General features: G+C 65.1%; 59 protein-coding genes (1 of these 59 cut by a window edge). 25 read left to right on the top strand and 34 right to left on the bottom strand.

The genetic code is table 11. The annotated features are described in order from the left end of the window. From BVU17_14405 to BVU17_14440, 8 genes are all read left to right on the top strand, one after another. A protein-coding gene (locus BVU17_14405; GenBank protein AUG48654.1) for a DNA mismatch repair protein MutS crosses the window boundary here: on the top strand, positions 1–2,705 show its 3' portion. It extends 61 nt beyond the left edge of the window; 2,705 of the gene's 2,766 nt are visible here — the last part of the coding sequence; the start codon falls outside the window, past its left edge; the stop codon is at positions 2,703–2,705. 74 nt (positions 2,706–2,779) lie between these two features. Further along, the gene (locus BVU17_14410; protein ID AUG48655.1) at positions 2,780–4,720 is read left to right on the top strand and encodes a histidine kinase; all 1,941 of its coding nucleotides are present in this window, start codon (positions 2,780–2,782) and stop codon (positions 4,718–4,720) included. Positions 4,721–4,815: 95 nt separating this feature from the next. Then, positions 4,816–5,847: an ABC transporter ATP-binding protein gene (locus BVU17_14415; protein AUG48656.1), complete on the top strand. Its 1,032-nt coding sequence runs from the start codon at positions 4,816–4,818 to the stop codon at positions 5,845–5,847. Beyond that, positions 5,844–6,674 (top strand): ABC transporter permease, encoded by an 831-nt coding sequence (locus BVU17_14420; protein AUG48657.1) that lies wholly within the window; start codon positions 5,844–5,846, stop codon positions 6,672–6,674. The genes BVU17_14415 and BVU17_14420 overlap by 4 nt, the downstream gene beginning before the upstream one ends. Positions 6,675–6,781: 107 nt before the next feature. Further along, positions 6,782–7,966, top strand: a complete 1,185-nt coding sequence (locus BVU17_14425; protein AUG48658.1) for a hypothetical protein — start codon at positions 6,782–6,784, stop codon at positions 7,964–7,966. A gap of 363 nt (positions 7,967–8,329) precedes the next feature. Further along, positions 8,330–8,701: a transcriptional regulator gene (locus BVU17_14430; protein AUG48659.1), complete on the top strand. Its 372-nt coding sequence runs from the start codon at positions 8,330–8,332 to the stop codon at positions 8,699–8,701. Between the two features lies 1 nt (position 8,702). Then, the gene (locus tag BVU17_14435) at positions 8,703–9,014 is read left to right on the top strand and encodes a hypothetical protein (protein ID AUG48660.1); all 312 of its coding nucleotides are present in this window, start codon (positions 8,703–8,705) and stop codon (positions 9,012–9,014) included. A gap of 78 nt (positions 9,015–9,092) precedes the next feature. Further along, entirely contained in the window at positions 9,093–9,542 is a 450-nt protein-coding gene (locus BVU17_14440) for a hypothetical protein (GenBank protein ID AUG48661.1), read from the top strand. A gap of 28 nt (positions 9,543–9,570) precedes the next feature. On the opposite strand, the gene BVU17_14445 is transcribed toward BVU17_14440, so the two are convergent. After that, positions 9,571–9,771 (bottom strand): hypothetical protein, encoded by a 201-nt coding sequence (locus BVU17_14445; GenBank protein AUG48662.1) that lies wholly within the window; start codon positions 9,769–9,771, stop codon positions 9,571–9,573. A 49-nt stretch (positions 9,772–9,820) separates the two neighbouring features. After that, positions 9,821–10,327 (bottom strand): hypothetical protein, encoded by a 507-nt coding sequence (locus BVU17_14450; GenBank protein AUG48663.1) that lies wholly within the window; start codon positions 10,325–10,327, stop codon positions 9,821–9,823. A gap of 198 nt (positions 10,328–10,525) precedes the next feature. Here BVU17_14450 and BVU17_14455 point away from each other — a divergent pair, with 198 nt between their 5' ends. Further along, the gene (locus BVU17_14455) at positions 10,526–11,383 is read left to right on the top strand and encodes a hypothetical protein (GenBank protein ID AUG48664.1); all 858 of its coding nucleotides are present in this window, start codon (positions 10,526–10,528) and stop codon (positions 11,381–11,383) included. 9 nt (positions 11,384–11,392) lie between these two features. On the opposite strand, the gene BVU17_14460 is transcribed toward BVU17_14455, so the two are convergent. After that, positions 11,393–12,649 (bottom strand): HAD family hydrolase, encoded by a 1,257-nt coding sequence (locus tag BVU17_14460; protein AUG48665.1) that lies wholly within the window; start codon positions 12,647–12,649, stop codon positions 11,393–11,395. A gap of 424 nt (positions 12,650–13,073) precedes the next feature. On the opposite strand from BVU17_14460, the gene BVU17_14465 reads away from it, so the two are divergent. The 4 genes from BVU17_14465 (at position 13,074) to BVU17_14480 (ending at position 18,660) form a co-directional block, all read left to right on the top strand. Further along, the gene (locus BVU17_14465) at positions 13,074–15,224 is read left to right on the top strand and encodes a DNA mismatch repair protein MutL (protein ID AUG48666.1); all 2,151 of its coding nucleotides are present in this window, start codon (positions 13,074–13,076) and stop codon (positions 15,222–15,224) included. A gap of 80 nt (positions 15,225–15,304) precedes the next feature. Further along, positions 15,305–16,249 (top strand): 2-keto-3-deoxygluconate kinase, encoded by a 945-nt coding sequence (locus BVU17_14470; GenBank protein AUG48667.1) that lies wholly within the window; start codon positions 15,305–15,307, stop codon positions 16,247–16,249. 114 nt (positions 16,250–16,363) lie between these two features. Continuing rightward, positions 16,364–17,536 (top strand): PGF-CTERM sorting domain-containing protein, encoded by a 1,173-nt coding sequence (locus BVU17_14475; GenBank protein AUG48924.1) that lies wholly within the window; start codon positions 16,364–16,366, stop codon positions 17,534–17,536. A gap of 38 nt (positions 17,537–17,574) precedes the next feature. Continuing rightward, entirely contained in the window at positions 17,575–18,660 is a 1,086-nt protein-coding gene (locus tag BVU17_14480) for a glycine cleavage system protein T (protein ID AUG48668.1), read from the top strand. Positions 18,661–18,666: 6 nt separating this feature from the next. Here BVU17_14480 and BVU17_14485 read toward each other — a convergent pair whose 3' ends face one another. The 5 genes from BVU17_14485 to BVU17_14505 form a co-directional block, all read right to left on the bottom strand. Continuing rightward, a complete protein-coding gene (locus tag BVU17_14485) occupies positions 18,667–19,269 on the bottom strand; it encodes a hypothetical protein (protein AUG48669.1) in 603 nt (200 codons plus the stop codon). Positions 19,270–19,319: 50 nt separating this feature from the next. After that, on the bottom strand, positions 19,320–19,655 hold the full coding sequence (locus BVU17_14490) for a (2Fe-2S)-binding protein (protein ID AUG48670.1): 336 nt from the start codon (positions 19,653–19,655) through the stop codon (positions 19,320–19,322). Beyond that, on the bottom strand, positions 19,655–20,158 hold the full coding sequence (locus BVU17_14495) for an amino acid-binding protein (protein AUG48671.1): 504 nt from the start codon (positions 20,156–20,158) through the stop codon (positions 19,655–19,657). The genes BVU17_14490 and BVU17_14495 overlap by 1 nt, the downstream gene beginning before the upstream one ends. A gap of 75 nt (positions 20,159–20,233) precedes the next feature. Next, positions 20,234–20,821, bottom strand: coding sequence for an imidazoleglycerol-phosphate dehydratase (locus BVU17_14500; GenBank protein ID AUG48672.1), 588 nt, complete (start codon positions 20,819–20,821; stop codon positions 20,234–20,236). Between the two features lie 58 nt (positions 20,822–20,879). Then, positions 20,880–21,641, bottom strand: coding sequence for an alpha/beta hydrolase (locus tag BVU17_14505; protein AUG48673.1), 762 nt, complete (start codon positions 21,639–21,641; stop codon positions 20,880–20,882). A gap of 82 nt (positions 21,642–21,723) precedes the next feature. Between BVU17_14505 and BVU17_14510 the strand changes: the two genes are divergently transcribed. After that, the gene (locus BVU17_14510; protein ID AUG48674.1) at positions 21,724–23,586 is read left to right on the top strand and encodes a potassium transporter; all 1,863 of its coding nucleotides are present in this window, start codon (positions 21,724–21,726) and stop codon (positions 23,584–23,586) included. A gap of 18 nt (positions 23,587–23,604) precedes the next feature. Here the strand turns inward: BVU17_14510 and BVU17_14515 are convergent, their stop codons facing one another. The 4 genes from BVU17_14515 to rfc form a co-directional block, all read right to left on the bottom strand. Next, positions 23,605–23,796, bottom strand: a complete 192-nt coding sequence (locus tag BVU17_14515) for a hypothetical protein (GenBank protein ID AUG48675.1) — start codon at positions 23,794–23,796, stop codon at positions 23,605–23,607. Positions 23,797–24,144: 348 nt separating this feature from the next. Further along, positions 24,145–26,928, bottom strand: coding sequence for an alanine--tRNA ligase (locus BVU17_14520; GenBank protein ID AUG48676.1), 2,784 nt, complete (start codon positions 26,926–26,928; stop codon positions 24,145–24,147). A 64-nt stretch (positions 26,929–26,992) separates the two neighbouring features. Further along, the gene (locus BVU17_14525) at positions 26,993–27,625 is read right to left on the bottom strand and encodes a flagellin (protein AUG48677.1); all 633 of its coding nucleotides are present in this window, start codon (positions 27,623–27,625) and stop codon (positions 26,993–26,995) included. A gap of 92 nt (positions 27,626–27,717) precedes the next feature. Then, entirely contained in the window at positions 27,718–28,695 is a 978-nt protein-coding gene (gene rfc / locus BVU17_14530; GenBank protein ID AUG48678.1) for a replication factor C small subunit, read from the bottom strand. Positions 28,696–28,774: 79 nt separating this feature from the next. Here rfc and BVU17_14535 point away from each other — a divergent pair, with 79 nt between their 5' ends. Together BVU17_14535 and BVU17_14540 are read left to right on the top strand one after the other, a co-directional pair. Further along, the gene (locus BVU17_14535; protein ID AUG48679.1) at positions 28,775–28,975 is read left to right on the top strand and encodes a small archaeal modifier protein 2; all 201 of its coding nucleotides are present in this window, start codon (positions 28,775–28,777) and stop codon (positions 28,973–28,975) included. A 6-nt stretch (positions 28,976–28,981) separates the two neighbouring features. Continuing rightward, on the top strand, positions 28,982–29,365 hold the full coding sequence (locus tag BVU17_14540; protein ID AUG48680.1) for a GNAT family N-acetyltransferase: 384 nt from the start codon (positions 28,982–28,984) through the stop codon (positions 29,363–29,365). On the opposite strand, the gene BVU17_14545 is transcribed toward BVU17_14540, so the two are convergent. From BVU17_14545 to BVU17_14560, 4 genes are all read right to left on the bottom strand, one after another. Continuing rightward, a complete protein-coding gene (locus BVU17_14545) occupies positions 29,362–29,814 on the bottom strand; it encodes a hypothetical protein (protein ID AUG48681.1) in 453 nt (150 codons plus the stop codon). The two genes, BVU17_14540 and BVU17_14545, sit on opposite strands and share 4 nt — an antisense overlap. Before the next feature lie 24 nt (positions 29,815–29,838). Continuing rightward, entirely contained in the window at positions 29,839–31,236 is a 1,398-nt protein-coding gene (locus BVU17_14550) for a phosphoglucomutase (protein AUG48682.1), read from the bottom strand. 91 nt (positions 31,237–31,327) lie between these two features. Next, positions 31,328–31,612 carry an endonuclease gene (locus BVU17_14555; GenBank protein ID AUG48683.1) on the bottom strand — a complete coding sequence of 95 codons (285 nt, stop codon included), beginning with the start codon at positions 31,610–31,612 and terminating at the stop codon, positions 31,328–31,330. Between the two features lie 279 nt (positions 31,613–31,891). Then, positions 31,892–32,656 carry a hypothetical protein gene (locus BVU17_14560; protein AUG48684.1) on the bottom strand — a complete coding sequence of 255 codons (765 nt, stop codon included), beginning with the start codon at positions 32,654–32,656 and terminating at the stop codon, positions 31,892–31,894. A 288-nt stretch (positions 32,657–32,944) separates the two neighbouring features. On the opposite strand from BVU17_14560, the gene BVU17_14565 reads away from it, so the two are divergent. Beyond that, positions 32,945–33,112 carry a DUF1931 domain-containing protein gene (locus tag BVU17_14565; GenBank protein ID AUG48685.1) on the top strand — a complete coding sequence of 56 codons (168 nt, stop codon included), beginning with the start codon at positions 32,945–32,947 and terminating at the stop codon, positions 33,110–33,112. Positions 33,113–33,160: 48 nt separating this feature from the next. Here BVU17_14565 and BVU17_14570 read toward each other — a convergent pair whose 3' ends face one another. Then, entirely contained in the window at positions 33,161–33,847 is a 687-nt protein-coding gene (locus BVU17_14570; GenBank protein AUG48686.1) for a ribose 5-phosphate isomerase A, read from the bottom strand. On the opposite strand from BVU17_14570, the gene BVU17_14575 reads away from it, so the two are divergent. Further along, positions 33,846–34,082 (top strand): hypothetical protein, encoded by a 237-nt coding sequence (locus BVU17_14575; GenBank protein AUG48687.1) that lies wholly within the window; start codon positions 33,846–33,848, stop codon positions 34,080–34,082. The genes BVU17_14570 and BVU17_14575 overlap by 2 nt on opposite strands. 81 nt (positions 34,083–34,163) lie before the next feature. After that, positions 34,164–35,480, top strand: coding sequence for a phosphoglucosamine mutase (locus BVU17_14580; GenBank protein ID AUG48688.1), 1,317 nt, complete (start codon positions 34,164–34,166; stop codon positions 35,478–35,480). A 471-nt stretch (positions 35,481–35,951) separates the two neighbouring features. On the opposite strand, the gene BVU17_14585 is transcribed toward BVU17_14580, so the two are convergent. The 7 genes from BVU17_14585 to BVU17_14615 form a co-directional block, all read right to left on the bottom strand. Continuing rightward, a complete protein-coding gene (locus tag BVU17_14585; GenBank protein ID AUG48689.1) occupies positions 35,952–36,536 on the bottom strand; it encodes an ATPase involved in flagella biogenesis in 585 nt (194 codons plus the stop codon). A 46-nt stretch (positions 36,537–36,582) separates the two neighbouring features. Further along, positions 36,583–37,020, bottom strand: coding sequence for a DUF2391 domain-containing protein (locus BVU17_14590; protein ID AUG48690.1), 438 nt, complete (start codon positions 37,018–37,020; stop codon positions 36,583–36,585). 263 nt (positions 37,021–37,283) lie between these two features. After that, the gene (locus BVU17_14595) at positions 37,284–37,961 is read right to left on the bottom strand and encodes a uracil phosphoribosyltransferase (protein ID AUG48691.1); all 678 of its coding nucleotides are present in this window, start codon (positions 37,959–37,961) and stop codon (positions 37,284–37,286) included. Between the two features lie 113 nt (positions 37,962–38,074). Next, positions 38,075–40,876 (bottom strand): C4-dicarboxylate ABC transporter permease, encoded by a 2,802-nt coding sequence (locus BVU17_14600; protein AUG48692.1) that lies wholly within the window; start codon positions 40,874–40,876, stop codon positions 38,075–38,077. Continuing rightward, positions 40,873–41,361 carry a C4-dicarboxylate ABC transporter gene (locus BVU17_14605; GenBank protein ID AUG48693.1) on the bottom strand — a complete coding sequence of 163 codons (489 nt, stop codon included), beginning with the start codon at positions 41,359–41,361 and terminating at the stop codon, positions 40,873–40,875. Before BVU17_14605 ends, BVU17_14600 begins: the two co-directional genes overlap by 4 nt. Before the next feature lie 59 nt (positions 41,362–41,420). Beyond that, on the bottom strand, positions 41,421–42,458 hold the full coding sequence (locus BVU17_14610; GenBank protein AUG48694.1) for a C4-dicarboxylate ABC transporter substrate-binding protein: 1,038 nt from the start codon (positions 42,456–42,458) through the stop codon (positions 41,421–41,423). 202 nt (positions 42,459–42,660) lie between these two features. After that, positions 42,661–43,353 (bottom strand): type 1 glutamine amidotransferase domain-containing protein, encoded by a 693-nt coding sequence (locus tag BVU17_14615; GenBank protein ID AUG48695.1) that lies wholly within the window; start codon positions 43,351–43,353, stop codon positions 42,661–42,663. 254 nt (positions 43,354–43,607) lie between these two features. Here BVU17_14615 and BVU17_14620 point away from each other — a divergent pair, with 254 nt between their 5' ends. Further along, positions 43,608–44,306 carry a hypothetical protein gene (locus BVU17_14620; protein ID AUG48696.1) on the top strand — a complete coding sequence of 233 codons (699 nt, stop codon included), beginning with the start codon at positions 43,608–43,610 and terminating at the stop codon, positions 44,304–44,306. Between the two features lie 77 nt (positions 44,307–44,383). Here the strand turns inward: BVU17_14620 and BVU17_14625 are convergent, their stop codons facing one another. Then, complete coding sequence (locus BVU17_14625) at positions 44,384–44,665, bottom strand: hypothetical protein (GenBank protein ID AUG48697.1); 282 nt, start codon at positions 44,663–44,665, stop codon at positions 44,384–44,386. Positions 44,666–44,791: 126 nt separating this feature from the next. On the opposite strand from BVU17_14625, the gene BVU17_14630 reads away from it, so the two are divergent. Further along, positions 44,792–45,991 (top strand): anion permease, encoded by a 1,200-nt coding sequence (locus tag BVU17_14630; GenBank protein ID AUG48698.1) that lies wholly within the window; start codon positions 44,792–44,794, stop codon positions 45,989–45,991. 5 nt (positions 45,992–45,996) lie between these two features. On the opposite strand, the gene BVU17_14635 is transcribed toward BVU17_14630, so the two are convergent. Next, on the bottom strand, positions 45,997–46,212 hold the full coding sequence (locus BVU17_14635; protein ID AUG48699.1) for a hypothetical protein: 216 nt from the start codon (positions 46,210–46,212) through the stop codon (positions 45,997–45,999). 176 nt (positions 46,213–46,388) lie between these two features. Here BVU17_14635 and BVU17_14640 point away from each other — a divergent pair, with 176 nt between their 5' ends. Next, the gene (locus tag BVU17_14640) at positions 46,389–47,072 is read left to right on the top strand and encodes a hypothetical protein (GenBank protein AUG48700.1); all 684 of its coding nucleotides are present in this window, start codon (positions 46,389–46,391) and stop codon (positions 47,070–47,072) included. Further along, positions 47,069–47,668 carry a hypothetical protein gene (locus BVU17_14645; GenBank protein AUG48701.1) on the top strand — a complete coding sequence of 200 codons (600 nt, stop codon included), beginning with the start codon at positions 47,069–47,071 and terminating at the stop codon, positions 47,666–47,668. Before BVU17_14640 ends, BVU17_14645 begins: the two co-directional genes overlap by 4 nt. A gap of 42 nt (positions 47,669–47,710) precedes the next feature. Here the strand turns inward: BVU17_14645 and BVU17_14650 are convergent, their stop codons facing one another. From BVU17_14650 to BVU17_14660, 3 genes are all read right to left on the bottom strand, one after another. Next, positions 47,711–49,606, bottom strand: a complete 1,896-nt coding sequence (locus tag BVU17_14650; GenBank protein ID AUG48702.1) for a carbon starvation protein A — start codon at positions 49,604–49,606, stop codon at positions 47,711–47,713. A 172-nt stretch (positions 49,607–49,778) separates the two neighbouring features. Beyond that, entirely contained in the window at positions 49,779–50,753 is a 975-nt protein-coding gene (locus tag BVU17_14655) for an ATPase (protein AUG48703.1), read from the bottom strand. Beyond that, complete coding sequence (locus BVU17_14660; GenBank protein ID AUG48704.1) at positions 50,753–51,049, bottom strand: hypothetical protein; 297 nt, start codon at positions 51,047–51,049, stop codon at positions 50,753–50,755. The genes BVU17_14655 and BVU17_14660 overlap by 1 nt, the downstream gene beginning before the upstream one ends. A gap of 138 nt (positions 51,050–51,187) precedes the next feature. Between BVU17_14660 and BVU17_14665 the strand changes: the two genes are divergently transcribed. Continuing rightward, entirely contained in the window at positions 51,188–52,456 is a 1,269-nt protein-coding gene (locus tag BVU17_14665; GenBank protein ID AUG48705.1) for a cobalamin biosynthesis protein CobW, read from the top strand. Here the strand turns inward: BVU17_14665 and BVU17_14670 are convergent. The 3 genes from BVU17_14670 to BVU17_14680 all read right to left on the bottom strand — a co-directional run bounded on the left by BVU17_14670 (position 52,453) and on the right by BVU17_14680 (position 53,518). Then, a complete protein-coding gene (locus tag BVU17_14670; protein ID AUG48706.1) occupies positions 52,453–52,659 on the bottom strand; it encodes a hypothetical protein in 207 nt (68 codons plus the stop codon). The genes BVU17_14665 and BVU17_14670 overlap by 4 nt on opposite strands. Positions 52,660–52,759: 100 nt before the next feature. Next, entirely contained in the window at positions 52,760–53,173 is a 414-nt protein-coding gene (locus BVU17_14675) for a polyketide cyclase (protein ID AUG48707.1), read from the bottom strand. A 30-nt stretch (positions 53,174–53,203) separates the two neighbouring features. Then, the gene (locus BVU17_14680) at positions 53,204–53,518 is read right to left on the bottom strand and encodes a hypothetical protein (GenBank protein AUG48708.1); all 315 of its coding nucleotides are present in this window, start codon (positions 53,516–53,518) and stop codon (positions 53,204–53,206) included. Between the two features lie 59 nt (positions 53,519–53,577). Between BVU17_14680 and BVU17_14685 the strand changes: the two genes are divergently transcribed. After that, on the top strand, positions 53,578–53,790 hold the full coding sequence (locus BVU17_14685; GenBank protein ID AUG48709.1) for a hypothetical protein: 213 nt from the start codon (positions 53,578–53,580) through the stop codon (positions 53,788–53,790). A 16-nt stretch (positions 53,791–53,806) separates the two neighbouring features. Here BVU17_14685 and BVU17_14690 read toward each other — a convergent pair whose 3' ends face one another. Beyond that, the gene (locus BVU17_14690; GenBank protein ID AUG48710.1) at positions 53,807–54,178 is read right to left on the bottom strand and encodes a cupin; all 372 of its coding nucleotides are present in this window, start codon (positions 54,176–54,178) and stop codon (positions 53,807–53,809) included. 50 nt (positions 54,179–54,228) lie between these two features. After that, complete coding sequence (locus tag BVU17_14695) at positions 54,229–55,614, bottom strand: DNA-binding protein (protein ID AUG48711.1); 1,386 nt, start codon at positions 55,612–55,614, stop codon at positions 54,229–54,231. Positions 55,615–55,653: the final 39 nt, after the last annotated feature.

Below are 55,653 nucleotides of genomic sequence, written 5' to 3' on the forward strand. Positions count from 1 at the left end.
ACCTGCTGGCGATGCAGTGTGGCGACTTCTACGAGTTCTTCGCCGAGGACGCCGAGATCGTCGCCGACGAGCTCGACCTGAAGGTGAGCCAGAAGTCCTCACATGGCTCGTCGTATCCGATGGCCGGGGTCCCGGTCGACGACCTGACACCGTACGTCTCCGCGCTGGTCGAACGGGGCTACCGGGTCGCCATCGCCGACCAGCATGAGACCGAGAACGGCCACGCTCGCGAGATAACGCGGGTCGTCACGCCCGGGACGCATCTGGAGACCGGCGACGAGTCGGCCCAATATCTCGCCGCGGTGGTTCGAGAGGCCGGCCGGGACGGCGGTGACACCTACGGCATCGCCGCGACGGACGTGACCACGGGCCAGTTTCAGGTTACAGAACTGGACGACGCCGACGCGGGCGAGGCGCTGACAGAGCTGTATACGTTCGGGCCGGCCGAGATTCTTCCCGGCCCGGAACTCCGGAACGACGACGCGTTTCTGGACCGCCTGCGCGAACGGACGGACGCGGCGCTGACGCTTCATGATTCAGCGTCGTTCGAACCGGGGCGGGCGAGCCACACCGTCCGCGAGCAGTTCGGGAGCGAGACGGTCGACAGCGTCGGTATCGGGGATCAGGACGTGGCACTGCGAGCCGCCGGCGCGGTGCTTTCCTACGTCGACGACACCGGTGTCGGGACGCTGGCGGCGGTCACGCGCCTCCAGGCGTACGGCGAGCGCGACCACGTCGACCTCGACGCAACGACCCAGCGCAACCTCGAACTCACCGAGACCATGCAAGGCGACAGCTCGGGGTCGCTGTTCGACACCATCGACCACACCGTCACGGCCGCCGGCGGGCGGCTGCTCCAGCAGTGGCTCCAGCGACCACGGCGAAACCGGGCCGAACTCCAGCGCCGACAGGCCTGCGTGGCGGCGCTGTCGGAGGCAGCGATGGCCCGCGAGCGGATTCGAGAGACACTGTCGGACGCCTACGACCTCGAACGGCTGGCCGCCCGGGCCACGTCAGGCAGTGCAGACGCACGGGACCTGCGAGCGGTCCAGGAGACGCTGGCGTTGCTGGGACAGGTTGCCGACGCCGTCACCGAGACGGAGCGGCTGGCCGAGTCACCGCTCGCCGAGGCGCTCGACGGCGCTGACCGCGAGGCGGCCGACGCGCTGGCTGCGGAACTCGACAGGGCACTGGTCGCGGACCCGCCGGGGACAGTGCGCCAGGGCGGCCTGTTCAAGCGCGGGTACGACGACGACCTCGACGAAATCATCGACGAGCACGAGGCCGCCCTGGAGTGGCTGGAGACGCTGCCGGACCGCGAGAAGGAGCGGACCGGCATCACCCACCTCTCGGTCGACCGGAACAAGACCGACGGCTACTACATCCAGGTCGGTAAGAGCGAGACCGGCACCGTTCCCGACGACTACCAGCACATCAAGACGCTCAAGAACTCCAAACGCTACACGACGCCCGAACTCGACGAGAAAGAACGGGACGTGTTGCGCCTGGAGGAGCGCCGCCACGACATGGAGTACGAGCGCTTCCAGGAACTCCGCGAGCGCGTGGCCCAGCGCGCGACGCTACTGCAGGACGTGGGCCGGACGCTGGCGGAACTCGACGCCTTTGCGTCACTGGCGGTCCATGCCGTCGAGAACGACTGGACCCGGCCGGCGGTCGTCGACGGCAACGAACTGTCCATCGAGGCCGGCCGTCATCCGGTCGTCGAACAGACCACCGAGTTCGTCCCGAACGACCTCTACATGGACGACGAACGGCAGTTCCTCATCGTCACCGGCCCGAACATGAGCGGGAAGTCGACGTACATGCGCCAGGCGGCGCTCATCACGCTGCTCGCCCAGGTGGGCAGTTTCGTGCCGGCGCGGTCGGCGACCGTCGGTCTGGTGGACGGCATCTTCACCCGCGTCGGCGCGCTGGACGAACTCGCACAGGGGCGCTCGACGTTCATGGTCGAGATGCAGGAGCTGTCGAACATCCTCCATTCGGCGACAGACGAATCACTCGTGATACTGGACGAGGTCGGCCGCGGGACGGCTACCTTCGACGGCATTTCAATTGCCTGGGCAGCGACGGAGTACATCGTCAACTCCGTCCGGTCGAAGACGCTGTTTGCGACCCACTACCACGAGCTGACGGCGCTGGGCGAGGAGCTGCCGACCGTCGAGAACGTGCACGTCGCGGTCGACGGCGAGCCACGCTCCGCGGAGGGCGACGGCGACGTGACGTTCCTCCGAACAGTCCGAGACGGACCGACCGACCGCTCGTACGGCGTCCACGTCGCCGATCTCGCCGGCGTCCCAGAGCCCGTCGTCGACCGGTCACACGAGGTACTCGACCGACTTCGTGACGACAAGGCCATCGAGGTGCGTGGCAGCGAGGGGGACGGCGGCGGAACGACACAGGCTGTGTTCGACTTGGAGTCGGGACAGTTCAGAGACGGCGTGGCCCAGTCGGGGGACACGACGGCTGGTTCGGCTGCTGAGCCGGTTGCGACCGACGGTGATCCCGAACACGTGCCCGGCGAGACCGCGGCTGATGCCGTCGATGGCGATGCAGCAACAGCGTCGCTCGACCCGGAAACCGAGGCTGTCCTGTCGGAGCTGACGGAGCTGGATGTCAACGAGACGCCGCCGGTCGAACTGATGGCGAAAGTACAGGAGTGGCAGGCCGAGCTGGACGACGCGTAGCGGGCAGCATCCAATTTTCAACGGAGATACTCGCGGGGGAAGGTGTATACGGGAGTTTTCACTGCTAGAAGCCAATGACCGACCGGATTCGCGTTCTCCACGTCGACGACGACACGGCTATCGTCGAGGCGGCCACGAGCGCTCTGGAACAGGCGCACTGTGGCATTACGGTCGAGACGGAGACGAGCGTCGCCGACGGACTCGAACGGCTCGACAGTGGGACGTTCGGCTGTGTCGTCGCGGGCTATGAGCTGCCGGAGCAGACCGGCGTCGAGTTCCTCGATGCGGTCCGCAAGCGAGCGCCGGACCTGCCGTTCGTGCTGTTCGCCAGTGAGGGGAGCGAAGCAGCCGCAAGCGACGCGATTTCCGCGGGCGTCACCGAGTACATCCGGGCCGATGGCGGGGCCGAACCGTACGCACGACTGGCACACACCGTCGTCGACGCCGTCGAGCGGACGGCCGATGACATCGAATACACACAGAGTACACGTCGTGAACGCGCTATTGAAGAGCTTCACTCCACCGCCAGGGCGTTCATGCGAGCCACGACTGCGGATGCGGTTGCGCAGATCACAGTGGACACTGCCAGGACAATCCTCAACATGCCGGCCAACGGCGTCCACTTCGCCGACGGCGAGCGTCTGTATCCGGTCGCCTGGACCGAACAGGTCGAGGAATTCCTCGGCACGCCGCCGGTGTTCGAGGCCGGAGAATCACTCGCGTGGCAGGCTTTCGAAACCGGTGAGGCGAAGGTCCACGACGATATCACGTCGGTTCCGGGCCGGTACAATCCAGAGACCGATATCCGTAGCGAGATCATCCTCCCGCTCGGGGACCACGGCGTCCTCCTCGTCGGCTCGTGCGAGACAGGTGCATTCGATGAGACGGACGTTACGCTCGCACAGACGCTCTCCGTCCACGCGACAGCGGCCCTCAATCGTCTCGACCGCGACCACCAGCTCCGCGAGGAACGGGAGTTCATCGATCAAGCGCTCGATACGCTTGACGACCTCTTCTACGTCGTCGACACGGACGGCAGCCTCCGGCGGTGGAACGAGCGCATCCCCGAAGTCACAGGATACAGCGACGACGAGATCGACGGGATGTCCGTCTCTGAGTTCTTCCCGGGTGACGAGCACGAGACGATCGCTTCGGCGATACATGAGACACGAAGCGGCGGCCGGGTAACTGTCGAAGCAGAGGTCCTGACTGCCGATGGAGAGCGGATTCCATACGAGTTTTCGGGTACTCGGTTGACAGACACCGATGGAGCAGTTTCTGGGACGGTGGGTATCGGCCGGGACATCTCCCAGCACAGGGCATACGAACAGCAGTTGGAACGCCAGAACGAGCGCCTCAATGAGTTCACAAGCATCGTCAGCCACGACCTCCGGAACCCGCTGACTATCGCGGAGGGGAATCTGGAACTGGCCAGAGAAGAATGTGACAGCGACGCACTCGACACGGTATCGCGTGCCCACGAGCGAATGCGAGCGCTGATAGACGACCTCCTAGCGTTTGCACGTGCCGGAGAAACGGCGACCGACCTCGAAACCGTCGCGCTCGCCGACATCGTTGAGGAATGCTGGCAGAGCGTCAAAGATGAACAGGCAACGCTCGTCGTCGAGGACGACCGACAGATTCGGGCAGACACGGCAAAGCTCCGTCGACTGTTATCGAACCTTATCCGCAACAGTGTGGAACACGGGTCCGCGGGCGCTCAGATGTCGGCTGACGGAGACGCTGACCAGCGTGGCGGGGGCGTAACTGTGCGAATCGGTGTCATTGAAGAGCTGGACCAGCACGGCTTCTACGTCGCCGACGACGGGCCGGGCATCCCTGAGGACGACCGCCAGCAGGCGTTTGAAGGAGGCTATTCGACTGGCGAGAGCGGGACCGGGTTCGGTCTCAAAATCGTCCAGCGAATCGCCGAGGTCCACGGGTGGACGGTCACAGCTACCGAGAGCGAGGCCGGCGGCGCACGGTTCGAGGTGACAGGCCTCGACCCCGCCTGAGCAGACCAGCCAGTCCCGAATGTGGGACAGCGACGACGACAGACCTACCGCGAGACGTGACTGGCCTTTTGGTTCTGAAGCCCTCAGTACTGGTCATGTCATCCCAGCGCCCTGCTCGGCAGGGTCCGCGGACCGCCGAGCAGTCGGCTGCGTCGAGAGACGGAGCGACGCCTGCACTCGCCGTCGAGGGGCTGTCGAAGCAGTTCGGCAGCGGTTCGGACGCGGTGACGGCCGTCGACGACGTGTCGTTTCGCATCGAGCAGGGCACGGTCGTCGGCCTGCTGGGACCCAACGGGGCGGGCAAGACGACGACGATAAAATCGATTCTCGGGCTGGTGTTGCCTGATTCCGGGAGTGTCCGGGTGCAAGGTATCGACATGAGCGAGCACCCGCGGGCAGCGTACCGTCACGTCGACGGGATGCTCGAAGGGGCGCGAAACGACTACTGGCGGCTGACTGTCCGTGAGAACCTGCGCTATTTCTCGACCATCAAGGGTGTCAAGCCGGCTGCTGTTGCCGACCGACACGAGCGCCTGCTGGCGAAACTCGACCTCCTGGAGAAGGCCGACGAACCGGTCCGAGACCTCTCCCGCGGGATGAAACAGAAGGTGTCGCTGGCGAGTGTACTTGCCAGCGAGTCCGAACTGGTGTTTCTCGACGAGCCGACGCTTGGGCTGGACGTCGAAAGCTCGCTGACGTTGCGGCGGGAACTGCGCCGCATCGTCGACGAGCGCGACCTCACAGCGGTCGTCAGCAGCCACGACATGGACGTCATCGAGGACGTCTGTGACCGGGTTATCATCATGAACGACGGGGAGATCATCGCAGACGACAGCGTGGCGGCTGTGCTCGACCAGTTCACCGCGAACGCCTTCGCCGTCACCAGTCCGGACATCACCGATGCCCTGCTTGCGACGATTCGGGAGCGCTTCGAGGTGGTCGACGTGACGAACGTCGAGCGGGGGCGGCGAGTCGAGGTGGCGACCGACAGCGACGGGTTCTACCGCTTGCTGGCCCTGTGCCGGGACCACAGCGTGACGCTGACTGGCGTCGGCACAGTCGAACCAGACCTTGAGGACGTGTTCGTCGAGATTACCGGGCAGGAACGGAAGGGGCCGGGCCGATGACCGCGAGCGCCGACACGCACACGGACGGCAGTGAGGATGCCCGTGCCGGCATGCAGGCGGGCTATCTCGATCTCGCACGGGCGGTGCTGTACCGCGAGTACCTCATCTTCGTCCGCTATCCGGCCAACGCCGTCGGCGGGGTCGTCATCTCGGTGTTTTTCTTCGGCCTGCTGTTTTACGGCGGTCGGATGCTCGCCGGGCAGGCGATAACAGACTCCATCGAGGGAATCATCGTCGGCTACTTCCTGTGGTCGCTTTCGGTCGGGGCCTACCAGTCGATTTCGAACGATATCGGCAGCGAAGCCCAGTGGGGCACCCTCGAACGGCACGTCATGACGCCGTTTGGCTTCGCGCCGGTCGCGTTCTGCAAGGGGGTCGCGAAAGTTGTCCGGACGTTCATCACCTCGACAGTGGTGCTTGCAGTGATGCTTGCGATTACCGGAACGTCGCTCCAGTTGAACGTCCTCACCGTCGTCGTGGTCGCGTCGCTGACTATCGCCTCGGTGCTGGGGCTGGGCTTCGCGGCCGGCGGCGTCGCGGTACTGTACAAACGCATCGGGAACTGGCTCAATCTGCTCCAGTTCGGGTTCATCATCCTCATCTCCGCGCCCGTGTTCGAACTCGGCTGGACGCGAATTCTGCCGCTGGCTCACGGGAGTGCGCTCCTGCAGCGAGCGATGGTCGACGGGACCCGACTCTGGCAGTTTTCCCCCGTCGACCTGGGTCTCCTCATCGGTGTCCCGGTCGGCTACGTCCTGTTCGGGTACGTCGTGTTCCAGTACACGACCCGGCGAGCCAGACGGCTCGGCGTGCTCGGCGACTACTGACCGAGGTAGACAGATGCTTTTACTTATGATGCCGGTAATGTGATACGTAACGCTGTCACTCGGACTGACCGCACAGCGTCAGGCAGTCCCCGCCCTGTACCCCACAAATGGTCACTCGACACCTCACCTCGGAACGACTGGTGCTCACCATCGCGACGGTGGTCGTCATTGGTGTGCTTGCGGTTGCGGTCTGGTCGCTCGCATTCGCGAGTACCGGGACCGCCGATCAACCTCAGATCAGCGCGGACGTGCAACAACGCTACGAGGCGATAGACGGCGTCAATTCGACACAGACAACCACTATCAGCCGGAACGGAACGGTCGCGAGTCGGACGACCTACGACGCCGTACTCCAGCCAGGGACACAGAAGAAACGGCTGGCAGTCATCAGCAGCACTGTCGACCGATACGATCTCCGGGTGTCGAACGGATCGGCGCTGTGGCTGTACGACCAGCGCCGCGCGAGCGCCACGCGAATCTCTCTCAGCAGGACAGAGTCAGACCGGGGTGAACGGCTGCAGCGCCTGGTTGCGAGTCTCAATACGTCCACGGCAGCCAACGCGACAAGCGAGCCACAGTCAGTTGAGCCGTTGCCCGTTGTGCCCCGCGGCGAGCAGCGGCCGAGCGTGTCCGCCGGCTCGATGATGGTCGGCTACCGCGGTATTGAATCGATTGACGGGCGTGAGGCGTACGTCATCCACGTGGCACCGAAAGACGACACAGCGGCCTACGAACAGACGATCTGGGTAGACACAGAGCGGTTCTTCCCGGTGAAAAAACGCACCGCATGGACAGCCGACAGTGAGCGAACAGTCGTGACGACGACGCATACGAACGTCACCTACGACACCGGTGTGTCAGCGGACGTGTTTACCCCTGACTTCCCGGACAACACGACTGTCACCGTCCCAGAGACACCGGACCAACAGACCTACGAGTCGATCGGTGCGCTCGAAGCCGACACCGAGGTCCGGGTTCCAAAACCCGACATTCCGCCGGGGTACGAACTGACCTACGCGACCCAGACGCAGGGACGAATCCACAGCGTCGGCCTCCGCTACGCGAACCGAACCAGTCTGATCACTGTTGCCAAGTACGACCGGCTGGTTGTCGGAGAGAACGCCAGCGAGGGAGTGACAATCGACGGGCAACCGGTACAGATCAGCTATGGGCTGACAACATCGGTGTCGTGGAACTGTGAGCGCTACCGGTACACGATTCGTGGTGAAGGAGTGCCTGCGGACCGACTCGTCACGGTCGGCCAGTCAATCGGCTGTCCCGGTAGCATGTGAAACACCCACGCTGGCATATCAAGCCGCCGTTTTCTGGGTCAGAAGTTCGACTGCACGTTATATTATGGAACCACTCCTCACTACAAGTGCAGCGGCCCTAACAACACCGTGCCACCACCGCCCTCCGGCGATAGCCGCTGTCTGTCCACCACACTGCCTAGGGTTCCCCGGGGTGCCACCCTGGGGAGGAATGTGGGCCACGCCGCCCGTGAACTGGTCCCCTCCCTCGCCCCACCTTCGCCCGAAGGAACTGCCCTGATCGCGCCGGTCTCCGCTGACACTGCGCCCTTCTCTAATGTGGCTGACTTCTGACTCGGAAACTGACGGGACCTTTTATTCAGGGACGGGGCGTTGGTCCAGTACGTGAGTGAGGACCCGGCCGTGGGCGACATCCTCGACCTGCTCAGTGACGAGTATGCCCGGGACATCCTCGCAGCAACGAGTGTCAAGCCTATGTCCGCGAAACAGCTCGCCGACCAGTGTGAGATGTCACAACCGACCGTGTACAGACGGGTCGAGTGGCTTCAGGAGTACGGCCTCATCGAGGAACAGACCCAGATAGAGACGGGCGGCAACGACTACAGCGTCTTCGCTGCCACGCTCTCGGAGTTCTCGCTGGCGCTTGCTGACGGTGATTTCGAAACCGAAATCGAGCGGACCGAACCCCCGGCGTTCCCGGGACAGGACGAACAGGACACCGCGGACCGATTCACAAAAATGTGGGAGAATCTCTGACATGGTTGCCATCGAGACACTGATGAACTGGCTCATCACCGCCCTTGCGTTTGGCTCGACAGTACTGGGTGGGTACGTTGGCTACCAGGCCTACCGCGGGTATCGACGGCACAACAGTCGCGCGATGCAGTACCTCTCTGTCGGGCTGTTCTGCCTCACGGCGGTGGCCTTCGTCGTCGCGTTTGTCGGCTCAGTCCTCCTTCGCCAGGGCCTGCTTCCCAGCCAGTTCCAGCAACCGCTGACGCTCGTCACTCGCGCCTTCCAGTTCGTTGGCGTGCTCTTTATCGCGTACTCGCTTCACTCTCGGGAGTGAGGCTCCGAGTGGTCTGCCCGGTGGACCGCGCGGTCTAACGACGAACATCTCAAGTCCGTCCGGTCAGAAGTTGTACCTATGGGGCAAACGTCGGAGGAACGGCCGACGGTCCGAATCGACGGGACCGACCCACTACTGGTCCCCTGGGACGTGGCGCCCGCACAGCTCCCGTTCGATGTCGTCCGCGGGCCGGTCGCGTTCGAGTGTGCCTCCGGCGACCGGATCGAACGGAGGTACACCGGCGTCGCCGTGTTCGACCTGCTGGAGGCGGCGGCGATGCCCGGCGATACAACCCACGTCCAGTTCGAATCGATGAACGGCGACTTGGCGTGCATCCCGCTCGTCGACCTCAACGGCGCAGTACTCGCGCTGGGCGACGGTCCCGGAACTGAGCCGGAGCGACCGCGGTTCGTCTCGCCCCGCGTGCTTGGTCCGCGTACCGTGAAGAACGTCTGTCGACTGCGACCGCGCACGCTCGCTGCCGGCGCTGACCGCGAGGCCTACGAGCGGCTCCCGCTGGGGGAGTGATACGATACGAGTGACACTGGTCGAGTGGCTACTCCAGCAGGCCGATGTCCTTCGCGAGTCGGTCGGCGAGTTCCTCCAGTACGTCGGGGTCGACTTCGGCGACTGGCTCACCGTCGTGGAGCTGTTCGTTGTGGCGGGCGACGGCGTCCTCAACGTCCTCGAACGCGACCGATGTCCGTGTCCCGCACTCCTCGCACACGACCGGGATTTCGGGCTGATCGGCTGTCATTGGCGGCAATTTATTTCGCTGCCCGATAAACGGTCCGGACCACGGGCTCTCACTCCAGAACGCTTTTCGGCCGCTTGAGGTAGAACGCCTGCTCAGTGACGCGTTCGTACACTGCATACAGCGTCTCGACGGCGCTCGGGTCGGGGTCGAACCGCAGATGCGGGGCCGTATGGTATGCCTTGCAACTGGTCAAGAAGAAGTACAGCGTCCGGTGGTGAGCCGGTGTCGCGTCCACAACACCCATTGATCGCTCGCCCAAGTCTCCCGAAAAGTCGTTGAGCAAGGCCGCGATATCGTCGTGCAGCTGCTCATCCGGTCGGGTGAGCGGCGCACCGAGTGTCTGCTGGAGGAACTCGCTGGTCGCCCGCAGGAACGGGTTCGAGTCCATGCCCGTCGGGTCCACGGTACTGAACGCGTCGTACAGGTCAAGCAGCGCAGTCAGTTCGCCGGCGGTCAGTGCGACCGGTTTGACGGGGTCGCCCTGCGGGAGCGAGTAGTCCGGGAACGAGTACGACTGCGGGTCCGGCACCTGTCCGAACACGGTATCAAGACTCATGGCGGCAGTTCGGTCGGCGGACGCCTAACAGTTGGGTGCAGTCTCACCAGAACGCATATTGTTGCGTGTACGGATATCCGAGCCGATGCCCTCCAGTACCCGGACGAACGCTCCACAGCGACGCCTCGAACCGACGGTCCCGCAGACGCCAGACGGCGTGGCACCCGCTCAGACGGAATCAGCGAGGGACCACGACTGATGCCGTCATTCACCGTTCGGCTGGCCGACGGGTGGCAGCGGGCGCGCGAACAACTGCCGCTGGCACTGGTTCCAATGCTGCTGGCGGTCACGCAGGCGGACAGTATCCGACAGATACTCACCTACGACGGAATCCACATCGGCATTAAGTTCGGCGTCCCCGCGTCCGTCGTGACTGTCTGGCAGTTCGTGAGTTTACCTGGCAGCGGTGTCACGGCAAATGTTGGCCTCCCTCTGTCGGCTCCGTTTGCGATGGTGGTCGTACCGGGAGTGCTATTACTACGTGCCGGTCTGAGTGCGGGTTACTTCGGAACTATCGCGGCAGAACTCCTCGGTCGACATGAGGGCTTCGCGATGAGCGTGCTAGCATACTTTGTCCCGTTTCTGGTGATAACTGCCCTCCCGTATGTTGTTCTCGTTCCACTGGCACTGGGGCTGTTTGGCTTCGGGAGCCTCGGTGAGGGGGGCGCGATAGTCGGCGCTGTGCTTCTTCTGATTCCAGCATTCATAGCTGCCGGGTATCTGTTCTGGGCCACGCCGTATCTGATTGTCCTGCGCCGGACTGGGTTTGTGGCAGCAGCCAGAGGCTCGTACCAACTGGCTGTCAACGGTGGGGCGTACTTCGCCTACACAGTCGGCTATCTGGGACTCGTTTTGCTCGTCTCAGCGGTGGCGACCGCTGTTGTCGTCAACATCCCTGCGGTCGGCCTGCTCATCGGAATCGTAGGCGGCGGGTTTCTGGGGCTCGTACTCAATATCACGACGATGCGGTTCGTCGCTGACATCGACCCGCAGTGCCCCGCTGCCGGCGAGTGGCCCGAGCAGCACCGCAACGGCGACAGTGTGGTCAATACGTAGGGAGCGGGCTCACTCGCCCTGCTCGTCCAGTTGCTCGATCAGGCTGATGCCGTAGACAGTTCGCAGGACCGTGCTGGCGTCGCCGGCCTCGTACACCAGGTCGTCGCGCGAACTGACGTGATCGAGTACGTCGGGCGAGGAATGGGCGGGGGCAGCGGCGATACCGGCGTCGCTTTCGTCGATCCAGCGCATCACCCGCAAGTCGCTCTTGCTGTCGCCCATCACGAGCGCGAACGGGTCATCAATGCCGAGCACGTCGAAGGCTTCCTCAACGCCGGCGGACTTGTCCAGTTCGAGGCTCACGAGTTCGGCCGCGTCGCCCTCGTAATAGCCGAGGTCGACGCGTTCGAGGATGTCGCGGAACGCCGCAGGCGCGTCGTCGATGTCGGCATCGGTCGACAGGTCGCCCGCCTCCAAGACATCGTGAATCTCCGGGTCGCGGCTGAAGTAGGCCCGTGCGTACGCTGCCGGGTCCGACACGTCAGCATCGACCTGCCCCGCGATAGCGTCGCCGACCAGTCCACAGAGGTACCGCAGGGACTCGTCGATGATTTCCACGGCGTTGTCGCTGCCGACCTCGGCGTTGGGCTTTAGCGTGACGTTGAACTCGTTGCCCTGGAGGTGGCAGCGCTTGCCGACGGCCTCGGGGGCCTCAGAGAGGACACGGCGGCGGACCGACTCGAACACGTCCACGACCGCGCCGTCGAGGCGTTCATACAGGAGTCGCTTCGTGTCCGCGCCGTGTTTGGGCGTGAACACGCCGTTGCCGGACTCGTAGACGATGCTCATCTGTCCGGAGGAGACGAGGTCGTTACCAAGGCCCTGTATCATGAATCCCTTGACGTTTTCGAGGGTCTGGCCGGTGCAGACGACGATGGGGACGCCCGCCTCGTGGAACTGCGTCAGGAGGTACAGCGTGTCGCGAGGGATTTCGTTGTCGGTGTCGCCGGCCGAGCGGAGCGTCTCGTCGACATCCAGTACGAGCACGTTCGCCGACCGGCCGTACTTCGAGTAGAGGTCCAAGGCGGTGAAGGCCTCGTCGCGGGTCAGCCGGGCCGCGATTTCCGCGTAGGTCTCGCCGGTTCCGGGGAACTCCTCGGTGATGTCGGCCTTGAGGTCGTCGAGGCGGTCACTGGCGGTCTCCCACTGTTCCAGCGCGACGGTCGAACTGAGCGGGGGAAACAGGTCGACGAACTCCTGATAGCCGCGCAGCGTTGTCGTGTCTACGCTCTTGTAGAGACGGTATAGTTGGTCGTATTGTTCCATGTCGAGATCCACAGGATAGTGGCGACTGACGGCGAGCGTACTTTAGCTATCGGGTTTGCGATACCCACACATGACGGAATTGCGTGTTTGCGGGACACGGCAAAGAAGGGCTGGTTTGCCAACACCGCTGCCGAGGGGAACCCCTGCTACGCCTCGTCGCCGCCGTCGGTCAGCACCTCGGTTTCGGGCGCCTCCTCGTTGAGGAAGGACGGGAGTTCCTCCTCGTCCTCGTCAGTTGCCTCGTCGTCCGCCGTCGCTTCGGTCCAAGAGCGTTCTCTGTGGTGGCACATGGGTCGTCACCATCCGACGGTCAGGACTGGTTTGTGTTAACTATTTTCATGATCGGACTGATAGGCGCGGCGAAGGCAGACAGTATCAAGTCGCTTCGCTCGTTAGCCGGTAGCAGTCACATGCGGGGGCACGTATGACCGATATCCAGCGACTCGACGACCGGACCGTCGAACGCATCGCGGCCGGCGAGGTGGTCGAGCGACCGGCCTCCGTCGTCAAGGAGCTAGTCGAGAACGCCATCGACGCCGACGCGAACCGGGTCGATGTCGTCGTCGAGGCCGGCGGAACCGACGGGATTCGCGTCACGGACGACGGCGTCGGGATGGACCGCGAGGCTGTCGAGACAGCCGTCGAGAAACACACCACCTCGAAGATCCGCGACATCGCAGACCTGGAGGGCGGCGTCGGCACGCTCGGCTTCCGCGGCGAGGCCCTGCACGCAATCGGGGCGGTCTCGCGGCTGACGATTCGGACCCGGCCCCGCGGGGGCGACGTGGGGACGGAGTTGGTGCTGGAGGGCGGCGAGGTCACGTCGGTCGGCCCCGCGGGCTGTCCCGAGGGGACGACCATCGAGGTCGCGGACCTCTTCTACAACGTCCCGGCCCGCCGGAAGTACCTCAAACAGGAGTCGACGGAGTTCGCCCACGTCAACACCGTCGTCGCCAGTTACGCGCTGGCGAACCCGGACGTGGCCGTGTCGCTGACCCACGGCGACCGGGAGACGTTCTCGACGACCGGCCAGGGCGACCTGCGCGAGACCGTCATGTCTGTCTACGGCCGGGAGGTGGCCGAGTCGATGATTTCGGTCGGTGCGGGTTCGGGAGCAAACGGGGGTGGCGACGAGGCGGAGAGTTTCCCTGACGGGCCACTCGACGGCGTGCACGGCCTCGTCTCCCACCCCGAGACGAACCGCGCGGGCCGCGAGTACCTCTCGACGTACGTCAACGGCCGGTACGTCCGCGCCGGGACGGTCCGGGACGCCGTCGTCGACGCCTACGGGACCCAGATCGCGCCGGACCGCTACCCCTTCGCCGTCCTCTTCCTGGACGTGCCCGCGGGCGACGTGGACGTGAACGTCCACCCCCGGAAAATGGAGGTCAGATTCGCCGACGACGAGGGCGTCCGGGAGCAGGTCCGGACCGCCGTCGAGGACGCGCTGTTACGAGAAGGGCTGCTGCGCTCGACAGCGCCGCGTGGCCGGTCAGCACCAGAGCAGACAGAGATAACGCCGGAATCGGAGGGAGCGAGCAGTGGCGAGCGCCAGCTGTCGCGTCCGGACGGCCGGGACACCGCGGACGAAACAGCACCATCAGCGCGGACGGACAGCACAACAGCGGAGAGCAGTGCTGATACGACAGGACAATCGGCTGCTGAACCCACAGAGCGGTCTGACGGAGCCCAGACGGAGACAGCGGCTCATCAGTCCGGCGACACGACCGCAGCAGAGCAGTCAGTCGACACGAAACGCCCCTCCACAGCCGAGACGAAAGACGATACGTCAGGCAACTTCGAGAATCGGCAGGCAGAGGGTAGCGTTTCGAGTGGAGATAGCCCCGATGCGCGCCGGGAAGCGTCCACAGCGGGCCGGACGGAGACAGAGCGCGGCGACCGGAAGTTCACCGGCGGACAGGAGCAGGCACGCCTCGGCGACGACCCAGAGGCGACCCACGAATCGCTGCCTTCGATGCGGATTCTCGGGCAGTTAGCCGACACCTACGTCGTCGCGGAGACGGACGACGGCCTCGTACTGGTCGACCAGCACGCGGCGGACGAGCGAGTCAACTACGAACGGCTCAAGGCCAGGTTCGAGGGCGAGACGACGACGCAGGCGCTCGCGGAACCGGTGGAACTGGAACTGACCGCCCGCGAGGCCGAGGTGTTCGACCGGCGCAGCGACGCGCTGGCGAGCCTGGGCTTTCACACGGCGCGGACAGGCGAGCGGACCGTCGAGGTCCGAACCCTCCCAGGCGTCATCGCCGACGCGGCCGGCCCGGACATCGTCAGGGATGTACTGGGCGCGTTCGTCGCCGGCGACGACGAAGCGGCGGCGACGGTCGAGGCTGCGGCAGACGAACTGCTCGGCGACCTGGCGTGTTACCCCTCTGTGACCGGGAACACGTCGCTGACTGAGGGGTCCGTCAGGGAGCTACTCGCCGCGCTGGACGACTGTGAGAACCCCTACGCGTGTCCCCACGGACGACCGACGGTCATCCACATCGACCGGCAAGAACTCGAAGACCGGTTCGAGCGTGATTACCCCGGTCACGGCGGTCGGCGGCGATAGCGAAGGACTCCGGTCTGACCACCGACACAGCAGTCGATACAGCCGATTAAACTAAACCTTCGTCTCCCGATGCACGCGGTATGTCACTCGTAACGTTCGGCGAGACTGCTCTCAGATTTGCACCCCCAGACGGACAGCGGTTCGAAACGGCCCGCGAGGCGTCGATTCGGGTCGACGGGACAGCAAGCGGGGTTGCGGCGACGGCCGGCCGACTTGGAGCCGACGCGCGGTGGCTCTCGAAGGTCCCCGATACGCCGCTGGGCCGGCGCGTCGTCGCCGAATTGCAGGAGTTCGGACTGGAGACCGAGGTCGTCTGGGCCGACCCGGCGGCCGGCCGGCAGGGACTTACCTTCCACGAGGACGCCGACCCGCCCCGTGCTGAGCGGCTGCTACAGGACCGCGGCGACACCGCGATGGCGACGTTGACACCCGGCGAGTTGCCGATGGGCGAGATACAGAACGCAGACGTAGTGTTCACTTCGGGCGCAACCCTCTCACTGTCGGACACAGCTGCCGACACGACAGGGGCGTTGCTCAGGGCGGCCGCGGGGATGCGGGCGCTGGACCTCGATTTCCACCCCGGGCTGTGGGACGCCGAGGACGCGCGGGCCGCGCTCGCGGACCTGCTGCCGGCCGTCGACACCCTCTTCGCCGCCGAGGAGCAGGTCGCCGCGGTGTTCGACACGACGGGGGGCCCCCGGGAAATCGTCCACACGCTCGCGACGGAGTACGACCTCACCCGCGTGGTGCTCACGCGGAGCGAGTACGGCGCGGTCGCCTACCACGACGGCGTCGTCCACGAGCAAGACGCTATCGAGACGACCGCCGTCGACGAATCGGGGCAACACGAGGCCTTTATTGGCGCGACGCTCCGGCAACTGGCCGCCGGTGCTGACACGGACGAAGCGCTGCTCCACGGCGTCGCGGCGGCAGCACTCTCTCGAACAATGTCCGGGCCGTTGACGCCGCTTGAGCCGTCCGAAGTTGAGCGGGTCGTCGATTCACAGCAGTCGAGACGGCCGTAGGGAGTCCCTACCGGCAGTACTGATTTACGTCCACCCATTTATTAATCAGGTATGCGCTGTCACCGTACCGTGTTACCAGCTGTATTGCTGGCACTGCTGGTAGGGGCCGGTGTGGTGGCGGGAACAGCTGCCGGACAGTCACAGGTGACCCTCACCGTCACCGTCGTCGACGGGGACGGCGACCCGCTCAGTGGTATCGACATCTCGGCGACGTGGGACGGCGGCGCGGGCGGCCCGTCTAACGAGACGACGCGGGCAAACGGGCAGGCACTTATCGATGTCCCCGAGGGGGCGGACGTCATGCTCCAGATAGATGACGGCGAGTACGTCAGAAACGTCCCCTACGTCGTCGAAGATGCCGAGGCGGAGTCCGTCGAGATAATGGTCTCGGAGGCAGCGACAGCCACAGTCAGCGCGGTGACGGCGGACGGCCAGCCGGCCGAGACCGCACGCATCCGACTGTATCGGGACGGGAACTACGTGGTCGACAGGAACGCGGGCAGCGACGGGACCATCACGACACAGCCCGTCGAGGAAGGCGAATACAGCGTCATCGTCACCAAGCCGGGGTTCTACCGCAACCTGACGACCGTGTCCGTCTCCGGCGAGACGACGGCGACGGTCCGGATTAGCGAGGGGTCGGTCCTGCTGCAAGCCGAGGTCGTCGACGACCATTTCAACGACTCCAGACCGATCCGGGACGCGACCGTTCAGGTCGAATCGGACAACGGGTTCGACGGCACCGTGCCGACGCTCTCCGACGGGACGGCGTCGGTCAGCGTGCCGGTCAACGACCGCTATGCCCTCACAGTGACGAAGGAGGGCTACGAGACGGTCGAGAGACGCGTCAGGGTGGCTGAAGACGAAACGTCGGTCGACGTGGAGATCCGACGCACCCCGGAGATTACGCTCACACCGGACAACAGGCAGGTCATCGTCGACGCGAACGTCCGGTTCACGGTCACCAACGAGTACGACGACCCAGTGGCGAACGTGACCGTGTCTCGGAACGGAACTGAAGTCGGAGAGACTGATGCGGACGGCGAAGTAACGGCGACGGTCCCCACAGCCGGGAACGTCACGTTCACCGCGACAGCCGGAGACCTCACCACGACAACGAACGTGACTGCGTTCAGGCCGGACGAGGAGGCGACGACGGGCGGGGCGGCCACAACGCCAGCCCGGACGGCGACCGAAACGACAGACGGCAGCGGCCCGGGTTTTACCGTCGCTGTGACGATTGCCGCGCTGGTCGCGGTGGCCGTCCTAGCTCGCCGGCGACGCTAACGGGACGTTTTTCCCCGCGAAGGCCGCATACCCGTGCAATGACTGTTCTCGAGTCCGTTCACGAGGCCCACGGAGCGACGTTCAGGGAGGTCGGTGGCCGGCGCGTCGTCGACAACTACGGGCGACCGGAGCGGACCCACCGCGCGGTTCGGAACGTCGTTGGAGCGATAGAGTACGGCTACGGCGTCATCGTCGTCACCGGCGAGGACCGCGTCGACTACGTCGACAACGCCGTCTCGAACCGCGTGCCCGACGAGGACGGCGCGGGCTGTTACGCGCTCTTGCTCGACCCCGACGGCCGCGTCGACACGGATATGTACGTGTACAACGCCGGCGAGCGACTGCTCGTGTTCACGCCGCCACAGGAAGCCCAAGACCTGGCCGCGGAGTGGGCGGACAAGACCTTCATCCAGGACGTCGAGTTCGAGGTGGCGACCGACGACTTCGCCGTCTTCGGCGTCCACGGGCCGAAAGCGACCGAGAAAATCGCCAGCGTCCTCCACCAGACCGGGACGCCCGAGGGCGTACTGACCTTCGAGCGGGGCGAACTCGGCGACGCCGGCGTCTCCGTCATCCGGACGGACAACCTCGCCGGCGAGGAGAGCTACGACGTGGTCTGTAGCGCCGACGACGCCGAACCCGTCTTCGACACGCTGGTCAACCGCGGGCTCAACGCCGTCCCCTTCGGCTACCGGACGTGGGAGACGCTCACACTGGAGGCGGGGACGCCGCTGTTCGACAGCGAAATCGCGGGCGCGCTCCCCAACGACCTCGGTCTCCGGAACGCCTTGGACTTCGAGAAGGGGTGTTACGTCGGCCAGGAGGTCGTCTCGCGGGTCGAGAACCGCGGCCACCCGACCCAGCGGCTGGTCGGTCTCGCCGTCGAGGCCGTCCCCGAACCCGGTGCGGCGGTGTTCGCCGGCGACGAGCACGTCGGCGACGTGACCCGCGCCGCGCAGAGCCCGATGCGGGAAGCCCCGATTGCACTGGCGAATCTTAGCTGGGACCGGCCCGAGGCGTCCCTGACGGTCCGCGTCGACGGCGACCCGGTCGGCGCACAGCAGGTCGACCTGCCCTTCATCGACGGGTCGGCAGAGTCGGCGCGGCTCCCGGCCTACGAGTAGCGGGCGTCACTCGCGCTCGATTACGGCCCGCCCGCTGGTCGCGCTCCGAATCCGGTCCCGCAGGGCGCTCCCGTCGGCGGTGGGCACGCGGACCTCGAAGACGACTTCGGCCTCGTAGTCTGCCTCGAACTCGACGCCCGCCGATTCGAGCAGGCTCCGGACGCTGCCCGAATCGTCGTAGGCGACGGTCACGGTGAACCGCTCGTGGGGCACTTCCTCGACGACGCCGGCGTCGTCGACGCCCTCTTTCACCGCCCTGGAGTAGGCACTGGCTAACCCGCCGACGCCGAGGTTCGTCCCGCCGTAGTAGCGAGTGACGACGGCGACGACGTTCTCGACCTCGCGTTGCTGGAGGACGTTCAGCGCGGGGTCGCCGGCGCTGCCGCTCGGCTCGCCGTCGTCGCTCGCATACTCCCGGAAAGGGTCGGACCGGACGCGGTAGGCGGGGACGTTGTGGGTCGCGTCGGCGTACTCCTCGCCGACGGCGTCGACGAACGCCTCGGCGGCTTCAACGGTCGCCGCCGGCGCGACGTGGCCGATGAACTCCGAGCCCCGCACCTCGAAGCGCGCCTCGCCGCGGTCCGGAACGGTCCGATAGCTGTCCGTCACGGACTGGAATACGCCGGGCGGCGGAATAGCGTTTGCCGTTGGACGGCGTCTCAGTCCGTGCCGTCGCCGGACTGTCGCGACCCCCAGACCCGCTTCTCGAGCAGTTTGACTCGCATCCCGTCCTGAACCTGTAACTGACAGGAGAGCCGAGGGTAGCCAAAGCGGTCGGCGAGGTCGTCGTGCCAGTGGTCGGGGTCGGGCGGTTCGGCGAGCCGGACGCCGCAGGTGGCACAGATGCCACGGCCGCCGCAGTTGAGCCGCGTCGCGTAGCGGCCGTGTGGCGAGAGGTCAGCTTCGAGGAGTACGTCCCGGAGGACCGCGCCGGGTTCGGCGGTGAGTTCGTGGGTCTCGCCCGCGGGCGTCTCGACGGTGAGCGTCGCGGGCATTAGGCCAGTTCGATGGTCCGGACGAACGCCAGACGACGGATTTCGTTGATGAGGTCACCGGGCAGTTCCTCGTCGGTGATGACGTACAGTTTCGGCTCGTCAGTGAACTCGGGGTCTTCGCTGAGAACCTGCCGGATAGAGATGCCGCGGTCGGCGATGGCCGACGTGACTGTCGACACGATTCCGGACTCGTCGGCGGCGCGAACAGTAACAGTCACTGCATGCAGGTCGAGGACCGGGGCGAGGTCCAGCAGGCTCGGCACGGATGAGATGTTGCGGAAGATGCGCCGCAGGTCGTCGTCGTCGAGAATCGCGTCCGTCGTGGCGTTGACCACTCGGCGGTCAACGCCGGCCTCGCGGGCGATACCCGTGTTCGGGATTTCGATGCCGCCCGAGACGACGCGGCCGTCCTCGTTGACGGAGAACCCCCGTTCAAGCAGCAAACGGATGACATCCTGCTGGCCCGGAGAGTCTTCGAATTTCTGCATAATCTCGTCGAACATACGGAGTGGTGGACGCGGGGCCACTAATCGGTGCCGCCAGCAGTCGAAACAGCGACGGCTTCGCACCGCCGTCGACTACAGTTCGCCTTTCGTACTCGCCACGTCGGACCGGCGCTCGTCGATGCGAGTCGCGTCATCCAGCGCCCGTGCCAGCCCCTTGAACAGCGCCTCAACCTCGTGGTGGGCGTTCTCGCCCCAGACGCCACAGTGTAGCGTCAGCCCGGCGTTCATCGACAGCGAGCGACAGAAGTGCTTGGCCATGTGGCTCGTCATCCCGCCGACGGCGTCCTGTGAGAATTCGCCGTCGAACTCGAAGTACGGTCGGCCGGAGATGTCGACGACGACGCTGGCGACGGCCTCGTCCAGCGGGACTTTGCGGTCGGCGAAGCGGCGGATGCCGCGCTTGTCGTCCAGCGCCTCGGTGAACGCCTCGCCGAGCGTGATGGCGACGTCTTCGACGGTGTGGTGGTCGTCGATATCCAGGTCGCCGTCACACTGCACGGTCAGGTCGAACAGCCCGTGCGTCGAGAACGAATCGAGCATGTGGTCGAAGAAGCCGATGCCGGTGTCGATAGTGCTGTCGCCGTCGCCGTCGACGTCAAGCGTGACCTCGATGTCAGTCTCGGCCGTGGTCCGCGTGACGGCTGCCGTCCGGTCAGTCATACTTAGCACGTATCAGGCCGTGTATTTGTGGATTGCGTCCGGCCGCCCGGTCAAGTAGCTACTCTGTCTGCTCGTCCAGTAGCGCCAGCAGTCGGTCGGTCACTGCCGGGGCATGCTCGACAAAACAGCAGTGGCGACCCTCGACGGCCTCGCCGGTCCCGCGGGGCAGGTCGGCCGCCAGCGACTCCGCGGCCTCCGGCGACACCACAGGGTCGTCCAGACCGTAGTAGACCTCGGCTGGCTGGGTAATCTCGTACAGCGGCGGCGCGTCGAAGCCCGTCATCGCCGCCGTCTGCGCATCGCGGGCCGCGCCGGTGGCGTCCTCTTCAGCGCGCCAGTCCGCAATCCGGTCCATCAGGTCCGGATCGTGCTCGCGGAACGCCGGCGAGAACGCCCTGTCGAGCGACGACGGAGCGTCGAGCGCGAGCGCGTCGAGTGCGTCCCGGTCGACGGCGTCACCTGACCCGGCCGTACAGTACAGCGTCAGCGAGCGGGCGCGGTTGTACCGGTGGGCGTATTCGAGCGCGACCATCCCGCCGAGACCGGCCCCCACGAGGTGGACGGTCCCGACGCCGTGGTCGGCCAGGACGGCTTCGAGGTCGGCCGCCAACGTCGCCACGTCGTACGGCCCTGCCGGCGCGTCCGACCGGCCGGTACCCCGCAGGTCCCACACCACCGTCTCGTAGGGGCCGGCGACGGCGTCGTAGTGCCAGCCCCAGAGCCACGCCCCGTACCCCACGTCGTTAATGAACACGACGGTCGGGCCGTCGCCGTCGGCTTCATAATAGAGAGCCACATCGCGGTTGTGTGCGGTCGGCATTGGCCGTCGATTCCCGCGCCGGCAGTGTGTCTCTTTCGGTGAATAGGTCTATACTGCTGGCTATCGAACGCCCGCCAACCCCGTGTCCGGAGCAGCATCACTTATTGGCGCCGTCGTGTTGGTCGTGAGTCTCGGCGTCGCCGCACAGCTGGTCGCCGACTGGCTCCAGATTCCGAGCGTCGCGTTCCTGCTGGTCGCCGGCGTTCTCGTCGGCCCGCAGGCGCTCGACCTTGTCGACCCCGCGATATTCGGACAGACTGGACTACAGGCTATCGTCGGTCTCAGCGTCGGTATCATCGTCTTCGAAGGGGCGTTCCACCTCACTGTCGAGCGCGTCCGCGAAGCGTCCAGAGAGGCGCTTGGGCTCGTGACAGTCGGCGCATTCGTCTCGCTCGTCGGAACAGCTATGGCCGTCAGGCTCGTGTTCGGGACGACGTGGCCGGTCGCCGTCCTCGTCGGGAGCCTGCTTATCGCCACCGGGCCGACGGTCATCACGCCGGTTATGCAAGTGGTCCCTGTCAGGGACCGGGTCGCTGCGGCCTTAGAGACCGAAGGCATCATCAACGATGTGACCGCCGCCATCCTCGCGGTGGCGACGTTCGAGTTCGTCATTGCGAGCCAGTCCTCGCCGCTGGTCGTCGTCGAGGCGTTCGTCGCCCGGCTGGCCGTCGGCCACGTCGTCGGCATCGCCGTCGGCGGCGGCATCACACTGCTGCTCCAGCGGTGGCACCTGTCCGCGGGCAATGCCCTCCAGAACGCCCGGGTCGTGGTTCTGACCGCGGCGCTGCTGGCGTACGCGCTGGGAAGTATGTGGCTCTCTGAGGCCGGTATCGCGGCCGCCGCCGTTGCCGGGATTGTGCTCGGGAATGCCGACATCCCCCACGAAGAGGAGATTGCCGAGTTCAAGGGCGGGATTACGCTGTTTGTCCTCTCGTTCGTGTTCATCGTGCTGGCGGCGCAGCTCTCACTCGGCGACCTGCGGACGCTCGGTGTTGGCGGGCTGATCGTCGTTATCGTCGTCGCTACGCTCGTCCGTCCGCTCGGCGTCTTTCTGTCGACGCTGGGCGGCCGGCTGACCGTTCGCGAGCGGCTGTTCGTCGGCGCGATGGGGCCGCGCGGTATCGTTCCAGCCAGTGTCGCCACGCTGTTTGCCATCGAACTACGGCCCGAAAACCCGGCTGCCGCGACGGTCCTCGTTGGGACTGTCTTCCTCGTTATTTTCGCGACCGTCATGTTTCAAGGCGGGCTGGCCCGTCACTTCGCGCAAGCACTTGACATCCTCCCCATGCAAACACTCATCGTCGGGAGCGGGCGTGTCGGTCGGGAACTGGCAGTCCGCTACGAGTCACGCGGTGAGGAGGTCGTCCTTATCGACAGCGACGAGGACACGGTCGAACGGACCCGAGCCGACGGCCACCGCGTCGTGCACGGGGACGCGACGAACGCGACCGTCCTCGAAGACGCAGGGGCGAACCGGGCGTCCGTCGTCGTCGCTGCGACTGCAGACGACGACGTGAACCTGCTCGTGGCACAGCTAGCGACGACACGGTTCGACGTCGACACCGTGGTCGCCAGAGCGAACCAGCCGGACAACGTCGAGGCCTTCGAGGACCTCGACGTCGAGACCATCTCCGCGGGCTTTGCCGTCGCCGACGCCATCGACGACGCGGTCGAACGACCGTCCCTCGCTCACTGGCTGTCGGACTCCGGACGAACGGGGGACGTGCTGGAAGTCGAACTCAGCAACGACTCGCTGGTCGACCGGACGGTCGAAGAAACTGCGGAGCGGCTCCCGGACGGCTGTCTGGTCGCAATGGTGAGCCGTAACGGAACAGACAGAGTCCCAGACAGCGATTTCCGCCTCGCAAGCGGTGATCACCTGACGCTCGTTTGTGAGACCAACGAGGCGATGCAGGACGCCAGAAGACTGTGTCAGCGCGGATAGCCGTGGGGCGCGTCCCGCTCAGCGCAGTTCATCGAGCGAGACGGCCGCTGTTCGGTCCGCGGTGACCCACTCCGTCACGGTCTGCTGACGGTCCGAGGGGAAGATCGTCAGCTCCGAGGGGTTCTCGGGGTCGTCGTACAGGCAATCCAGTTCGAACTCCGGGGCTTCATTCAGGTCAGTGTCCGACGGGGGCGTCGTGGTAGCACTCATGAGTCAGGGAGTGTGGGGATCACTGCAGTTGTCACACAGTTCATCGGGGGCGCTGCCGTTAGCAGCGAGGACAGCAGTCCCGCACCGTCGACACGTTCGTTGGGACCGAGCGTATTCGGTGTGAGAGTGAATATGTTCGATATCACGTTTTCCGCCCATATCTGCTATAGATGGGCAATTACTAAAAATACTTTTGGAAATTCACCCAGATATTCCTAATACAACTAAATGTAATTGTATCTATCGCGTGTATCCGAATCGTTCGGGCAGAACGTCGGTCCGCAATCGGACAGCTGTCCGAAGAACGGCGCGGGCGACAAAACCGGTACCGAGAAAAACGAGAGTGGTTCAGGCGTTCGCGGCAGTTCGGAGGATGTCCGCCGCGTCGTCCAGCGCGTCGTCCAGCGCGTCGGCGTCGGGACCGCCACCCTGTGCGAAGTCCGGCGGACCGCCACCGCCGCCACCGACGCGGCCAGCGAGTTCGCCGACGACCTCACCGGCGTCGACATCGATGCCATCAGGTACTGAGACGACGAACTGCGCGCCGTCGAGGCCCGAGCCAAGCACCGCGATGTTGCCTTGCTCGACAACGGCGTTGGCCTGCGCTCGGAGTTCGTCCATGTCGGCGTCGATCCGCTGAACGACGGCGGTCGCCTCGCCTACGTCGACTTCCTCGCTGTCGCCGCCGCCGCTGGCGCGGGCCTCGGCGAGTTGCTCTTTGAGCTGTTCGATCTCTTTCCCGCGAGCCTTCCACTCGTCGAAGAACCGCTCGGCGGTCTCCGGAACGGCATCGGGCGCGACGTCCAGCACGTCGGCGGCCTCGGTGAGCGCGTCCTCGGTGCGCTGGGTGGCCTCGATAGCGGCGTTGCCCGCCGCGAAGGTCAGCCGGATGACCCCGTCCTGAATCCGCTCGGTGTTCAGGAGCTTGACGGCTCCGATGTCGCCGGTGCGGGCGACGTGGGTACCGCCACAGGCCTGCACGTCGTCGCCGACAGTGATGAGCCGAATCTGCTCGCCGGCCGGGATGCCGCCCTGGTAGAGGTCGAAGCCGTGGCGCTCCTCGGCCTCGTTGCGGTCGGGCCACTCCTGTTTGACGGCGATGTTATCCTGCACGATATCGTTTGCGAGCCGCTCGATCTCTTTGACCTCCTCGCGACTCACCGACTCGTAGTGGCGGATGTCGATGCGAGCGGAGTCAGTACCCTTCTGAGCACCGGCCTGTCTGACGTGTTCGCCGAGTACCTGCCGGGCGCTGTGGATGACAATGTGGGTCGCTGTGTGGTGTTGCATCAGGCGCTGGCGACGGGTAGCGTCGACCTGCCCGCGGACGAACTCACCCTTGCCGGGGTCGTCGTCGCAGGTGTGGACGATGACGTCGCCGTACTGCTGGACGTCGGTCACCTCGGCGGAGACGTCGTCGGTCGACAGCGTCCCTTCATCCGGCGGTTGGCCGCCACCTTCCGGGTAGAACATCGTCTGGTCGAGCACCACGTCGTAGGTGTCGTCGTCGCGGTCGAACACCTCAAGCACGACGGCCTCGAACTCGGTCCGCTGCTGGTCTTCGTAGTAGAGCCGGTCGGTCTCGGGGAGCTCTTCGAGCCGGTCCTCGTAGGGCGTCTGTGACTCCTCTGTGGCGGTGTCGCCGCCGCCGTGGCGCTGGGCGACGACCGCGTAGAAGTCGTCGGGTACGTCGACTGAGACGCCTTTCTCGGCGGCGATCTCCTCGACCATGTCCGGCTGAATCCCGTGGGAGTCGTACAGTTCGACCAGCTCCGCGGTCGGGATGGGCTCGCTCTTTTCGGCGTACTCGTCGGCTAGCTGGCGGACGCGCCGGCCGCCGCGGTCCAGGGTCTCGCGGTACTTCTCGACCTCGGAGCGGACGATGTCGCGGATGGTGTCGCGGTTCTCGTAGTCGAGGCGCTCGGCCTGCATATCGACGAGTTCGTCCAGCGGCGCGTCGACGCCGACACCGTCGGCCAGTCGCTTCGTCCGGCGCAGCACCATCCGGGCCAGATAGCCCGTCCCGACGTTCGACGGGACGATACCGTCGCCGAGCATGTACGCGAGCGTCCGGCAGTGGTCGGCGATTGCATAGATGTCTTCGAGCGGTTCCATCAGGGCCCGCATCTCCTCGACGTCGACACCGACCTCGGCGGCGATGGTGTCTCGTTCGGCCTCGATGTCCTCGGCCTCGTCAATGTCCATCCGGCCCGCGAGCTTCGCGGCCTCGTGGACGACCTGCTCCTCCTCGTCGGTGAGTTCGATGCCGGCGTTGTCCTTGAGGAAGGCGATCATGTCGGGATAGACGGCCTCGTACACCGTCGGTGTTCCCTGGCTCATCCAGGTCCAGCGTTCGAGCCCGTAGCCGGTGTCGACGATGTAGGTGTCCATCGGCGAGTACCGGTTGCCGTCTTTCATCTCGTACTCGCCCTCTGGGTCCTGCTCCATGGACATGAAGACGAGCGTGGCGAGTTCGGCCCCGCGGTAGATGACCTCGATGGCCGGACCGGCGTTGCCGCCGCCGACCCACGGGTCCTCGATATAGACGATTTCGTCCAGATTCGCCCCCATCTCCTCGAACAGTTCGTCGCAGTACCGGACCGTCTCGTCTTTCCAGTACACCTCGCCCTCGTAGGCGTACTGCTCGGGGTCTTCGATGTCCTCGCGCGCGTTGAACGCGTGGTGGGCCATCATCTCGAAGGCCATCGTGTGGCGACCGGTCTTGCCGACGTTGTCGATGTCCTGCATCCGGATGCAGGGCTGGCTGATGCACAGCGGGTTCGCCGGCGGCGGCGTCGTCCCCGAGGTCACGAGCGGCTGGAAGTCGTAAATCGACGCCTGCGTGAGAAGCACGTCGTCGCGCCAGCGGTTCGCCGCCACCGGGTACGGGTCGATGCGCTCGTGGTCGCGTTCCTCGAAAAAGGAGAGGAACGCCTCGCGCATCTCCGTCAAAGAGTGGGACTCGTCGAAGCCGGGGTTGTCGATGAAGTCGTACTCCGCACACGGCGGTTCGCCGCAGGTCTCGCGCTGGACACGGGACCAGAACATGTCGCCACAGGAGACACACTCCTGTCTGTGGAAGCCTTCCTCTTCGAAGTAGTCGAGTTGGTAGGCCTCGTCGAGGTCGCTCATTGGTGTTCAGTTGGCCCACGTTCGCCTAAAACTGTTCCGAAGGGGCCGGCAGTATCCCCGGCTGTCAGAGCGTGACTGAGGATTCCCCGGACAGGGTCTTCGGCACGACGACTTCCTCGGTCGTCATCCCACCCGCTGGCGAGGTAATACGCAGCGTTGCAGTCTCACCCTCGGGCAGCGGTTCGCCGAACGTGGTAGCACCGTTGATTTCCTGACTCTCGCCGAGATCAAGAGAGATCGTGAATCGGTCCTCAACGTCGTTTAACACCGGCTGAGAGCCATCGTTGTCTTGAACAGTCGAGACAACGAACCGGCCATCAGGTTTACCCTGTGCACCGCCGGCCGCGAGCTGGTAGTACGACCCGCTCGGACCGATCCACTGAACGGTCGTCTTGTCCAGATCCACGTTCCCCGCACCCGGTGCGCGCTTGACCGTGATGTTCACCACGCCGACCTCACTGTTGCTGGTGAAATGGTCACCGGTCATGCCGACGACCTGGATGCGGTTAGTCGTCGAATCGCTGGACTGCTGACCCGTCGCCTGCGCGGAACTCTGCAGGAACCCGGCAGTGTTGATGAGTACGCCAGCTGCGATTGCCGCGACCAGCACCATCGCGATAAACACGATCAGGGTGCCGATCCCGACCTGTCCGCGGTCCTCGCCCGTCCCCTCCGTAGATGGTCGTAAACGTTGCATTTCAGTTGTTGATACTCTTATGTAGCTTTCATAATAAACTTCACCGACCAGTTATCAGGTGTGAAAAATTGGGAGTTCTCGGTACGAGGCCCTTACTCGCCCTGCGCAAGCGAGGCCAGCATCGCTTCGAGTTGCACACGCTCGTTCGCCCCACGGGTGATCCGATAATCGGTTTCGCCGATGCGTTCGAGCACCCGGACGGCTGCGTCATCGTCGATATCGAACTCCCAGATAGAACGGTGCAGTTGGTCGATGATGTCGCCGCCCGCGATACCCTCCTCTGTCAGTAGTCTATCGAGCGTTGCCCGCGAGGCGGTGAAGTCCCCGTCCAGCGCCGACTGGACCATCTCCCGGATCTCTTCCGGGCGGGCCGTCGAGGTGATCGCGTACACCGCCGACTCGTCGACCGTGTCGCCGCTGACCGAGGCCGCCTGCAGGCCGTTGATGGCTTTCCGCATATCCCCGTCGGCGGCGTAGACGAGCGCGTCGAGGCCGTCTTCAGTCAGTTCGATGTCCTCTTGCGCGGCGATATTTCGGATTTCCTCAGCCACGGCATCATCGGCCAGCGGTGAGAACCGGAAGACCGCACACCGGGACTGGATAGGGTCGATGATCTGGCTGGAGTAGTTACACGAAAGGATAAAACGGACGTTGTTCGAGAACTGCTCCATCGTCCGGCGCAGCGCCGACTGTGCGTCGCTCGTGAGGGCGTCGGCCTCGTCGAGGAAGATGATGCGGTACTCGACGCCGCCGAAGCTCGTCCGGGCGAAGTTCTTGATGCGGTCCCGGACCACGTCGATACCGCGCTCGTCGGAGGCGTTCAGTTCGAGGAAGTGCTCGCGCCAGTCGTCACCGTACAGTTCACGGGCGATAGCCGTCGCACACGTCGTCTTTCCCGTCCCTGCCGGCCCGGAAAACAGCATGTGGCTCAGGTCGTTGCGCGAGACGTAGCTCTTGAGCCGCCCGACGATGTTCTCGTGACCCATCACGTCGTCGAGCGTCTGCGGGCGGTACTTCTCGATCCAGACCTCCTCGCGTCCCGCCCGCGACTCGGACTCGGCCTCACTCATGGACGATGGGAGGCGTGGGCCGGTCTTAAACCCCGCGAGAGTCGACAGTCTCAGGTGCGTCGGCGGAGTACGGCCGGGTATGCACGTCACCGTCGAGATTGCCGGCGAAGACACCCACGAACTGGAGGTGGACGCGGACGCGACCTACGGCGACCTGCTCGCACCGGTCGACCTGAACCCCCACGAGGTGTCGGTTCTCGTTGACGGCGAACACGTGCCGACTGACCAGCCCGTCGCGGCCGACCGCGTCCGCGTCGTGCGCCTCATCAAGGGCGGATAGTCCGCGATGCGCGTTCGCGAGGCGACCGAGGCCGATCTGCCGGCCGTGATGAACGTCCTCGACGGCGCGGCGCTCGAAATAGACGTGGCGACAGTCCGCGGCGGTATCGAGCGCGACGGCACGCTCGTCGCGGTTTCGGGCGACGGCGAGACGACGAGCGACCGCGTCCTCGGCGCGCTCGTCCTCGACGGCGACCGCGTCGCGGCCGTGGCGGTCCGTCGCCGCCGCCGCGGCCAGGGCATTGGGACGAGGCTCGTCGAGGCGGCGCTCGACCGGCGGGACCGGCTCATCGCAGAGTTTGACGCAGACGTGCGGCCGTTCTACGAGCGACTGGGGTTCGACGTAGAGCCCCTCGACAACGAGGCCGACCGGTTTCGCGGGACTCGCTAATTCCGCCGGCCGGTCAGCTCCTCGACGGACAGTTCGTACAGCGTCACGTCCATCTCGTCGGTCGGCTCGTCGAACACCCGGATGGGCGCGTAGCGCTCGTTAATCTCGACGGCCTCGTAGGCCGGGTCGTCCTCGGGGACGGCGGTTATGGGCCCGCGGGCGACGACGCTCCAGCCGGTCCACGACTCCGCGTCCGGCGTCGCCGCCGTCTCGGTAACGACATACGTCGCCGTTTCAGTGGCGTCGAGGTACGCCGACTTCTCGCTCTCGCTCGTCTCGCCCAAGCGGAAGTACAGCGACCCGCCCTCGTAGTGGTGAAACACCGGGAGGGCGTACGCGTCGTCGCCGTCGGCCAACGCGAGCACGCCGCTCTCGCTCGCGGTAAGACGGTCGCAGACGGCGTCGTCGGGCATCCCCTTTGTGTAGGCGAACGCGATATCGGTGTCCATGGGCCGACGACGCATGCAGTGGGCTTAAACGAGGGGTTCGACCAGATCCCGACCGGCAGCGAGCAGTTCGTCGACGCGGGCGTCGCTGCCGGCCTCAGCGTAGACGCGGAGCTTCGGCTCCGTGCCCGAGGGGCGGACCAGCACCCACGTCCCGTCTTCGAGTCGAATCTTGAACCCATCGACAGTGTTGATACCGTCGACAGCGACCCCTGCCAGCGCGTCCGGAAGGGCGGTTTCGAGGTCGGCAAGGACGGCCTCCTTCCGGTCGTCAGGGCAGTCGACGCTGATGCGGTCCTGGTGGATTTCGCCGTGTTCGTCCAGCAGTCGGTCGACACGAGCATCGAGAGGTTCCTCGCGCTCGGCGGCAGCAGCGACCAGCGCCACCAGCACGCCGTCCTTGTTCCGCAGATGGTCCGGCAGGCCGAAGCCACCGGACTCCTCGCCACCGAACAGCGCGTCGTGCTCGGCCATCGCCTCGGCGACCCATTTGAAACCGACAGCGACCTCGTGGACGGCCTGCCCGTGGGCCTCGGCGACGCGGTCGACGATGCTAGAGGTCGAGACCGTTCGGACCACGTCGCCCGTTCCGTCCTCAAGCAGGAAGTCGTACATCGCGGCGAAAAACAGGTTCGGGTCCAGATAGCCCCGCTCGGGCGTGACGACGCCGATGCGGTCGGCGTCGCCGTCGTTGATGATTCCCAGCGCGGCGTCGCCGTCGCTGACCTCCGCGACCAGTCCCTCGGCGTTCTCCGCCGACGGTTCGGGCGACCCGCCGCCAAAGTCGGGGTCCTGTTCGCAGTTGAGCCGGGTCACGTCGGCCCCAGCCGCTTCGAGCAGGGCGTCGGTAACGCCGCGGCCGCTGCCGTACAGCGCGTCGTAGGCGACTGGAAGGCCATCGAGGTCGGTGTCGACGTAGTCCAGCGCGTGCTCGTGGAACGGGGTGATGAGGTCGTCCTCCGTTCGTTCGCCCCACTCGTCCTCGGGAAGCGGGTCGAGGACGGCGAGGTTCTCCTCGAAGGCGGCCGTCCAGTCGGGCAGGGCCGGCGAGCCGTCGCCGGGAATGAACTTCACGCCGTTGTACTCCGGCGGATTGTGGCTGGCCGTGATCTGGAGTGCCCCGGCCAGATCGCGGTTTTTCACCGTCCAGGCGAGGATTGGTGTCGGCGTGTCTCGGTCCGGCAAGAGCGCGTCGAACCCGTTGGCGCGCAAGACGTGCGCGAGTTCATCGGCGAACCCGGGTGAGGTTTCGCGGGCATCGTACCCGATGGCGACGGTCCCGGTCGCCCCGCGCTCGGCGAGGGTCGTGGCGACGGCCTGGCCGACCATCCGGACCCGCGGCTTCGTGAACACGTCCAGCGTCGCCCGCCAGCCGTCCGTCCCGAAGGCGATTGCACCTGCGTCGACATCCGCGTCGTTGTCCATAGCCCGCGGTTCTCGGCCCCCAGACAAAAAGTCACGCATCATCGGTAAGCTGTCATGTTGCCGGTGCCGACAGCCAAAGGCGAGCGGCGGCTCAGATATCGAAATCCGCTTCGGCGTCGCTGGATTCGACGAGCCGTTCTTTCTCCGCTCTGGAGTACTGCTTGATCTCGTACTCGCGGCTCATCGCGTCGGACTGCGACGCGAACGACTCGACGTGGATGAGTTCGACCGGGGTTCGGCCGCGCGTGTACTTCGCGCCGTCGCCGGCGTCGTGCTCGCGGACGCGGCGTTCCACATCGGTCGTGTAGCCGGTGTAAAACGTGTTGTCGCTACAACGGAGGACGTACACGTGGTAAGGGCTCCGCGCGGTAGTCATCGCACGATGCTGGTGGCCCAGTGGGCCTCACACTTGTTGGGCGCGCTCTCTCGATACCTCGGCAATGCCAGCGTTTGCCGAGCAGTTGGGACATGCCCGGATGTGTCCGCGTTCATCCGCGAACACTCGGGCGAACTGGTCTGAGACGTGCGCGCCGCAATGATCACATTCAGGCATCGTGTTCGTCGGCGACACCACCGCCGACGTATACGCGTACGCGCGTTATTCTGATAGCTCTTTACCCAAATACTTGGGTATACCCATGGCCGGAGAGGGTTGCTAGTCCCGTGCATCGTCGAGCTGTCTGGCGATTAGGCCGGCTTGCGTTCCGGCGGTGAAGCCGGCGTCAATGTTCACGACGGAGAGGGCGGTACAGGACTGGAGCAACCCCGAAAGGGCCGCCTCACCCTCGCCGCCGTGGCCGTAGCCGGTCGAGACGGGCAGGCCGATAATCGGCACGTCGACGAGACCGGCAACGACCGTCGGAAGCGCACCTTCGCGGCCCGCTGCGACGATGAGGACATCCTGGTCCCGGAGGCCATCGACCGCGTCTATCGTCCGAGCGAGACTCGCAACCCCGACATCGTCGATGCGAGTCACGGTCGCGCCCATCTCCTCGACGATGAGCGCGGCCTCACCGGCCGGAACAGCGTCAGACGTCCCGGCAGTCACGACACCCACTGACGCGTCCAGCGACGGACGTTCGAACGCCGACGTTGTCGCCACCAGCCAGTTCGAGCGGTCGTCCCAGCGAACTGTCGCGTCCGGGGCGATCTCGTCCAGTCGCTCCCGGACAGTCGTTGCAGTTGGTGCGTCGAGTCGCGTCACGATAGCCCGCTCCGTCGTTTCGATAGCTGTCGCCGCCAGATCCGCCACTTCCGTCGGCGTCTTCCCGTCCGCGAGGACAGCCTCGGGAACGCCGGCACGGTCCTCCCGGGCGGCGTCGAACCGACCGGCCCCACTGGTCGCGTAGCCCGCAAGCGCCGCTTCGGCTTCCGCCGGGGAGAGGTCGCCCGCCGCAACCGAATCGAGTATCTCGCGCATAGGACCCATTCGGGGATACGACCACTCCTATCCGTCGGTCCAGGTCGGCGTCTCGTCACAATCAGGGCCGAACCTGTGGGAGCGCGCGTGAGCGACGCTCGGCCGGCGTAACGCGACAATAGCCGTCTGGGGCAGGCCAAAAGACGTATTGTGATGGACTTAATCGGACACAATCGCGGATTTATAAGGGGTTATGTGTCGTATAATGCCTCAAACTGCCGGTTATAGGGTCGAGAGCGAACTAATTGGAGAAAGTATATAAGTAACCCCCGTCGATACCTCGTCTGTATGGCAGACCTAATCGTCAAAGCCGCCGTTAAGGAAGAGCTCAACGACATGAACGTAGCGTCCGACTTCTACGACGCACTCGACGAGGAAGTCGAAGAGCTGCTTCAGGACGCAGCCCGACGAGCTGACGAGAACGACCGGAAGACGGTCCAGCCGCGCGACCTGTAAGGTCGTTTCAGGCAGCGTATTTTTTTGACGCAAGCCGACGAGCAGCAGCTACTCCGAGAGCGCTCGGACGGTGACGCCGTCAGTGGTGCCAACGTGGATCTCGTCGGCCATATCGACGAACAGTCCGTGCGCAACGACGCCGGGGAGCGCGGCGAGGTCGGCGGCGAGCCCGGCGGGGTCCTCGATAGCGCCGAAGTCGCAGTCGAACACGAGGTTCCCGTTGTCGGTGACGACCGGGCCGTCCTTGCGCTCCGCACGGCGGAGCTCGGGGTCGCCGCCCAGGTCCGCGACCGCCGCGGCGACCGTCGAGCGGGCCATCGGGAGGACTTCCACGGGGACGGGGTGTTCGAGCACGTCGGCCTCTTTGGTCGGGTCGGCGACGACGAGGAAGCGGTCGGCGCTCGCGTCGACGACCTTCTCCCGGGCGTGGGCCGCGCCGCCGCCCTTTATCAGGTCGCCGCCGGCCACCTCGTCGGCCCCGTCGATGGCGAGGTCGACCGACGCGTCGTCGAGGTCTGCGAGCGGAATCCCGCAGTCGCGGGCCAGTTCGCGCGACTGGAAGGAGGTGGGGACGCCGACCACGTCGAGTCCGGCGTCGACCGCCCGCCCGATGGCCCGGATGGCGTGGGCCGCCGTCGACCCGGTCCCAAGGCCGACCACCATGCCGTCCTCGACCGCCTCTGCTGCCGATTCCCCCGCTGCTCGTTTCGCCGCGTCGGAGCCGCCCTGCTTCATGTGCGGTGGGTCGACAGACGCGGACAAAACGTTTGTTCTCCCGACCGCAAGCACCCGTATGACCGACTGCACGTACTGTGGCTGTCCGGTCGAGGCCCACGACCCCGTGTTCGTCAGCGAGTCGCCCGAGGGAACGCCGACGGGGCAGTTCTGCAACTACGGCTGTCTGGCGGCCCACATCGACGCGGCCGACCTGACCACCGGCACGGCCTGCGAGTGGTCGCCGGACCAGTAGCGGAACGAGCCGCCACCGGCGGCCCCCGGAGTCCGTCGGATGCCGGATGGATTTTAGAGGGATGCCGACGCAGGGACGGTAATGACACAGTTCGGAACGAGCGGCATCCGCGGCCCCGTCGGCGAGACGGTGACGGCCGAGTTGGCGCTGTCGGTGGGGCGGGCGCTGGGCGTCGACTGCGAGCGGGTGGTCGTGGGGCGAGACCCGCGGGCGAGCGGCGAGTACCTGCAGGCGGCGCTGGTGGCCGGTCTCCGGGAGAGCGGCGTCGATGTGGTCGACCTCGGCACCGCGGCGACGCCGACCATCGGCCGGGCGGTGGCCTGGCAGGACGCCGACGCGGGCGTCGCGGTGACGGCCAGCCACAACCCGCCGGAGGACAACGGCATCAAGCTCTGGCAGTCTAGCGGGCAGGCTTTCGATGCGGACCTGCGGGCAACCATCGAAGAGCGACTGGCGGACGGAGCGTTCGAGCCGGCGGCGTGGGACGAGAGCGGCGGCCACGAGTCCTGGGACGCCGGCCAGCGCCACGTCGACGCGCTAGTCGCCGAAGTCGGCGAACGAAACCTCGACAGCCACGTCGTCGTCGACCTCGGCAACGGTGCGGGCCGGGTCAGCGTCGACGCTCTCACAGAACTTGGCTGTGCCGTCGAGACGCTCAACGGCCAGCCCGACGGCGTGTTCCCCGGCCGTCCCTCAGAGCCGAAGGCCGAGAACTGTGGGTCACTTTCGACACTGGTGGCCGAATCCGACGCCGACCTCGGGATTGCACACGACGGCGACGCCGACCGGATGCGCGCGGTGGCGGCCGACGGGACCTTCCTCTCGGGCGACGTGTTGCTGGCCGTGTTCGCCCGCGCCGTGGCGTCGCCGGGCGAGCGGGTCGCCGTCCCCGTGGACACGAGTCTCGCCGTCGAGGACCACCTCAGCAATATCGACGTGAGCGTCGAGTACACCCCGGTCGGGGACGTGTACGTCGCCGAGGCCGCCAGCGCCGAGGGGGTCGCCTTCGGCGGGGAGCCAAGCGGCGCGTGGATATGGCCCGACCGGACGCTGTGTCCCGACGGCCCGCTGGCGGCCTGTACCGCCGTGGCGCTGGACAGCGAGCGCCCGCTCGGTGAGCGTGCCGCCGACGTACCGGACTACCCCATCCGCCGGGACAGCGTCGAAACTGACGAGAAAGAAGCGGTAATGGACCGCGTTCGTGAGACAGTGACCGATACCTACGACGACGTGACGACGCTCGACGGCGTCCGCGTCGACCTCGGCGACGCGTGGTTCCTCCTGCGGGCAAGCGGTACACAGCCGCTCGTTCGGCTTACCGCCGAAGCTCGTAGCCCGGACCGTGCTGATGCGGTGTTCGAGGAAGCACGCACACTCCTCACCGACGCGCTGGTATAGAAGGTGAGACGGGAAGATCCGAAAAGCAGCGGTTGGTAGCGAGTGCAGCCGGCGAGGAAAACGTCCCCGCAACCGTCAGGTCACAGGGCGGCAGTTCCTGACCGGTTCTATCCGCGACGTGTGGACCGGGCCTCACGGACGTCTGCCCCGTCGCGAATCTTGTCTTCGCACTGCGGACAGACCCTGGGCTTTTCGACCCCGTTCGGCGTGAACACACGCGCGTAGTCAGCCGTTACAAAATTACCGCAGTTCTGGCATTCCGGCATACAACCCTGTATGTGGGTTATACCCTCTTAATTGTTATTGGTTTGGTAAGAGTTCGCATACGGGGCGTTGGCGTCGCTACCGGGAGAAAACACCGTTTGGTTCGAAAGAGGGGAACGCTATCAGGCAACTCGATGGGGCGCTAGTGTCGATTGGCTGCCACAGCGCCCGTCACGGAGCGGTGGATTTGGGGCGGAGTGTGGCCGGTTATTCCTCGAAGGAACTGGTAATGGTTCCGTCCTCGGACAGTTCGATGACACCGTCAAAGAGTTCCCGGAACGCCGCGACCGTCTCCTCGTCGTGAACCTCGTCGGCAAGGTGGAACATCCCGACAGCGTCGTACTCGTCTAGCAGGTCGAGGATGTCTTCGACAGCCGACAGCGCGCCATCCTCGTCGGCGTAGTAGATAAGCTCCGTCAGCGAGTCGAAGGTCACGCGGAGTTTCCCGTCGTGGTCCTGCAGGAACGTCTCGGTTTCCGAGACGATGCCGGACAGATCATCCGGCGCGGAGACGTACCGAACGCCCTCGGAGCGGCGGCGGGTGTAGCCCCGTTCGACCGACAGCGTATCGAGGATCGTCGCCCTCGACTCGTCGACCTCGTAGTACTCCAGTTTCTGCTTGACCTCCCGGGCGGTGGTCCGAGTCGAGATGACGAGCATCGAGTCGGTGTCGGTCGCAAGGAAGTCCGTGTCCAGTCGGTCCGTCTCGCCGGTACTCGGGTGCAAGAGCAGTATCCCTGTGCCACCCGGAACAGTCTCCGGCGCGTTGTCGATAGCCAGCGTATACTCCATATGCACATCAAGGAGGGTGGCACCCAATTAAGTGTGCGGGTCACGGTCAGAATACGCTGTCCGCCGTCGCAGCCCCGACGACGCTGAAAATTGCACCGACAGTGATGGCCTTGAGGGTCGTCAGGGTGACGGCCATCGGCGTCGGGTCCGGCAGAATCCCACCGTTGACCAAGAACGTGTCCGGCGCAGTAAACGCCACCGCAAGAATGGCGACGGAGCCAAACGCCACGATCATCAGCGAGACGAACCGGACCGGAATTCCGGCTACCTCCGCCTCGGTGTCCACGTCACGGTCGGCGTCAGCTTTGTACAGCGCCCCGTACCCGATAGCGAACACGATACCGACAACGAGCACCGCGTGATACCAGGACATATTCTCGGCCAGCACCCACACCTCCTCGGTCACGACGAACGGTCCCGCGAGCAGGAACCCGCCGACGAGTTGCTGGGCAGTGTCAGCGACCCGGTATCGGCGTCGGCCCATACCGGATTGCTGTCCCGTCAACAGGAAAGTCTCCCGGTCCACTACTGTCTGACAGGACCGACACCCAGCCGCCGCGGGATGGACCACAGCTGCCGCTCTTGTTTCAACTGGAAGAAAAATACGCTATCGTCCACGGGTTTCCAAGTGAAGCAGAGGGGTGGATGGCGGTGAAGGGACGGAAAAATCGCGACATTATCGGCTGATTCAGGCAGCAGATAAAAGCGTTTCGTCCACAGCCGACGGGTCGAGCGGGCGGCGACGGCTTACGTCGTCCGGAAGGCCCGGTCACCGGCGTCGCCGAGCCCCGGGACGATGAACCCGTCCTCGTCGAGTTCATCGTCGATAGCGACGCTGATGATGTCAGCGTCCGGCTGAGCCTCCGAGACGCGGACGATTCCCTCGGGCGCGGAGACTGCGGCCAGGACGAGCAGGTTCTCTGGCTCCGTCTTCTCCGAGGTGATGTAGTCCAGTACCGTGGCCATCGTCGACCCGGTCGCAAGCATCGGGTCCGCGATGATGACAGTGTCGTCTTCGGTGATTTCGGGCAGCTTGACGTATTCGACGGAGATGGGGAACTCGCCGTCGTCGTTCATCCCGGCCTCCTCGTCGCGGCTGGCTGAGATGACGCCCTGTCTGGCGCGGGGGAACGCTTTGAGCAGTCCCTCGACGAACGGCGTCGCGGCGCGCAGGACGTTGACGATGACCACATCGTCGAGTCCTTTGACGCGTTCGCCCATCGTCGTGGTCAGCGGCGTCTTGACTTCCGTGTACTCGGTCTCCATCCGACCGTCGATGATCTCGTAGCCACAGATACGGCCGAGGCGGACCAGTCCCTTCCGGAACGCGACCTGTTCGGTCTCGACGTTTCGTATCCGAGTCAGTTCGTCTCGCGCCAGCGCGTGCGTGACGACAGAGGCGTCGCCGCGCTGTTCGATTGGCATATCGTGCCCGTTGACCCCCGATGGGTTAAACGGTTCTCACTCACACTTCCGGCTGTAACTATTGTAAGATATTCGCGGTGGCGGAATTCGGTACAGAATTACAGCCGACAGTATCAGGCCGGCTCGGGCGTGCCCGCCTGCGTTGCGGGATCGCCGCCGCGCTGGCGGTTCTTGGCCATGAGGAAGAGGAACAGGGCGAGGCCGACGCCGCGGAGTACGATATCGAGTAACACCGTCATCTCACCACCGGCGATGCCGACCAGGCCGAGGATGTCGTACGCTCCCGACACCGCGAGTCCGGGGGCCATCAGAAGCAGCGAACTGAATGCGAACGCCCCCCGCTCGCCACGGGAGACCGGTGCGTACGCGAACCCGATGACTGTCGCGGCCAGCGCGACGACGCCGAGGAAGACACCGATCACGGGTATCAGTATCTCGGGGATCGCGTAGCCGACATCGAGGAGGTCCGCGGTCCCGACGACCCGGTATTTGTCCCCGATGTCGAGGCTGGCAGCGTCAGGGTTGCGACGAAGCAGAATGATGCCCGGCGTGACGATGAACGCGAACGGGACGATTGCCTTGTTGAGCGACAGCGAGAACGCTTCGATACCGGTTTCGAAAGCGTCGGACTTCGCAACGCCGGAGGCGGCGTAGGCGGCCACCGCGACCGGCGGCGTGATGTCGGCGATGACGCCGAAATAGAGGATAAACAGGTGCGCCGCGAGCAGCGGGACGCCGAACTCGGTCAGCGCTGGCGCGAGCAGAGAGACGAGGATGATGTAGGTCACCGTCGTCGGCATTCCCATCCCGAGGATAATCGAGGAGAACGCGGTGACGAGCAACAGCAATACCAGCGAGCCGCCGGCGACAGCCGTGATGAGCGAGACGAGGTTCGGGCCAAGACCAGAGACGCTGATGACGCCCGGAATGATGCCGGCGGCGGCGACAGCGATGACGACCGGGACCGCGGTTCTGGCCCCGCTCTCCATCGACTTCCCGACGAAGACACCGAGCCTGTACAGCCCATTCGAGGCCAGGTCCGGGCGGCCGACGGCGTCAGCGGTCGTTTCGGCGGTGTCGTCGACAGCCCCGTCGAACGACAGCAAGGGCGAGTCGAGTCTGGGACGGGTAATCAGGGTGAGGACGCCAGCGAGAATGATTATCGTGCCGACGTTGCCGAGGGCCGCCGAAAAGGCGGAGCCAAGCGGCTGTGAGCCGGGCAGTGCAAGCGCACCCTCAGCCGTCAGGTCTGCCGCGACAAGTCCATCAATACGACTGAACAGCGCCGGGAACGCTGTCGTGGCCTGTACGAGCCGATTGAACAGGTATCCGAAAACACCGACGCCAGTGAGGGACTGCGTGAGCGTTGTCAGTCCGAAGAGGGATGCAAATGTAATGCCGAGTCGGGCACGCGTCTCGTCGCCGTAGGCCGCGACGAGCGTGATGAGCGCCCCGATTGCGATGAGCGTGAACCACGCCGAGCGGGCGACAGACAGCCGTTCGATGATGAGGTAGTACAAGAGCAGTCCGAGCGGGACGAGGTAGAACCAGCCGCTACGGAAATGGCTCCGGAGGTCGACCAGTTCAGAGGAATCGAGGCCGCCGATATCCTCCTTGACCGCCTCGAAGTGGACCATCACCCAGACGCCGAAGAAGAAGACGATAGCGGGAATCGTCGCGACGACGATGACATCAGCGAACGGCGTCGCTGTGTACTGGACGATAAGGAATGCGGCGGCCCCCATCACCGGCGGGAGAATCTGCCCGCCCGAGGAGGCAGAGGCCTCCACGCCGCCGGAGAACTCCGGCGAGTAGCCCGACCGCTTCATCAGCGGGATGGTGAACGCGCCGGTCGTCACCGTGTTCGCAATGGAGGACCCGGAGATGGTTCCCATAAATCCGCTTGCGAGAATCGACGCCTTCGCCGGGCCGCCCTTCCGGGTGCCCGTCGCGCCGTACGCGAGGTCGATGAACCACTGCCCCGCGCCAGACATCTCGAGGAACGCGCCAAAGAGGATGAAGATGTAGATGAACTGCACGGAGACGGTGACCGGAATTCCGAACACCCCGTTTTCCGTATTGTACCAGAGGTTCTGGATGATGGAAGGCCAAGACAGCTCCGGGATGGAGAGCACGCCGACGTAGGCGGCGTCCTGTGGAATGAGGACGCCGAAACGAGCATAAACGATGAACGCGGCGACGATGACCATCAGCCAGAGGCTGATGGCCCGGCGGGTCGCTTCGAGGACGAGCAAGACACCGACCACGCCCAGCACGAACGCGTAGGAGGTGTCGGCGAGCGGCCCGAGCAGGCCTGCTATCGGTTCCAGAAAGGTGAATACGTCTTGGATGGGACGGCCACGCTCAAGGCCAAGTGCGCGCATGCGCTGTATCTCATCGAAGTCAGTGATGAAATACGCAGCCGATAGCGCCGACAGGACCATGAAGACGAAATCCGAGGGCGTCACACGGTCCATCTCGGCGTCGAGGAACGCCCAGGCAAGGGCGCTCCCGATAGCGTGAACGACGCGAGACATCGGATGCTCCGGGCCGAGTTTCTCGTCGACCAGCGACCCGAGCGCGATACAGCGCCGGGAGAGCGGTCCGTCGCCGGTGCTGCCGGGATACAGCAAGAACGTCAGAATGAGGCCGAAGGAGACGTGGACAGCGTTGATCTGGAGCAGTTGCAGTGACGCGAACACGACATCACCGACGCCGGGAAGCGAAATCGAGAGGACGAACCCTTTCGCCGCGAGCCACATCTGAAACACCGAAAACGAGATGCCGATGAGCGCGACGAGGACGACCGCCCAGCCAGTGAGCGAGCGTTTCCGCTCGATCTCCTGCAGTACTTCATCGACTTCCTCGTCCGATACGGCCTCCCCGCCGTCGTCAGATCGTGTGTTGTCAGTCATGTGTTGAGCCGGTCTGTCGCGGCACCGAACGACGAGCGCCGGGTCACATAGAGGTGGACCGAGCGGCCGTTGGTGCGGGCTACCAAGTCGTAGGTTTCGCCTCCGACGTGAAGGTTATGTCCTGCAACATCACCGGGAGAGACTGTCACACGCGTGTAGTTACCCGGCGGGTCAAAGACATACATTCCGTCTTGCCACGTGACGTTGGCCCCGCTCGGAAGCCCCCAGCCGAAGGATTCGAACTCCATGCGGGTCATCTCAAGATGGTCGCCACGAACTGTGTACTCGTCGTAGACGCGCGTTTTTTCGACGCTGTGCATGTACTCCAGCGCCACCGTCGTGCCGTCCTCGACCGGGACCGTTAGATACTGCTCACCGGTCTCAGTGTCTTCGACAACCAGTGCACGTCCGCCGGGAAGCGCCGCTACAGCCCCGATGAGGAGGAGGGCAACGAGCACCGTGACGGCAACGTATCGTCGTCTCATTGGTTGCTGGATAATAGAAGACGGGTGGTAAACAATACGGGTGGCGTCAGTCAGCGGCGTTACGCGTCGAAGTAGGCCGCTGCGCCGGGGTGGAGTTCGATGGACATTCCGTCCTGTGCGGAGTCCTTACTGATGAAGTCCGTCTTGATGGACAGGTCGTCGACATTGTCGAAGATGGCTGCGGTGACCGACTCGACCGTCTGTTCGGGCTGTTCAGCGTTCGTTGCGATCATCGCCTGGACGGCAATTGTTTCGACAGCCTCGTCGACGCCGGTGTAGGTGCCGGCAGGGATAGTGTCGTTGGCGAACCACGATGCATCTTCCTTTGCCGCGTCGCGGTTGTCGCCGGAGATCGGGACGATGACGAGGTCGTTGGTGTTCGCGAGGTCCTCGATAGCGCCGACCGGCCAGCCACCGACGACGAACGCGGCGTCGATGTCGCCGTTCCGGAGCTGGTCGGCGGCCTGGGAGAACGAGGCGTTCTGCTCGGTGAAATCGGAGATCCCAACCGACTCCAGAATCTGGAGGGCGTTGACCTGGGTCCCGCTCCCGAGGTCGCCGGTGTTGATCGTCGCCCCTTCGAGGTCGGAGAGCTGCGTGATACCCGTGTCCGCGAGGGTGACGACTGTAATCGTCTCCGGGTACAGGGTCGCAACACCACGGAGGTTCTCGACGGCGTTGCCCTGGAACGCATCAATCCCTTCGCCGTTCCTCGCGAACGAGGCGATATCGTTCTGAATGAGCGCGAAGTCGGCGTCGCCGCTGGCGAGGCTGCCGACGTTCTCGACGCTCGCACCGGTCGACTGGACGTTCAGCGTGAAGTCCGTGTTCTCCTCTACGACCGTCTTGAACTCGTTCGAGAGCGGGAAGTACGTCCCACCAGTGCCGCCAGCGTGCCAGGAGAGGCGGGTCTCCATGTCGCCGCCGTCGCCGTCTGTCTCGGTCATGCCGCCGTCGCCGCCGTCGCCGTCTGTCTCGGTCATGCCGCCGTCGCCGCCGTCACCGCCATCGCCGCCACCGCCACAACCAGCGAGTGCCGCGACGCCTGCAACGCCTGCTGTCTTGAGGAACCGCCTACGCGTGGAGTTGTTAGTCATACGTATGTCTACGTTGCACGGGGTATTCAAGAATGTTAGCTAGTATACAGTCGCTATTTGACTATATCGTGCGATAGCGTGTGACAGAGTTATTCGCTGGACGGGAGGTGGCTGAGAAAAAGACTGACAGCCGAAATGTCATATTTTCCAATAATTTCAGTGCTACCTATGTTTCAACAGAAACCTGCCACGTCAGGACTCGTTACGCGGACGTCTCGATGCCGAGTTCGTCGAGCAGCGTCCGGGCGGCCTCGCTCGAGGACGGTGGGCCACGAGCTGTGATGAGGTCGCCATCGACGGTCACGCTGGTGTCGGCGTCGAGTTCTGCGTCCCAGTCTGCGCCGGCGGCCTTCACCTCGTCTTCGACCCAGTACGGGAGCTTCCGGCCGTCGGGGAGCAGGTCGTTCTCGTCGACGATGCCCTCCTCCCAGGCGTTCGGGAAGCCGGTGACCGAACGGCCGTCGACGAGGAACTCGCCGTCGCTGTCGCGAGTAAAGGCCAGAATCCCGACCGTGTGACAGACGACGAGGGCCTTTCCGTCGTCGCCAGCGACGCTCTCACGCAGCAGTTCACGGGCGTGCGTGTCTTGTGTGATATCCCACTCAGCGCCGTGACCACCGGGGAACACAACAGTGTCGTAGTCGTCGGCATCGGCCTGTGCCAGCGGAATCGGGTTGTTCAGGCGCTCGTCAGTCTCATGGACCTTACGAACGTGTTCCGAGAGGTCTTCGCCGACTTCGTCGGGATCGACGGAGCGTTCGTCAAGTACCGGCGGCTCGCCGGTCGGTGTCGCCACCGTGATATCCAGACCGGCCTCTGTGAGGGTCGTCAGTGGCTCGATACATTCTTCGCCCCAGTAGCCGTGTTCGCTTACGACAAATAGTGCGGATGGCATCGGACTACTGTTCGCGTGCAATCCTTATAAGCGGCCGTTCGGTGTTGAGCGAAGCAGAGCGAGCAGGCAGGTCGCTTCGCAGGACCCGGACACACCGCGTCGCTGTCGAAGGGCGGCAGTGATTTCGCTGGACGAATACCGACGACACCGTTACAGCGGAAACGTTTAACCTCACTGAGCAGCAACTCGGCGTGTACAGATGGACAGCCCATTACAGCAGGTTCCGCGGCTGTCATAGACCGATCTATTATACCATGGCAGACATCGAAGAGAGCGTTTCAGGATTCAAGACGAAAGGCGGCTGGGTCGACATCGTCGAGCACGGCGAGCGCATCACGCAGGCGCTGAAAGATATCGCTTCGGACGAGGATGTCGACAGCGACGCCCTCAGTGAGTTCGACGAGTGGCGACCGAAAAGCCACGAGCGACTGGACGAGGACGTCAACGAGAAGACCGCTGACCAGGCGAGTGTCGACGAGGGCAAGGGTGAACAGGCCGGCAAGGGGCCGGACGAGGACCTCCAGACCGCCGGCGAAAAGCTCAGCGAGTCCTACGAGAACCTCGACGAACCCGACGAGGCGATGGAGCGCTGGAGTGAGTCCGTCGACTACGTGGCGCGCGCGGCTGACTCCGCCAGCCGGAAAGCCCTGCGAAAGGTCGAGGACACCGTCTACCGCAACGTGATGACCCAGATCGCACCCTATTACTTCGACAACGACCTCATCAGCGCGAACCTCCGTCGCGTCGGCGACGAGGAACGCCCCGAGTACGTCTTCGAGGTCAACGTCAACGACGACGACCTGAAGATGCGCGTCTCGAACAAGCTCGCCGACTTCGAACAGGCCGTCGACCGCTGGCACGTCGACACCGAAAAAGTCACCGAGGCCGTCGAGGCCGCGGAGGGTGTGGACGCGACAGAGCCCGGGGAAGAGACCGATGCGAAGACGAACTGAGCACGCCGCCGGGTGAGCGGCATCGATTTTGCGTCCGAGAGACAGACGGGCAAAGGCGAGCGTCGCCGCACAGACGCTTAGATAGCGTCGCCGGGGTCGTGCTGTTCGGCCATCCGAGTCGCTTCGGCCGCGTACTGCGCCTGCAGGTCCGGGTCGTCGACAGACCCGAGGTTGTCCGGGTCGGCATCGACGGCGGCCGTCGTCTCCCGCACGTCCGAAAACGAGGTCAGCGCGCGTTCTTTGCGGAAGTACTGTTCGCCATCAGACGTCGCGTACGTGAGGATGATGAGGTTCTGCTCGTCGTCGGAGTAGGTTCGTTCGACCAGCCAGACGCGGACAGTCTCTTCAGTGGCGGACATACGGGAGCGAACCACGCGCTGCCACCTGAACGTTTGCCCGTGACGCCCGCGCCCAAGTCGATAATCGGCCTCACAAGGGCGCGCGAACGGTAGGCTCATTGCAGGGCGGGGCAAACGCCGTGACAGATGGTCGCGACGAGTACGATTGCGACGCTTGTTATCGCGTCAGCCGCGAGTTTGTTCATGGCCTGGGCCATCGGTGCCGGGTCGTCCGGGTCCACTCCGTTCGCGCCGGCCGTCGGTGCGAACGCGATTTCGGTGATGCGGGCCGGGTTTTTCGTGGGCATCCTAGGGCTGGCCGGCGCAGTCCTGCAGGGGGCCAACGTCACAGAAGCCGTCGGGAGCGAACTCGTGCTGTTCCCGAGTGGCGGCGGCCTGTCAGCCATCGCCGCTATCGTCGCACTGCTGACCGCGGCAGTGCTGGTCGCCGTCGGCATCTTCACCGGCTACCCTATCGCAACAGCGTTTACCGTCACCGGCGCAGTCGTCGGTGTCGGGCTGGCGATGGGCGGCCAGCCGGCGACAGCTAAGTACATCGAGATCGTCTCGCTGTGGGTCCTGACGCCCTTCGTCGGCGGGGGCATCGCCTTCGGAACGGCGTGGTCGCTCCGGCACGAGTCCACTACCGAGGAGCGACTCGTGCCGCTGCTTGGCGGGCTGGTCGGTGTGATTCTGGCGAACATCGAGTTCGTGCTGCTGGCACCGGGTAGCGAGCAGGCGTCGGTCGCCCGTGCCGTCGCGCGAGCGGCCGGGACACCGATGGTCCCGTCGATGGTCGCCGTCACGCTCCTTATCGGAGTGCTCGCAGGAGGTCTGCTGTATCTAGATATCAGAGCGGATGCAGACGCAGGGCAGCGACACTTTCTGCTGGTGATGGGCGGTCTCGTAGCCTTCTCCGCTGGCGGAAGCCAGGTCGGGCTGGCGCTGGGGCCGCTGGTGCCCTTGCTCGGCGAGGGGCCGACGGCGGCTATCCCTATCACCGGGGTCCTGCTGTTCGGCGGGCTCGGCCTCCTCGTCGGCTCGTGGACTGGCGCGCCACGGATGATAAAGGCGCTTGCACAGGATTACTCCTCGCTCGGGCCGCGGCGTTCTATCGGCGCGTTGATTCCGAGCTTCATCATCGCACAGGCGGCCGTTTTCTTCGGTATTCCGGTGTCGTTCAACGAGATCATCGTCTCCGCCATCGTCGGCTCCGGGGCGGCCGCCGGCGGCGGCGAAGTCAGTCGGGAGAAGATGGGGAAAACGGTGCTTGCCTGGGTCGGCTCGCTGGCGCTAGCGTTCGCGCTGAGCTACGGACTCTTCTGGGTCATCAGCGCGACGCTGTGACTCGGTTAGCGACCCCAGACGTAGCGACTCACAGCTTCGTTGATGCGGGTCGAGAGCCGCCCCATCCAAGCCTCTGGTGAGACGCGCTCAATGTCTCGCTGGTCGACCTCAATTCGGTCGTCACCGAAGGGGTCGTGGGGTTTCTCGCCCCCAGTTTCGTCGACAGCGTCAACGACGACGGTCATTGAGCAGCGACCGCAGGCTTCGGTATCTTTACCCATTATTGTTAGTGATTAATTGAGGCGCCAGCATCAAAAACCTGCCGAGGCGGTCGTGTACGACCCATGAACGACCGGCGGCTGACCGACGGGCTTAAGCGTCCGACACGGTATCGGCATGGTATGAGCTACCGCGGCATGGGACCGGTACGAACTGAACGCCCGCCCGACTCGGCACGATGAGCGAGAAATCCGACTCCGGGTCGGTCGGCGAATCGCCGGAGTACGGTGCGGACGACTGGGAAGACCCCGTCACCGGTGCGGTCCCGAAGTCGGAGCTGCCCGACGAAATCGTCGAGGAGGTCCCACACTGGACGGACGATCCGTATTTCGACCGGGTGAGCGACCGTCTGATGTACAACTACACGCTGGAGCGGGACCACCGGCTCCGGGGCGAGCGCTGGGACCTCTACGGCGAGATGCGGGTCCTCAATCAGAAGCAGTTCTTCCACCCGGCGCTGTCCTACGGCGACCACGAGTCCGAGGAGTACCTCTACGCCCGCCGCGTCAACCGGCCGTCGGTCGGCGAGCTAAAGCGACTGGTCGAACTCGGCCACGACCTGGCCGACGAGCGCGTGAACGCCAACGAGGAGCACTACCGCACCGACTTCACCTTCGTCCTCGTCGCCGACGAACTGCCAGAGGACGTCCGGTCGTTCGTCGAGGGCCAGCGCGAGCGCACGCTGTTGAAGTACGGGTACTACGGCCATTACGAGGTCAATCTGGGCGTCGTCGTGCCGGACGAACAGACGGCCGTCGCCGGCGAAGCCGCCGACGTGGTCGAGGCCTTCGTCCTCTGGGAGGACGTGACCCAGCCCGAGGAAGGAGTGCTGTCGCGGCTCGCCAAGCGGTTCTGGAAATGACGCTCCCGACCCGGCGTGGCTTCGTCGTCGGCTGTGCGGCGACGCTGGCCGGCTGTAGCGTCCTGCCGGAGGAGCGCGAGCCCATCGAAGCCAGCGCGGCCGCGCCGGCAGTGCTCCCCGAGTCCAGCGGCTACTCGGTCGTTGCCGAAGATAGCCGCACCATCGAGACGACGGTGACCGTCGACTTCTCCGGCGACGTCCAGTTGACCTCGCGTCGGGACGTGATTGCGACGGTGTTCCGGCGCGTGTACGAGTCGACGGGCGGGGCGCTGTTTGGCCTCCTGACTGCCCCGGCGGTGCGGGTCGTCGACCAGCCCGAGGTCGTCCGTGACCCGCTGAGGGCGCTGGACGACGCCCGGGTGGTGTCGCTTGCGCTGGATGCCGATGTCAACGATGTTTCGGAGTGGCACGAACGCGGCTCAGAGACGCTTCTCGGGACCGAAACGACGCGGACGACAGCGACGACGACGGCCGACGGCAGCGAGCGGAAGCTCGTTCGGGTCCGGGTCCGTGCTGGCGAAGACGCGGTGACCGGGATAGCGACTGCCCCAGACGGCGATGAGGTACCGTTCGGCGCGGTCACGCGGGACGCGTAGCTGTCGCTGTCTGTGCGGGAAAACGGAAAAGCGGTCGCCGTGTCAGTCGTCGCCTGGTTCGACCGCGCCGGCGGGACCACGGTCACGGACCGTGCTGATGTTGTCGTACCCTTTCTTCACGAGGGCCAGCGCGAGGCCGATGAGGACCAGCGCCAGTACCATCTGGACGGTCGAAGAGGCGATTGCCGCAGTCCCCTCAGCACCGCCCTGAATGAGGTTCTGGTAGAGGTTGCTGTAGAACGCCAGCCAAGACAGCCCCAGAATAGTGATAGTCGTCATGATGGCCATCGGCACGCCCGTGGAGTACAGCTGCTTGTTGTCGTCCCAGTTCGCGAGCCAGACGGTCGCAGTCAGCAGCGCCAGCGCGGCCAGCAGCTGGTTCGCGCCGCCGAACAGTGCCCACAGCGTGAGCCACTCGCCGGAGATGACCATCAGGTAGGCCGGGATAGCCTGGACGAGCGGGTTCGTGTAGCGGCCGCGGCCGATCTCGCCGAGCGTCGAACGGATGCCGCCGCCGACATTGAAGCCGGAGGCCGTCTCGCCCGCTCGAAGCCCGACGATTTCTTCCATCATGTACCGGCCGAGTCGGACGGCCGTGTCTGTCGAGGTCAGCAGGAAGCTCACCAGGACGAGCGCCATGAACGGCGCGCCAAAGGTCTGGGGGATACCGAGGCTGGTGAAGATGATGCCGCCACCCGTCGCGAAGTTCGGCAGCGCAGCACCGATACCACCGGCGGGGTCGGCGAAACCGGCCACGGCGAGCGTCGACAGCGCGACGGCGGCCAGCAGCCCCTCACCGAGCATCCCACCGTATCCGATGAGGCGGGCGTCGGTCTCCTTGTTCAACTGTTTCGCCGTCGTTCCGGAGGACACCAGCGAGTGGAAGCCACTGATGGTCCCGCAGGCGATGGTGATAAACAGCAGCGGGAACAGCGGCGCGAGGCCCGCGCCCTCGACGCCCCAGAAGCCATTGAACGCGCTCATCGAGTCCGCGATGACCAGTGAGCCGCTCTCGGTGGCGGCCGTGCCGAACACCGTGCCGACAATGACGGCCAGCAGCGCGCCGCCGACGCCGGCGTACAGCAGGAACGACGACAGGTAGTCACGCGGCTGGAGCAGCACCCACACTGGGAGCGCACTCGCAATGCCCGCGTACACCATGATTATCGGCACCCACGCCGCACGGTTGGGGTTCATCGCCGTCGCAGAGGAGCCAGGAATCCACTGTCCACTGCCGAGGTTCAACACGTCCGCGAGCACGATCGTGCCTGCGGGGTAGCTCGCGTCACCGACAGCCGGAAACAGCGCAACGGGGTTCAGAATCCCCACGTACACGCCGGCGAACACGCCAGCGACGAACAGCACTGTTCCCGGGAGGAACGGTCCATTCAGTTGATACAGGTACACGCCGAACACCAGCGCCAGCGCGATGTAGACGAAGCTCGCCGTCGTCACCTGCGGGAACGCATCGAACACGATGGCGACCACCAGCGCGAACACCGCGACAACGAGGATGATAGTGAGGAAGGCGAACCACAGCAGCATGTTCTTGCCGCCTTCTCCGATGTACTCACCGATGATGTAGCCGATGGACTTCCCCTCGTGTCTGAGCGAGCCAGACAGCGAGACGAAGTCGTGGACGCTGCCCATCAATGGGTTGCCGATGGCTATCCACAGGAGTGCGGGAACCCACCCCCACACAGCGCCTGCTGTAATCGGTCCGACAATCGGTGCCCCACCCGCGATGCTGGAGTAGTGGTGACCCAGCAACACCGGTTTCTTCGACGGGACGTACTCCTGCCCGTCTTCGTACTTGTGTGCCGGTGTCTCGTTGTCGTCGTCGAGTTCGAGGAACCGCGCGAGGTACTTCGAATACCCCAGATACCCCACGCTGAACGTCAGCAGTACTGCCAGAACGATCCAGATTACCTGTGTCATGTGTGTGCATGAATGGTAACCAACATCACGCTATTAATAGTTATTATATATTTCTTATACTTCTCAAGTCCGTCAGAAGCCGCTCGGCCGCACTATATCAACCCGTAGACAAAACCTGTATCCGATTACTTATCGGTCATGCGCGGACCGTACACGAGCGGCGGCCGGTCGCTCAAACGAACGACGGTGCCTCGGCGTTCGTCTCGACATCGAGTTCGGCGGCGACATCGTCGAGCAGGTCGCCTTTCACTTCCGCTGTGCGGGTCGTGATTTCCGCGACCAGCGGCGGGTCGAGCGTCTCTCGGACCTCCTGCAGTCGCTCGTTTTCAGTCGCGACGCGGTCCCGGAGGTATCGGGCCCCGCGGCCGTTCTCGTCGGGGTCCGGTTCGGGCGTGAGTTTGTTCGCGACGAGGCCGCGAACCGAGAGGTCGCGCTCTCGCATCTCGGAGATCGCGCGCCTCGTCTCGTTGACTGAGAGCTGGTCGGGGTTGAGCACGAGGAAGAAGGCGGCGTCGGCCTGGAGCGCGCCGCCGGCGAACTCGAAGAACTCCTTGCGGTCCTGCAGGCGCGCAAGCACCGGATCGCCGTCCATCACGCGGCGGGGCTCGTTGTTGCCGATAGCGGCCTTCTCGAAGAGGTCGATGCTCTTCTCGCGTTTGTGCATCAGCCGGTCTATCCACCCTTCGAGGAACTCCGGCAGACCGAGCAGGCGGAGCGTGCTGCCGGTCGGCGAGGTGTCGAAGACCACCCGGTCGTACGGGTCGGCGTTGCGCATCACGTCGACGAAGCGGTCGAACAGCGCCGACTCGTAGGCCCCGGGCGTCTGGTGGGCCATCTCCAGTTGCTGGTTTATCTCATTGACCATCGCCGCCGACACCTGCTCGGAGAGGTCGTTGCGGATGCTGTCGAGGTGGCGCTGGCTCTCGGTCTCGGGGTCGATTTCCATCGCGTCGAGGCCGTCGACGCCCGCGACGGGGGCCGGCTCGTCGCCGAACTCCTGGTCGAACACGTCGGTGACGGAGTGGGCCGGATCCGTCGAGACGACGAGCGTGTCCAGGCCCGCCCGCGCGGACTTGACGCCGTAGGCACAGGAGACGGTGGTCTTGCCGACCCCGCCCTTGCCGCCGAAGAAGACGAACGGCTCCATCAGAAGTGGTACTGCTGGCCCTTGCGTTCGATGTACGACCCGCGGTCCCACAGCCGCCGCTCCCAGGCCTCGAAGGTGTCTTCGAGATAGGGCAGCAGTTCGGCGGTGTAGTACGACACCGGCGACGGAATGCCGAAGGCGTCGGGGAAACAGGCCAGCATGAACGCGTCCTCGATGTCCTCGGCCTCCTTCTCGATTTTCTCGTAGGCCGGGTGCGTTATCATGCCGTGGTACAGCCCGCGCGCCCACTCCCGTAACGTCCGGCGGAAGCGCTCGATTCGGTCGGCCAGTTCCATCGTGGGTGGTGTGTGCGAGAGGCACGGAGTAAAACCTGTCGCAGTTCCCCGTCGACAGCGCCCACGCGCCGGGAGCGGTCGTGTCCGGCCGCCGGAAGCGAGGCGCGATTTGAAGGGAGCCGGTCCACAACGGAGGGTATGCGCGACACCATCCCCGTCACGATTCTCTCCGGCAGCCTCGGAGCCGGGAAGACGACACTGCTGAACCACCTGCTGACAGAAGCCGGCGACCGCGACATCGCCGTCCTCGTCAACGACATGGGGACGGTCAACGTCGACGCCGAACTCATCGCCGAGGGGTCCGAACTCGACGTGGACGACGGCGTCGCCGAACTGTCGAACGGCTGTATCTGCTGTGAGCTACAGGACGACCTCGAAACGGCGGTGGTCCGGCTGGCGAACGACCGGGACTTCGACGCGCTGGTCGTCGAGTCGTCGGGCATCTCCGAGCCGGCACCCGTCGCGCGGCTGTTCACCACCGAGTCGCGAGTAGCGGCGCTCTATCGGGTCGACACGCTCGTGACGGTGCTCGACACCAGGCTGTTCCTCGACGCCTTCGCCGGCGAGACGCCGGAGCGGCGGGGGGCCGGCACAACGGACGGGGATGCAGACGAGGCCGACGCGGGCGGCGGCGACCCGGCGGCCGCCGACGGCGACCGTCCGCTCTCGGATTTGATGGTCGAGCAGGTCGAACTCTCGAACCTCGTCGTGTTGAACAAGGCGGACCTCTGTTCCGACGCGGAACTCGACGAGGCCGAAGAACTTGTGGGGGCGCTCCAGCCCGACGCCGAGACGGTCCGGACGACCTTCTCACAGGTCGACCCCGACCGGCTGTTCGACCGTGGGCTGTTCAACCCCGACAAGATTGCCGACCTGCCGGGCTGGAAGCGGGCGCTGGCCGAGGACGGGCACAGCCACGGCAACGCCACACACGAGGAGGACGGCCACGACCACCACCACCCTGAGGAGGTGTACGGCGTCACCTCCTTCACCTACCGCCGCCGCCGGCCGTTCCACCCCGAGCGGCTCGCCGAGGCGCTGCGGGACCTGCCGGCGAGCGTCGTCCGCTCGAAGGGGACCGTCTGGCTGGCGGGCACCGACTGCCGCGTCGTCGTCGGGCAGGCCGGCCCGTCGATACGGGCCGAGGCCCAGGGTCCCTGGATTGCGAGCCTCCCCGACATCGAGCGGGACATGTACCGCTCGAACCGGCCGGACCTCGACTGGCACGACGAACACGGGGACCGTCGGACGGAACTGGTGTTCATCGGGACGGACTACGACGAAGACGGCCTCCGGTCGGCGCTCGACGACGCGCTCGTCACTGACGAGGAGTGGGGTGACGGCGACCCGTCTACGGGGCCGTTCCCGGCGGAACAGGGCGAGGAGACGGTGATTCGGAGCCCCTAACAGGCACAGTCACGACCAGCCGACCGCTCGAAGCGCATCTCTTCGCCACAGTCCGGACAGACGGCCTCGCCCTCCAGTTCGACATCTCTGATGCGGACGCCGCAGTCGTCACACCAGTACGCGCCCTGTGAGCCGTCGTCGGGGCGAGACTTCGCCTCGGGCTGTGACGTGAGTGCCTCCTTGACGCTGTCGAGGATGCTCATGATCGTACATTGAGATTACAGCTACTAAACGTATCGTGGTTGTGCACAGTCGTCTCACGGACACCAATGGCCCGGCCGGACAGTGACGCTATCGATGCCTTCAGCCCCCGGGCACGTCGGCCGCCAGTTCGTCGAGCGCTCGTTCCAGTTCGTTGCCGCGCTTCCAGGCGGCGATGCGGTCGGCGAAGGGGAGCAGCAGGTTCAGCGAGACGGTCGAGCGCATCGTGAGCCGGGACCCGTTCTCTTCCGGCGTGACCGTGAGTTCTGTCTCCAGGTGGTCGAACGGGCCGACCTCGCCCTCGACGGTGTACCGGAGCCCGTCGTCCCGGGTCTCAAACCGGAGCGGCACCGACATCCCCGGGCCGGCGGCGGTGACCACCGTGCCCATGTCGGCCTCCTCGACGGCCGACACCGTGAACGTCCCCTCGGCCGCGACAACTGCCTCCGGGGAGAGCGTGCGGTGGACAGCCGGCGGCCGCGCCATCACGAACCGAGAGCGTTCGACCTCGCGCATACCAGTCCACATGCACACCGGGGTGGTAAATCACAGGGCAAGCGGGACGGAGACGGCGAGCAACAGGACGGCGAAGCCGACGCCGATGTAGACCAGCCGCTGAAACCGGAGTTCCGGCGCTATCTGTACCCAGGGCGGCGTGGCAGTCCAGACCAGCCGGTGGTACGCGACGGCGGCGACGGCGACGGAGCCGACTGTCGCGACCGCCAGGCCGGCCCACACCGGGAGCCCGTAGGCGAGGCCGTACAGCGGGCCGACCGAAAACAGCAGCATCACCGCCATCGCGGTGCAGACGAGAAACGGGACCGGGTCGACCGGGTCCCCGTCGCGGTTCCGAACGTCCATACGACGTCTTCGGCCCCCGTGCCAAAGAGCTAAGGGGCGTCCAGTCCGTGTTCGTGGGCATGAGCGACGCGAACGGGTTCGAGGAGGGGGCAAGCGGGTCACAGGGCGACCCGCGGGTACTCATCGCGATGAACGTCGTGCTCTCGACGGTGTTTGCGGCCACTATCGTCTGGGGGCTGAGCGTCATCGGCGCGGCGGAGCTGACGGCCATCAACGTCGCCACGGGCGCGATACTGCTGTTCGCGCTGACCTACGCCATCACGCTGCAGTAGCTCCCCCGGGGCGGGCTCACTCCTGCTCGTAGGGGTGGACGTCGTCCACCGCGGGCGCGCCGACGGCGAGGGTCCGCACCGGGTCGGTCGCGGACTCGGGGTTGTGTGCCCGCTGGGGGCTGTCCGGTTCGACGACGAACACCTCGTCTTCGCCGACCTCGTAGGTCCCCTCCGGTGTCTCGACGGCCAGCGTGCCCGAGAGGACGTAGAACAGTTCTTCCTGGTCGTCGTGGTAATGGTACGCGAGCGGGATGTCCTCGCCGGGGGCGACCTCGTAGAGGTTCACGGCCGCGTTTTCAAGGTCTGCGGCGTCGCTGAGCGAGCGCTGGGTGCTCGGCCGGTCCGGTGTCGGTTCGATGTCGTCGACCGCGAAATGGTGATAGCCCATGTCAGCCCTGTCGACGGCGACCGACGTAAAACGACTGCTGCCGAGAGGGATCAGTCCGAGGCTTCTTCGGCGTCGACCGGCTCCGTCGCGTCGGTTTCGAGGCGGACGACACGAGCTTTCATGATGCGCGTGTTCTCGACCTGTTCGACGCGGATCTCGACGCCGTCGTAGGTGATGGTCTCGCCCTCCTCGACCAGTCGACCCGCCCGGTTGAAGATGAAGCCGGCGATGGTCTCGAACTCCTCGCCTTCGGGCAGGTCCAGATCCAGCGCCTCGTTGACCTCCTCGATGTTGACCTCGCCTTTGACCGTCACGGTGTCGTCGTCAACGTACTCTATCGGCTCTTCCTCCTCGCCTTCGAGTATCTCGCCGACGATTTCTTCGGTCAGGTCCTCCATCGTCACCAGTCCCTCGGTAGTCCCGAACTCGTCGATGACGATGACCATGTGCAGGCGTTCGGCCCGCATCTCGGTCAGCAGGTCGTCGACGTTCTTCGACTCGGGGACGTGCAGCGTCGGCTCGATTAAGTCCTCCAGTTCCATGTCGCGGGCCAGCGCCTCGCCGTAGTTGAGGTCCCGAACGAGGTCACGGATGTGGATGACACCGATGACGTTGTCCAGGCTCCCCTCGTAGACGGGGATGCGGGCGTGGCCGCTCTGGATACAGGTCTCCAGCGCTTCCTCGACGGAGGCCTCCTTGGCGACAGCGGTCATGTCCAGCCGCGGGGTCATCACCTCCTTGGCGATGGTGTCGTTGAATCGGAGGGTGCGCTGAAGCATCTCACGTTCGTCCTCGTCGAGGACGCCTTCGCGCTCACCCGTCTCGATGATGTCCTGTATCTCCTCGCGGGTGACGTAGGAGGTCTCGATGGCGGAGCGCCCCCCGGTGATTTTGTTGACGACGCGCGTGAGGTAGTCGAACAGCAGGATGAGCGGGAGCAGCACCTTCTCGGCAGCCTTGAGCGGCTTGGAGATGCGCAGCGCCCACGACTCAGTGTTCTCGACGGCGTAGCTCTTCGGCGCGCTCTCACCGAACAGGAGCACGATGGCGGTAATGCCGAACGTCGCGATGGCGACGGCTTGCCCCTGAGAGAGATAGAGTGCAAGCAGCCCGGTCGCGATGGAGGACATCGCAATGTTGACGAGGTTGTTCCCGACGAGAATCGTCACGAGCAGGCGGTGCGGGTCCGCCTTGAGTTGCTTGAGCGTCCTCGCGCCCGGGACGCCGTCCTCAACGAGAGCCTCTGTCCGGTGTGCGGGCAGCGAGAACATAGCGATCTCCGAGGATGAGAAGAACGCCGACAGGACGATGAGGAAGACGATAACGGCGGTGCCACCGACCAGCACCACGGTTTGGGGTATCGTGACGCCGGCGTATTCGATAGCCTGCAACATCGCTGTAGGCAGCTCAAACGGCGCAGGTGGATCCAGGGCCATCAACGGTCGAAGTTGTAATGGGCAGGGATTAAGGCTTGT

The organism is Haloarcula taiwanensis, from assembly GCA_002844335.1.
Taxonomy (GTDB): Archaea; Halobacteriota; Halobacteria; order Halobacteriales; family Haloarculaceae; genus Haloarcula; species Haloarcula taiwanensis.

Coding starts and splice junctions, on each gene's coding strand:
- BVU17_14410 (AUG48655.1), top strand. CDS start 2,780: ATGACCGACCGGATTCGCGTTCTCCACGTCGACGACGACACGGCTATC.
- BVU17_14415 (AUG48656.1), top strand. CDS start 4,816: ATGTCATCCCAGCGCCCTGCTCGGCAGGGTCCGCGGACCGCCGAGCAG.
- BVU17_14420 (AUG48657.1), top strand. CDS start 5,844: ATGACCGCGAGCGCCGACACGCACACGGACGGCAGTGAGGATGCCCGT.
- BVU17_14425 (AUG48658.1), top strand. CDS start 6,782: ATGGTCACTCGACACCTCACCTCGGAACGACTGGTGCTCACCATCGCG.
- BVU17_14435 (AUG48660.1), top strand. CDS start 8,703: ATGGTTGCCATCGAGACACTGATGAACTGGCTCATCACCGCCCTTGCG.
- BVU17_14440 (AUG48661.1), top strand. CDS start 9,093: ATGGGGCAAACGTCGGAGGAACGGCCGACGGTCCGAATCGACGGGACC.
- BVU17_14445 (AUG48662.1), bottom strand. CDS start 9,771: ATGACAGCCGATCAGCCCGAAATCCCGGTCGTGTGCGAGGAGTGCGGG.
- BVU17_14450 (AUG48663.1), bottom strand. CDS start 10,327: ATGAGTCTTGATACCGTGTTCGGACAGGTGCCGGACCCGCAGTCGTAC.
- BVU17_14455 (AUG48664.1), top strand. CDS start 10,526: ATGCCGTCATTCACCGTTCGGCTGGCCGACGGGTGGCAGCGGGCGCGC.
- BVU17_14460 (AUG48665.1), bottom strand. CDS start 12,649: ATGGAACAATACGACCAACTATACCGTCTCTACAAGAGCGTAGACACG.
- BVU17_14465 (AUG48666.1), top strand. CDS start 13,074: ATGACCGATATCCAGCGACTCGACGACCGGACCGTCGAACGCATCGCG.
- BVU17_14470 (AUG48667.1), top strand. CDS start 15,305: ATGTCACTCGTAACGTTCGGCGAGACTGCTCTCAGATTTGCACCCCCA.
- BVU17_14480 (AUG48668.1), top strand. CDS start 17,575: ATGACTGTTCTCGAGTCCGTTCACGAGGCCCACGGAGCGACGTTCAGG.
- BVU17_14490 (AUG48670.1), bottom strand. CDS start 19,655: ATGCCCGCGACGCTCACCGTCGAGACGCCCGCGGGCGAGACCCACGAA.
- BVU17_14495 (AUG48671.1), bottom strand. CDS start 20,158: ATGTTCGACGAGATTATGCAGAAATTCGAAGACTCTCCGGGCCAGCAG.
- BVU17_14500 (AUG48672.1), bottom strand. CDS start 20,821: ATGACTGACCGGACGGCAGCCGTCACGCGGACCACGGCCGAGACTGAC.
- BVU17_14505 (AUG48673.1), bottom strand. CDS start 21,641: ATGCCGACCGCACACAACCGCGATGTGGCTCTCTATTATGAAGCCGAC.
- BVU17_14515 (AUG48675.1), bottom strand. CDS start 23,796: ATGAGTGCTACCACGACGCCCCCGTCGGACACTGACCTGAATGAAGCC.
- BVU17_14520 (AUG48676.1), bottom strand. CDS start 26,928: ATGAGCGACCTCGACGAGGCCTACCAACTCGACTACTTCGAAGAGGAA.
- BVU17_14525 (AUG48677.1), bottom strand. CDS start 27,625: ATGCAACGTTTACGACCATCTACGGAGGGGACGGGCGAGGACCGCGGA.
- rfc (AUG48678.1), bottom strand. CDS start 28,695: ATGAGTGAGGCCGAGTCCGAGTCGCGGGCGGGACGCGAGGAGGTCTGG.
- BVU17_14535 (AUG48679.1), top strand. CDS start 28,775: ATGCACGTCACCGTCGAGATTGCCGGCGAAGACACCCACGAACTGGAG.
- BVU17_14540 (AUG48680.1), top strand. CDS start 28,982: ATGCGCGTTCGCGAGGCGACCGAGGCCGATCTGCCGGCCGTGATGAAC.
- BVU17_14545 (AUG48681.1), bottom strand. CDS start 29,814: ATGGACACCGATATCGCGTTCGCCTACACAAAGGGGATGCCCGACGAC.
- BVU17_14550 (AUG48682.1), bottom strand. CDS start 31,236: ATGGACAACGACGCGGATGTCGACGCAGGTGCAATCGCCTTCGGGACG.
- BVU17_14555 (AUG48683.1), bottom strand. CDS start 31,612: ATGACTACCGCGCGGAGCCCTTACCACGTGTACGTCCTCCGTTGTAGC.
- BVU17_14560 (AUG48684.1), bottom strand. CDS start 32,656: ATGCGCGAGATACTCGATTCGGTTGCGGCGGGCGACCTCTCCCCGGCG.
- BVU17_14565 (AUG48685.1), top strand. CDS start 32,945: ATGGCAGACCTAATCGTCAAAGCCGCCGTTAAGGAAGAGCTCAACGAC.
- BVU17_14575 (AUG48687.1), top strand. CDS start 33,846: ATGTGCGGTGGGTCGACAGACGCGGACAAAACGTTTGTTCTCCCGACC.
- BVU17_14570 (AUG48686.1), bottom strand. CDS start 33,847: ATGAAGCAGGGCGGCTCCGACGCGGCGAAACGAGCAGCGGGGGAATCG.
- BVU17_14580 (AUG48688.1), top strand. CDS start 34,164: ATGACACAGTTCGGAACGAGCGGCATCCGCGGCCCCGTCGGCGAGACG.
- BVU17_14585 (AUG48689.1), bottom strand. CDS start 36,536: ATGGAGTATACGCTGGCTATCGACAACGCGCCGGAGACTGTTCCGGGT.
- BVU17_14590 (AUG48690.1), bottom strand. CDS start 37,020: ATGGGCCGACGCCGATACCGGGTCGCTGACACTGCCCAGCAACTCGTC.
- BVU17_14595 (AUG48691.1), bottom strand. CDS start 37,961: ATGCCAATCGAACAGCGCGGCGACGCCTCTGTCGTCACGCACGCGCTG.
- BVU17_14600 (AUG48692.1), bottom strand. CDS start 40,876: ATGACTGACAACACACGATCTGACGACGGCGGGGAGGCCGTATCGGAC.
- BVU17_14605 (AUG48693.1), bottom strand. CDS start 41,361: ATGAGACGACGATACGTTGCCGTCACGGTGCTCGTTGCCCTCCTCCTC.
- BVU17_14610 (AUG48694.1), bottom strand. CDS start 42,458: ATGACTAACAACTCCACGCGTAGGCGGTTCCTCAAGACAGCAGGCGTT.
- BVU17_14615 (AUG48695.1), bottom strand. CDS start 43,353: ATGCCATCCGCACTATTTGTCGTAAGCGAACACGGCTACTGGGGCGAA.
- BVU17_14620 (AUG48696.1), top strand. CDS start 43,608: ATGGCAGACATCGAAGAGAGCGTTTCAGGATTCAAGACGAAAGGCGGC.
- BVU17_14625 (AUG48697.1), bottom strand. CDS start 44,665: ATGTCCGCCACTGAAGAGACTGTCCGCGTCTGGCTGGTCGAACGAACC.
- BVU17_14630 (AUG48698.1), top strand. CDS start 44,792: ATGGTCGCGACGAGTACGATTGCGACGCTTGTTATCGCGTCAGCCGCG.
- BVU17_14635 (AUG48699.1), bottom strand. CDS start 46,212: ATGGGTAAAGATACCGAAGCCTGCGGTCGCTGCTCAATGACCGTCGTC.
- BVU17_14640 (AUG48700.1), top strand. CDS start 46,389: ATGAGCGAGAAATCCGACTCCGGGTCGGTCGGCGAATCGCCGGAGTAC.
- BVU17_14645 (AUG48701.1), top strand. CDS start 47,069: ATGACGCTCCCGACCCGGCGTGGCTTCGTCGTCGGCTGTGCGGCGACG.
- BVU17_14650 (AUG48702.1), bottom strand. CDS start 49,606: ATGACACAGGTAATCTGGATCGTTCTGGCAGTACTGCTGACGTTCAGC.
- BVU17_14655 (AUG48703.1), bottom strand. CDS start 50,753: ATGGAGCCGTTCGTCTTCTTCGGCGGCAAGGGCGGGGTCGGCAAGACC.
- BVU17_14660 (AUG48704.1), bottom strand. CDS start 51,049: ATGGAACTGGCCGACCGAATCGAGCGCTTCCGCCGGACGTTACGGGAG.
- BVU17_14665 (AUG48705.1), top strand. CDS start 51,188: ATGCGCGACACCATCCCCGTCACGATTCTCTCCGGCAGCCTCGGAGCC.
- BVU17_14670 (AUG48706.1), bottom strand. CDS start 52,659: ATGAGCATCCTCGACAGCGTCAAGGAGGCACTCACGTCACAGCCCGAG.
- BVU17_14675 (AUG48707.1), bottom strand. CDS start 53,173: ATGCGCGAGGTCGAACGCTCTCGGTTCGTGATGGCGCGGCCGCCGGCT.
- BVU17_14680 (AUG48708.1), bottom strand. CDS start 53,518: ATGGACGTTCGGAACCGCGACGGGGACCCGGTCGACCCGGTCCCGTTT.
- BVU17_14685 (AUG48709.1), top strand. CDS start 53,578: ATGAGCGACGCGAACGGGTTCGAGGAGGGGGCAAGCGGGTCACAGGGC.
- BVU17_14690 (AUG48710.1), bottom strand. CDS start 54,178: ATGGGCTATCACCATTTCGCGGTCGACGACATCGAACCGACACCGGAC.
- BVU17_14695 (AUG48711.1), bottom strand. CDS start 55,614: ATGGCCCTGGATCCACCTGCGCCGTTTGAGCTGCCTACAGCGATGTTG.